We start from the raw sequence: 57671 nt of genomic DNA, 5'->3' as shown, positions 1-57671 counted from the left end.
ACTCCTGACAGAGAGGGAAGGAAAATTGGGGGCTCGATGTTCGAGATGGCTGTTGACGCCCTCGACGACATCCGGGCCGTGAAATGCATTCAGCATCAGCGATTCCGCACGCCTGGCGGAATCGGTGAAGGTCGAGTGCGCGTCGGCACTCATCTGAGACTTGATGACGGAGAGGGACGTCGGCGAGCAGTTGGCCGCGATGTCCTCGGCGTAAGCAATCGCCGCATCCAGAACGTCACCGCCGCTGACCAGGTGGTCGATCAAACCGATACGGTACGCCTCGTCGGCATCCACCATCCGGCTGGAAAGCAGAAGATCGACTGCTCGACTGTGACCGACCAAGCGGGGCAACATCCAGGAGATGCCGTACTCCGCAATCAGGCCTCGACGCGCGAACGCGGTAGTGAATCGCGTTGCGCTCGAACCGAAACGAACGTCACAGTACAGAGCCTCGACCATTCCGAGCCCTGCGGCGACGCCGTTGACGGCAGCGATCAGCGGCTTGCGAACGGTGGTCGGGAAATCACGGTCCCGTGGTCGGACAAGATCACTTTCGGAGACGTCGCCGACGTTCTTCAAATTGCCGAGGTCAGCCCCCGAGCAGAATCCTCGACCGGAGCCGGTGACAACAATTGCTCGGACACTGGGATCTTCGTCTGCTGCGGCCAAAAGGTCGTAGTACTGATCTTCGAGCTCGTTGGTCCACGCGTTGAGAACGCGGGGCCGATTGAATGTCAGGACCAGCACCGCTCCTCTCTGCTCGGAGAGGACGAGTTCCTCGGTCATCGCGTTCCCGCGAGCAGCGACGCCTGATACCGGCGCATCCCGCGCAGCCAACGGTCGTAGTCGGCGCCCTTCTGCCGGTACATGTCCAGAACGTTCTTGTGCGGAAGGATGAGGAATTCCTCGGCATCTACTGCGGCAAGAACGATTTCGGCGCATTCAGCAGGCTCGAGAACATTACCTGCCGCAAGCACGGCCCCGGTTGCGGCCTTGCCGACCGGATCGCCGGAGTTCTCGCCTTCGTAGAGAAGCTTGGTGTTGACACCCATCGGACACAGGCAACTGACGCGAACGCCCTGATCTCCGTAGGTGATCGAGAGCCACTCGGCAAACGCGACCGCGGCATGTTTGGTCACCGAGTACGCAGCGGACCCGACCTGACTGAGCAAGCCGGCAGCAGAGGCAGTGCTGATGAAGTAGCCTTCCCCGCGCTCGGTCCAACCAGGGACGAGGAGCCTGGCGGCACGAATGTGGGCGCGAACGTTGACGTCGATCGTCGTGTCCCAGACGTCCTCACTGATGTCGAGGCCCATGCCTCCGGTGACGCCGGCATTGGCGAAGTAGAGGTCGACCGGGCCGAATTCCTTTTCCGCCTGCGCGATGAGGCCCGCAATGACCGTCTCGTCGGAGACGTCGCCACCCGCAGACACTGCTGCGCCGGGATGCTCCATGTTGATCGCCTCTGCCACTGCCGAAGCTGCCGCCCCGTCGAGGTCGGCTACTACGACGCGAGCGCCCTCTGCGGCCAGTCGCTGCGCCAACGCGCCGCCGATCCCCCCGCCGCCACCGGTGACAATTGCTACCTTCTGGGCAACCTTCATGAGCGATTCCTCTCGCTTGCGTCATACCTACGCGCTGACAGTGATCCACGTCTCCCCTCATGTATAGTTGAATCCGGCGTCAGTTTCAACCGTCGAATCGCGACGGTCACCCGAACGGCCCGTTCCGTCCTCCTGAACTGCGAGTAAAGGGATCAACGATGACTGAAAACCAATTGCCCGTCCGCCCGTCCACCTTCGCCGAGCTCGAGAAGCTCATCGGCCAGGAACTTGGCCCGACGGAGTGGTACGACATCACCCAGGAGCGCATCAACGCGTTCGCCGAAGCCACAAACGATCATCAGTGGATTCACGTCGACCCGGAACGAGCCGCATCGAGCCCGCTCGGCAGCACCATCGCGCACGGACTCTTCAGCCTCTCGCTGGGCCCACAGTTCTCCTACCAACTCATCCACTTCGACGGCTTCGCGCACAGCCTCAATTACGGCTACGACAAGGTTCGCTTCCCCGCTCCGGTTCCCGTGGGATCCCGGGTCCGCATGCGTGCAACCGTCGTGTCCGCGGAGCAGTTGCCCGGCGGAATCCAGGTGAAGATGAGCCAGGTGGTTGAGCGCGAAGGTTCCGACAAGCCAGTCGTCGTGGCCGAATCCGTCGCTCGCGTCGTCGAGAAAAGCTGAACAGAGAAAAGCTGACTAGAGAAAAGCTGAAACAAGACTCGGCACGTCCCGGCCGCTCGAACGTCGATACGGCCGGGGCGACCTGCCGCTTCAGGATCGGTCAGGGAACTTCAGCGCGTTAGCCCACAGGTCTGTCACCGTGGCGACAATCTGATCGAACTCCGGCGAACGCCCGTCCACCTCACCCTCATGGAGGGTGAACAGACTGTAGGCGAGCCGACTCACCATGCCGGACAGAGCAATTGACGCTGTCATCGGATCCAGCGTCGTGTCCGCGATACCACGACTCTGCAGATCTGCAATCCCGCGGGCATTACGGCGTATGAACGCATTGGCACGCTCGCTGCGGAACTTCCGGAACTCCGGGTCGATGTGAGCAACCTGCTCCATCAGCCCCATCAATTTCGCATTGCGTTGATACGCCGCCAGATACGCTCGATTACTTGCCTCGAGCACGGCGTACGGATCGTCTGCGCCCGCAACGCGTCCCATGCCCGGGTGCATCATGTCGTCTCGCGCGACCTCGAGGACGGCGGCGAAGACCTCTTCCTTGTTCGCGAAGTAGGTGTAGAACGATCCCGTCGCGCAGCCGGCTTCTTTGGCGATGTCGATCAGACGGGCATCGAGATAGCCACTACGCTCGAATACCGTGCGGGCAGCGGCAATCAGCGCTGCGCGCGTGCGGGTTCCCCGCTCGGTGGTGGGCCGATCTCGGAGCAGCGCAGGCGGAGCCACTGGCAGGGCGGCAATTCGCGATTCGTCATCGAGCACGGTGCGCTCCCCATCCTTCCGAGCCAACATCATTTCGGGACAATCCCAGCAGACTCGATGTTGACGCCGGATTCAAGTGTACGCTCTGGTGAGACCCAGGACACACAATCGGTCGATTCCTCCCGAAAGGCAGAACCATGGTTAGCGTTCTCGACCCGGTGACCCGTCACGCGGAAGTCACACCGGACAACATCGCAATTCGAAACAGCATTGCGATCCGCGGCACGGATGAACACTGGACTTACCGGCAGCTCCACGACGCATCCCTGGCGTTCGCCGGCCGCATTCGCGATGCCGGGTTGAGCGTAGGCGATCGGGTTCTCCTAGCGGCACCGTCGGTAGCGGAATTCGTAGTGGCGTACATGGGAATTCAGGCCGCAGGTTGTGTCGTGGTACCGATCAACACGATGTCGGCGCAACCCGAAGTCGAGTACGTTCTGGACGACGCGGAGATTTCCCTGGCCATCGCGTGGCATCAACTCGGTCCCGCAGTCCAGGATGCAGGGAGCGCGCGCGGCGTCCCGGTGTGGACACTCACCGAAGAGTCGGCGAAGGCCGATCATGCACCCGCAACTGTGGTCGACCGTGAAGCAACAGACACCACGGCGATTCTCTATACCTCCGGCACCACCGGACGCCCGAAGGGCGCTCAGCTGACCGTCGGGAATTTGTTGTCCGCCGGTGAGATCGGCGCCGAGAGCAGCCGCGGAAACCCATCGGACCGCACCGGAACCGGACTGCCGCTCTTTCACATCTTCGGCCAGGGTTCGGTCATGATGGCAACCTTCACCGGCGGCGGATCACTGTCCCTGCTCGCCCGGTTCGACCCCGCTGCCATGCTCGACCTGGTCCGCCGGGACAAGCTCACCATCATGGCCGGTGTCCCCACCATGTGGAATGCCATGCTGCACGCCGCCGCCGATGTGGACAGCTCCGACTTCGAACAACTCAGGATCGCAATCTCCGGTGGCGCATCACTTCCCGGTGAAGTCGCTCGCGCCTTCGAAGCACGGTTCAACTGCACGATCCTCGAGGGTTACGGCCTCACCGAGACGAGCGCGTTCGGGACTTTCAACAGCATCGACCGCGTCGCAAAGATCGGATACACCGGCCGCGCCGTACCGCGCACCGAGGTCGAGGTGCGTGATCACGACGGAAATGTCTGCGAGGCAGGCACAGTGGGCGAGGTGTTCATCAAAGGACCGACGGTCATGAAGGGTTACTGGAAGCGCCCTGAAGACACCGCCGCCGTTCTTTCCAACGACGGATGGTTCCGCACCGGAGACCTCGGTGAGACCGATCCCGACGGGGACCTTCGCATCGTCGACCGAGTGAAGGACCTCATCATCCGTGGTGGATACAACGTCTATCCGGGCGAGGTCGAAGAGGTGCTCTACCAGCACCCCGACATCATCGAAGCCGCAGTGATCGGCATACCCGACGACTACTACGGGGAGGAAGTTGCCGCAGTGGTGGCCGTGCGTCCAGGCTCCGACCTCGAAGCAGACGCCGTCACTTCGTGGGCTCGGGAACGTCTCTCCGCCTACAAGATTCCCCGAGTCGTCCAGTTCATCGACGCACTCCCGAAGGGTTCGACGGGAAAGATCCTCAAGCGATCGATCGACCGAACCGAACTCCTCGCCCAGAAGCAGAACTGAAAACACAGGTGAGCCCCGGCGAGATTTCGCCGGGGCTCACCTGTTCACTCGCTCAGAGAGCGTCGAAGTACTCGATCTGCGGGGCGCCGGCGAGGAAGGGCGCCATCGCCTTTCCTGCAGCCTGGAAATGCTCGGACGTTCCGTGAGCCTTGATGGCAGCACCGTCCTGATACAGCTCCATGAACTTGTAGGAATTCGCATCCGTTTTCGATCGGATCAGTTGATACAGAACCGTTCCGGGCTCCTCCGTGCGCACCTTCTCCGCAAGTTCGGCGATTACGGCTTCGAACTGCTCGCCGCTTCCGTCCTTGACGGTGATATCCGCGATGACAGCAATCATTCGTTCCTCCAAAAGTGTTCCGGCAGTATTCGAGTGTTACCGAGAAACCTACAGTTTCACTGCGTGGGCAGTAGTCCGAACGTCGATGCCAATTGTCTGCGAGTGCTTTCTGCGTCGGTGTGGAGAATGCCGGCGATCCCCAATCGTGCCGCACCGTCGAGATTCTGTTGCAGATCGTCGATCATCACGGCATCTTCGGGCGCGACGCCCAGGCGCTCACACGCGATGGTGTAGATCTGACGAGAGGGCTTACGAATCCCGACTTCCGAGGAGATCACCACTTCGTCGGCCAGGTCCTCGAGGACAAATCCCGCATAACAATCACGCCCGAAAGCATTGGACACGAGCGCAACAGGGTGTCCCGCCGCCCGCACGTCTGCGAGCAGACGCACCATCTCCTCGTCTCGAATCAGCCCGGCTTGCATACGGTCGACCAATCCAACGCTGTCGACGATTGCGCCGTGCGCTCGTAGACGTTCTCCGAATCCGGCCTCGAAGGCCTCCTGGTCGATCTTTCCGGATTCGTGATCGGAGAGCAGCCTCTTCGAGACGTCGTCGCGGGAGAGCAGGGTCAACGGAAGTCGTGGGTCGCCGCCGAGCGAGGCCCCGAAATCTTCGAAGGCCTGAAGAACACTGGAGGTGAGAACTCCACCGAAATCGACGAGCACTGCCGTACGCGTAGGTGTCATTGCTCCATCAGACACCAAACATGAACCCGGCGTCAACATCAGTTTTGGCGCAGCGAGAATTGTAAAGTGTTGATCCACAACCGGTTGACCGTATCGAGCAGACCATCAAAAGTCACTCCGGCGGCGCCGTCCTCGCCGCCGCGGGATACGAAGTACCCGAACGCAAGTCGACTGATCATCCCGGAGAGTGCCCGAGACGTCAGTAGCGGATCCAGGTTCGCGTCCGCCAGACCGGCTTTCTGCAGCTTCTCGATACTGCGCGCGTTGCGTCGAACAAACGCGTCAGCACGCTCGAGGCGGAGAACCCGAAACTCCGGATCGATGCTTGCGACCTGCTCGAGCAGTCCCATCAGCTTCGCGTTACGTCGGTACGCCTCGAGGTACGCGCGGTTGCTCGCCGCGATGACCTCAGCTGGATCCGCGCCTTTCGGAGTGTGCGGCATTCCCGGATGCATCATGTCTTCGCGCGCAAGCTCCATCACTGCCGCGAAGATCTCCTCCTTGCTTGCGAAGTAGGTGTAGAAGGTACCGGCCGAGCACTGCGCCTCCACCGTGATGTCGATCAGACGCGAGTCCAGATAACCGGTCCGTTCGAAGACGGTGCGAGCCGCATCGATCAACGCTCGACGCGTACGCAAACCACGCTGAGTGGAGGGGAGTTCCCGTGACACTGTCGACGAAGCATCTTCGGAGCCTGTGCGTGCTGCAGCCATGCTCCAGTTATACGTCAGACGCCCGCTACCGGTGACCGATAGCGGGCGTCTGTTCGAGACCGAAGGTATTACCTGCCGTAGAGATGCGCGCCCGGAACTGCGTTCGGATCGTCCCGAACTTCCTTCGGGTTGGTCTCTTTCAGCACCCAAGCGCTGAAGAAGGTCACCAAGCCCATGAGTGCTACGAACACGGCAACCCATGTCGTGGTTCCGGTCTTCGCGATAAGTGCTGTCATGATGAACGGGGTGCCACCGCTGACCGTGATCGCAGCCAACTGGTAGGCCAACGATGCTGCCGAGTAGCGCACGTTGGGTGCGAACAGTTCACCCATGTATGCCGCGATCGGCCCGTAGGTCATCGACTGGAACACGCTGCCGACCGTGACTGCGATGAAGAACAGCGGCAGGGACTTGGTGTTGATCAACCAGAAGTACGGGAATGCCCAGACCACGATCGCTGCGGCGCCGATCAGGATCATCGGACGACGACCGATCTTGTCGGACATCTTCCCGGACCACAGCACTACGCCGACTGTCAGCAACGCGCTCAGGAGCGAGATGATGAGCAGTGAGTTCCGCTTCAACCCCAGTTCGGTTGTGCCGTAGCTGAGTACGCCGGCGATGCTGATGTAGAACAGTGCATTGGTGGCGGCCAGAAGTCCGCAGCCAAGCAGGATCTTGCGCCAGTGATCCTTGAGCGCCTGCGCCAGTGGAGCCTGAACGACGACGTCCTTTTGGTTCTTCTTGGCGTCTTCCTGCAACTCGAGGAATTCCGGCGTGTCCTCGACCTTCGTCTGGATGTACAGAACCACGGGGAAGAGCAGCGCGCTGGCGAAGAACGGAACCCGCCAACCCCAGCTCAGGAATGCTTCGTTGGAAATGGTCGCGGTCGCCACGAGGAAGACCAGGTTGCCCAGCACTACACCGAACGAGACACCCATCTGACCGAAAGTGCCTGAGAATCCACGCTTCTTGGGACTCGCGGATTCGGTGAGGAGAAGGACGATTCCGCCCCACTGGCCACCGCAGGCGAGGCCTTGGATGAATCGCAGTGTCACCAGAAGAATCGGAGCGACGACGCCGATTGCCGACGCACTCGGGATCGCGCCGATCAGGAACGTCGCGACGGCCATCAGCAAGAGGCAGGTGACGACAGCGGGCTTGCGTCCGTACTTGTCGCCGAAGTGTCCGGCGACCAAACCGCCGATGGGGCGGGCAACGAAGCCGGCCCAGAACGTACTGAACGAGAGCAATGTGCCCATCAGTGCGGATGAATCGGGGAAGAACACATGCGGAAAGACCAGTGCCGCAGCTGTTCCGTACAAGAAGAAGTCGTACCACTCGATGGAACTGCCGAGCAGTCCCGCGCCGAGAAGTTTGCGGTGAGCTTTCTTCTTCTTCCGTTCCTGATCGGACAGGCCCCCTGCCTGCGTGCTCGAATCCACTGCCGATCTCGTCATGGGTTACTCCTCGATGGGTCGGACGCTCGTCGCGCCGGGAGTTGAGAAGTGAAACCGGGCCAGAAGTAGAAACTGACACCAACTTCAACTCTGTGGCGTTGCGATCAGTCTGCGATACAAAAAGAGTGATGTCAATCACTGAAATGCATTGCCGCATAAGGGACTAAATCCCCTATCGATGCTTGCCGATCACCACGACGAATGGCCGGCTCACCTTGTCGGCGGCCGGCAATTCGTTTGTCAGGCAGATCTAGTTCGGTACCCGCAGTTCACGACGAAGAATCTTGCCGCTCACTGTTTTCGGCAGGTCATTCATGACCTCGACGATGCGTGGATACTTGTATGCTGCAAGCCTTTCCTTGCAGAACTCGACCAGATCCTCGGTGGTCGCCTCGGCACCGTCCTTGAAGGACACGAAGGCCTTCACGGTTTCGCCGCGATACGGATCCATGACACCGACGACGGCAGCCTCTCGTACGGCAGGGTGTTCGTAGAGAACATCTTCCACTTCGCGTGGCCACACTTTGAAGCCCGAGGCATTTATCTGATCCTTCATCCGGTCGACGATGTAAAACCACCCGTCGCCGTCCATGAATCCGATGTCGCCGGTGTGAAAACGCCCGTCCGGCATCGCATGTGCGGTCTCGTCCGGCTTGTTCCAGTATCCGAGTGCAACCTGGGGACCGGAGACCACTATCTCGCCGTACTCCCCGATCTGTACCGGCCTGTCGTTCTCGTCCACCACCTCGGCGTACGTATTCGATACCGGAACGCCGACAGCAACGGCCCCCGACGCCGGATCTACCGGCGCTTCACGCGAATTCGGCACCACGATCGCCGGGCTGTTCGTCTCGGTCAGCCCGTAGCCGTTGTGAATGTAGTGACCGAACTTCGCCCGGAACGCTTCCAACGCCGCGTGCGGGATCGGCGCGCCACCTGAATAAACCGACTCGAGAGAGCTCAACGATTCCTTCGAGACTGCGGCGCTGTCCGTCCACGCGATGAATACGGTGATCGCTCCGATGATCGCGGTAGCCCGATGCTCCGAAATCGACTCCGCTGCAACGATGGGATGGAAGCGGCAGGTCAGAATCGTGGGCGCGCCGGCCAGGAGTGGAGCCGCGACGTGCCCGATCAACCCGGTGATATGGAACAGTGGCGCCACCGCGAACATCGCGCCGCCGGGGCGCAGCCCCAACCAGTCCCGATAGATCTGCGCTGCGAACACGACATTTGCGTGCGTGTTCATCGACCCCTTCGGCGGGCCGGTCGTCCCCGACGTATAAGGAAGGTAGGCAAGGTCTTCCGGGGACAGATCGACCTTCTCGGGCTTCTGTCCTCGATGAGCCTCGATCAGTTCCAATAGGTCCGGAAATCCATCATGACGAATCCTGGACGCCGAACCGAAGATCCGTTCATCGTCGCGCGACTGAAAATCCTGTTCCGACGTGGTGATGACCAGTCGCACTTCGGTGCCCTCGGACGCAGTCGCCACGGTCTCGGCCGAGGACTCGAGACAGATGACTGCTACCGCGCCGCTGTCCGCGAGTACGGTGGACAGCTCACGGTCCCGGTACATCGGATTGACCGGAACGACGACAGCGCCGAGTTTCCAGACTGCGACCGTCGCGATGACGAACTGCGGAACATTCTGCAGGACAAAGGAAACTCTGTCGCCGAACCCGATTCCGTCCACGGCGAGGGCTACGGCAAGCGCGTCCGACATCTCGTCGAGCTCGGCAAAGCTGACAGTCCTGTCGAAGTACCTGATGATCGGGGCGGTGCGATCGCGCTCCAGCGACGCACGGAACATCGCGAGGGCGTTGGCATGCTCGATGTCCACGTTCGGCGGAGTGTCGGCGTCGTAGTTGGCGAGCCACGGCTTGCTCTCGTACACGTTGGTCATAACTCAGCTCTCGAAGTACCGACGCGGATTATCCACCAGCATGGTGTTGATCTGATCCTCGGTGACGCCGCGCTCGAGCAGCGTGGGAATGACCTGATCGCTGATGTGGGTGAAATTCCAGTTCGGCACTGCGGCTGCCTTGGCCTCACTCGAGAACCAGTCGATGAAGCACGAGGCATCATGTGCCAGAACCATTTTCTCGGCATAGCCACGGCGGGCCAGTTCCACGACAGTGTTCACCCGCTCCTCGAACGGCAGCAGAACATCGAGACCGAAACGGTCCATCCCGAGTAGCGAACCCGCATCGGCAAGTGCACACAGGTAGTCCAGGTCGGTCGAATCACCCGAGTGCCCGATGACGACCTTGCTCAGATCTGCACCTTCCTCGGCCAGAACCTTCTGCGCAACGAGGCCCGATTCCGTGTGCGGGTTCGTGTGAACCGTGATCGGTACCCCGGTTTCGACCTGCGCCTGACCGACCGCTCGCATCACACGCTCGACACCGGGAGTCAGACCAGGTTCTTCGATGGCGCACTTGAGGAATGACGCGCGGATGTCTGTGCCGGCAATGCCGCCCTTGATGTCCTTCACAAATAGATCAACCATCGGCTCGCGCACGTCGAACAGCAAACCTGGACCGGTGTAATGGAATTGGAACGGAATGTCGTTGTACGTGTAGACGCCGGTGGCGACGATGATGTTGAGATCGACCTGCTCGTTGATCCGCGCAATACGCGGGATGTAGCGACCGAGTCCGATGACCGTGGGATCGACGATCGTGCTGATCCCTCGCGACTTCAGTTCGGACAGCTTGGTCACCGCATCGGCTACTCGAGCCTCCTCGTCCCAAGGCTCCGGGTAGTCGGGATAGTTCTGACGCATCTCCTCCCCCAGAACGAAGACATGCTCGTGCATCAACACCTTTCCCAGATCGGCTGTGTCCACCGGCCCACGAACGGTTTGTACTGAACTCATCGATCGAACCCCTGACTGTGATCGCCATCACTAATATGAGACAATGAGCTAGTGTGTCTCACGTCGCTTGGTTCGTCAATAGGTTCGACCCACCCGAAGCCCACCTCTGTTCGACCGCCGAAATTGTGCAGTACCGGACAACCGGAGAGAATGTCCCGATGCCTACCGACCTCGAACGCCGACGCGCGATCGACACCGCCGCGAGCATGTACCTCGCGGAGGAACCACTCGACATGTCACTGCTCGCCGAACGTCTCGGAGTAGGCCGCGCGACGCTCTACCGCTGGGTCGGCAATCGCGACGAACTGCTCGGAACAGTGCTGGCCGAGGCCACCGAACGGACATACAGGAAGGCGATGTCACAGGCGTCGGGGCAAGGTCCGGAGTACATCCTCGACGTCTTCGGACGCGTCATGCGGTCGGTGGAATCGTCGACCGAACTGCGAGCGCTGACCAAACGCGAACCGATGGTGTTCATCAAACTCGCGATGATGCCCGGCTCCATCGAATCGATCTCCGCCTCCATCACCGCCGAAATCTTGCAGTCCCAGGTCGACGCCGGCCAACTGACGATCACGCTCTCGCCGCAAGTGCTGGGCGAAGCTCTCGTTCGCATCTGCGACGTACACCTCTACGCCCCTCTACTCGGGCGGGAAAAGGCGGAGATCGAGACGGCCCTCGACCTGATCGCACTGCTCCTCGGCGTCACCCGTAACTGACGGTATCGACTGCGTGAGCACTGCTCCGACACACGGCCCACCCGAGTCCTCAGACGTCTGATGAGTTGTTACGCTGTCGGTACCCCCACGAGAGGCAAGCCGTGTCCGACGACCACACAGGATTCACACTTCGCAGTGGTCCGCTGGTGCCGCAACTCGAACAGTTGCTTCGCGGGCGAATCAGGCAAGGAACGTGGGCGCCGTCCGAGCGCATACCGAGCGAGGCGGCCCTTGCCGTCGAACTCGGCGTCGGGCGTTCCTCGATTCGCGAGGCAATCCGCCTCCTCGCTCGCGACGGGCTACTCGAAGTCCGACACGGCGTCGGCACCTTCGTGGCTGCCGCGTCCGAACTCGAGCACGTCGACGAATTCACCAAACTGCTTCGACGCTCACGCATCCTGGAGGTCTTCGAAGTCCGTCGCGCACTCGAGATCGAGGCCGCCAGACTGGCCGCGGAGCGGGTACAACCCGAGGACCTCGACGGCCTGCGGCGGCGACTGACCATGCGACACAGTCATTTCGAGGGTGACGTTGAAAAGTTCGTCGACGTCGACCTCGACTTCCACACCGAAGTCGTTCGGTTGTCCGGAAACGCGGTTCTACTCTCGCTGTTCACGTCGGTGCGTCCACTCCTTCGTGAATCCCTCGTCGAGATGATGGCCCACGAGGCCGGCGTCCCCGACACCTCACATGCCCATGATCAGTTGGTCGAGGCCCTTCAAGACGCCGACCCAGAAGCCGCGGTAGCGGCAACCCGAGCAAATATCGACACCGTCTTACGGCGGTTGCGTGTGCTCGACGCCTAAGAGAGGTTAGTTCTCGTGCAACACCCCAATGGCACAGTACTGTCGACCGAACACGTGGATCTCGTCCGCGACGGCCGATACTTGTTGAAAGACATCAACATTTCGATCGAACCCGGGCAACACTGGGTACTCCTCGGCGCGAACGGTGCAGGCAAGAGCACCCTACTGAGCCTTCTCGGAGCAACCGCCCACCCGACTCGCGGTTCCGTCTACGTCCTCGGGCACAAGCTGGGCCGAGTCGACATGAGGGAACTGCGGATGGACATCGGGCACGTGAACCCGCGTCACACGATCGGAATTCCGATCACCGTCCGCAACGTCGTGATCACCGGCCTCACCAACACCACCGAGGTAATGCCGCGGTGGTCACCGACGCCGGAGCAAGAGGCTCATGCCGACGCACTGATCGATCTACTCGGGATGAGTCCGCGTTCGGACGCACTGTGGCCCAACTTGTCCCAGGGCGAACGGGGGCGAGCCCTGATCGCCCGTGCACTCATGGTGGAACCACGCCTGCTCCTGCTCGACGAACCGGCGACCGGGCTCGATCTTGCTGCGCGCGAACAGCTCTTGACGGCTCTGGACGATCTCCGCAATCAGAACCCGTCACTTGCCAGCATCCTCGTGACGCATCACATCGAAGAGATTCCGAGCACCACCACACATGCTCTCCTGATCAAGGACGGCGTCGTGACCGCCAGCGGCCTCGCCGAGAATGTGATCACCACCCAGAACATCAGCGAGTGCTTCTCGCATCCCATCGAGATCGAGCGTCGCGGTGGTCGGTGGAATGCACAATCCAGACCGCGCGAAAGGGTCTGACCGACAGGATTTTCAGAGACGTCTGGCGCCGGGCCCCTCCCGGCCCAGTTCGTCTCCCGGGTTGAGCAGGTTGCAGGTCTTGAGTGACAGACACCCGCAGCCGATGCACCCCGTCAGTTCGTCCTGCATCCGGGCGATGGCCTGCTTACGATCCTCGAGTCGCCGATTCCACTCCGTCGAAATCTTGCGCCAGTCCTTCTTCGTCGGGGTCCGCCCCTGCGGCAACGACCCGAATACTTCGGCAACTTCGGCCAGAGGTATCCCGAACCGGACTGCCAACTGGATCAAGGACACCCGCCGGATCGAGTGCCGCGGGAACTTCCTCATATTTCCCGCCGTCCGCTCCGCAGGAACCAAACCGAGTGTTTCGTAGTAGCGCACCGCCGACACGGCGACGCCGGTTCGCGCCGATACCTCACCGATCGAGAGAAGTTCGTCACTCTTACGGATCATTCTGCCTCCCAATGGCTGCGCGACATTGACCTGAAGCGCACTTGAGATTCTACCTTCGACAACATGCACTCCCCCACCGATGCTCCCGCCGGAACCTGGCGGCAGCTCCTGAGCGGTCGATACCTCGGCACCGCTACCGTCCTCGCAGGCGGCGTCGCGCTGTACGCGACCAACGTCTACCTGACGACCAGCCTGCTTCCGACTGCCATCGACGACATCGGCGGTCAGCAGTACTACGCCTGGACCGCGACGGTCTTCCTCATCGCTTCCGTCATCTCCTCGATGTTGGTCACCAACGTCCTCGCCGCCAGGGGACCGCGCGGGGCCTACCTGATCGGCCTCGCGATCTTCGCGCTCGGCACCGTCGTCTGTGCGGTCAGCCCGACCATGGAATTGCTGTTGGTCGGCCGCACGATCCAGGGTTCGGGAGGTGGCCTCCTGGCTGGTCTCGGTTACGCCGTCATCAATGCCGCGCTCCCCAGACATCTGTGGACCCGCGGGGCCGCGCTGGTTTCGGCAATGTGGGGAGTCGGCACCTTCGCCGGCCCCGCAATCGGCGGCGTCTTTGCTCAATTCGGAGCCTGGCGATGGGCTTTCGGCGTTCTGGTTGTCGCGACGATCGCAGTCGCAGCCCTCGTCCCCAGCGCGCTACCGGCACATGAACCGGGCAGCACGACCAGTAGCCCGGTGCCGGTCCTCTCACTGGCATTGCTGACTGCGGCAGCTTTGCTGGTCAGCGTTGCCGGAATTCTGTCCAACCTCGCAGTGACCGCAGCAATGGTTCTCGTCGCTGTGCTGCTACTGATCGCCTTTGTCGCCGCTGACCGTCGCTCGCGCCACGGCGTGCTACCGCCGTCGACGTTCAACGCGTCGTCGCTCAAATGGGTGTACCTGACCATCGTCGTCCTCGCTGTTGCGTCGACCGTCGAGACGTTCATTCCACTCTTCGGCCAACGACTTGCCGGACTGGCACCGCTCGCGGCCGGATTCCTCGGGGCCGCACTCGCTCTCGGCTGGACTCTCGGCGAAATCCCGAGCGCCTCGGCGACTACCCCTCGTATCGTGCGACGAATCGTTGTCAGCGGTCCGATCCTCGTCGCGATCGGGTTGGGCATCATGGCAGCATTTCTCACCGAACACGCCGGCGCCGGTGCGATGGTCGCGTGGGTGATCGGACTGCTGGTCGCCGGCGTCGGAATCGGCATCGCCTGGCCCCATCTTGCAGTCGGTGCGATGACCTCGGTCACCGATCCCGGAGAAGGTGCGCGTGCCTCCGCTGCCATCAACACCGTTCAGCTGATCGCCAATGCCTTCGGCGCGGCCCTGGCCGGAGTGCTGGTGAACATCGGCGAACCGTCGACGCTTCGTTCTGCGCAATTGCTTCTCTTCACCTTCGCCGCTATCGCGATCATCGGCATTGTCGTGGCAGCTCGCGCGCTTTCTCGAACGCCCGACAAAATCGACAGCCCCGAAATCGTTCACGACGCTCGCTAAACTGTGGAAAACCCACACGGAGGAGTTGGCCAGTGACAGAACCGGATCCGGGCACAGTGGAAACCGACTTCCCGAAAACGGGAGCTCCCGCACAGCGCGCGCTGATCGGAGCGGGCTACACCCATCTCGCGCAATTGACGTCCGTGTCCGAGAAGGAACTCGGCGGTCTGCACGGGATGGGACCGAAGGCTCTGAGGATTCTGCGTGAAGCACTCGCCGAACGCGGCCTGAGCTTCGCCGACTGAGCTCTCACATCAGACCAGGCTCGCCCGAACCTGGTTGCCACCTTCGCGCTTCGCTTCGTACATCACCGAGTCCGCGACGCGGAAGAGTTCGGCAAAGACTTCGTCGACGGACTCACCCGGATGCCGGGGCGCGGTGCGGACCGCCATTCCGATGCTCGCGCTCGTCGGTGGATCATCGGTCGCCCCGTCCATTGCCGAGCGGATCTGTTCTTCCAGCCTCGCTATCACGCTGACCGGCACCCGCTCGACCACGACGAACTCGTCACCGCCCACACGGGCGGTCAGTGCAGCTTTGGTTGTCCACAGGCGAATACGCAGCGCCGTTCGCAGGATCGTGCTGTCCCCAACGTCGTGGCCGTAAACGTCGTTGATCGTCTTGAATCGGTCGAGATCGATCACCACCACGAGAACCGCGTCGGCCTCGGTCACCGGAGGCCCCATCAGATCCTTCACACGACGCGAAAGTCCGCGACGGTTGAGCAGACCGGTCAACGGGTCGATGTCGGAAGTAGTGGCGTCGGATCCCAGAACTGCCAGAACCATTTGGGACACCACGGGAATCACAATGATGGTGGCCATCACGACCGCGATTTTCGCCAACCCCAAGCCGACGTCCGCTGCTGGTCCGAACAACAAAGTCCACCCCGAAAGCACCGTGACAATCGAGGCGAAGACCAAGTGACCGACTTGGAGTTTCGGATTGTGGAAGAACGCAATATAGCCGCCGATCGACGCAAACACGACGCACGCGATGAGCCGTCCCATCGGTTCCGAGTCGGTTGCGGCGGCCGCCGCAATCGCAACGTCGGAACCCACGACAAAGGTGTACGACCACAGCGGCGTCGGCGGAAACAACCACCAGATCAGGGCCGCGCCGACGCACAGGACGATGACCATGAGATTGACCGCTCGCCAGAACGTACCTTGCGGACCGACGTCACTGAATCGCGCCGACAGCAACACCAACCCCATCCAGAGTGCCGTTCCGCCGACCAGCGCCCGGCAGGAAGTCAAGAACCCGCGGTCTTCGAGGTACCTGCTGAAACTATGGAACTGGTCCGGCAACTGCCACCAGCGCATGACAACTTCGACGAAACCCTTCATCGCCGGTCAGCCGATGCAGGTCTGCAACTTTCGGGCACACTTCGACGTAGCGGACAAGCTGATTTCCCCCCGGAGCACACTGGCATATCCGGCAGCATAGTCAGCTGCAGCAGACAAACCAACCGTTCCGCCGGATTAGCGATCGGGCCTATACCCAGCCCCCTCGGCTACTACTCAGCAAGGATTTGAGTAGCGCTTCGCCCTCCCTGTCATATCGATCAAACGCAGTCACATCGATCAGCTCAGTGCGTCGTAGGCAGCCGATACGTACTGCGCCGATCTCTCGGAACCGAGCAGGCCCGGCCCCATCTTGTTCATCACGTACGAGAAGGTCATGCGCTTCTCGGTGTCGATGATGATCTGCGAGCCACCCCAACCTCCCCAGAAGCAGATTCGCCCCTCCGGAATGAACGGGACGGACTCCGGCGTCGGCAATCCGAATCCGACGCCGAAGCGGACCGGCACACCGAGGACGAGGTCGACCCCGTACGACTGCTCCTCGAAGATCTTGTCGATCGTTTCCTCCGACAGCAGGCGAACGTCACCGACCTTGCCACCGCACGCAATCACCGATTGGATCCTTGCGAGCGCCCTCGCATTCGAATGACCGTTGGCCGCACCGATCTCGGCGGCTCGCCACCCGTCGGTCCACGAACCTGTCGCGTCGGCCGGCGGCGCGGTGAAGGTCTTCACCATGATGTTGTCCATCCCGAGTGCCGCGATGTCGATCGGCAACGGCGGTGGCGCAATCACATTCGAGACTCGCCCGTATTCGGACTTCGGCAAGCCCAGGCGGAAATCAGCATCGAGCGGACCGGCTATTTCCTCGTCGATGAAGCGGCCGAGGGTTCGACCGTCGATGCGCCTGACGACCTCGCCGATCAGGTGGCCGTAGTTGAGGGCGTGATATCCGGATGCGGTACCCGGCTCCCACCACGGAGCCTGCGTCGCCAACCGGGCTGTGGCGTACGCGTCGTCGCAAATGTTCTCCAAGGTGAACGGTTGATCCCATCCCGAAACGCCTGATGTGTGCGACAACAGTTGCCGGACCTGAATACGGTCCTTGCCCGCTGCTGCGAACTCGGGCCAGTACTGCGCGACCGGGGCATCGAGATCCAGCAACCCACGGTCGACGAGCATGAGCGCGGCCAGTGCGGTCACGGTCTTACTGCAGGACCAGACGTTGGTGACGGTGTCGCGGGCCCAAGGAGCAGTGTGCTCGACGTCGACCCAACCGCCCCACATATCGACGACGGATTCGCCGTCGATCGTCAGTGCGATCGCTGCCCCGACGTCCTCGCCGGAATCGAGATTGCGTGCCAGCGCCTCCTTCAAGCCAGAGAATCGCTGGTCACATACGCCTTCGATGTTCGCCACTGACAGCCTCCACAGGAAAGTTAAAACTTGACGTCAACTTCAACTATGTTGAGTATGTGTCCGATTCACCTGTGGTGTCAATCACTTCAAGTGTCAGAGTCGGCTCAGACCAACGGGATTCCCTTGGCGATGCGCCGACGCAGATCCCAGAGATAGAAGTTGTAGGGGAACATCCGCAGAATCTTCGGGCTGAACCGATTGACCAGCGCGGCGACGCGCATGGATCGGTCGAAGTTACGCTGCTGACGCGCTGACCACGGGAGCCGCATTTCGTCACGAAAGGCCTGGGGCAGGAACCCGGTGGTGACAAATCGGTTGAGCGGACCGACCACGGGATGCAACAGCTTCGGCGTGAAGGTCGCCGACGCGATCCCGTAGAGATGCTCACGAATCGTCTCGTCGATCGCCACCTTGCCGAGGTTCTCGTTCCAGTAGACCTCGAACGCATCCCGGTCCGCCGGCCACATGTCGCGTCGCATCTGAAGGGTTGTACCGAACGTGGCGCTTCGCTGATAGAACGCATCCTGGGTGACCGGATCGAGATCCCCGTACAAGATTTTGTAGACGTCCTCGAAGCCTCGGTACAGGCAGGCGGCTACCCACAACTGCAGCTCGGGATCGAACGCGTTGTATTCGACCGCGCTGTTCTCATCGGAGCGTACGTGCTTGTGAGAGCCGTTGACTGCGCGTCGGTACAGCTTCTTTTCTTCGTCCGTCGCCAGGCTCGCGACGGCGAGATACGTCAGCGTCGTCCGGGTTCGCTTCACCGGATGCCGATCCAACCGACCCGTCTCGACCTTGCTCTCGTACACGCCGTACCCCACCGCCGGGCGCGCCAACTGCATGATGACGTTGGCGCCTGCGGCCAACAGTCCGAGCCCGGACATCGCCTTTTCGACCTCGGCGTCGATGTCGACCGCCTGGACGCCGACCGCTCCGATGCCGCCTGCCACCGCTTCCTCGCGCCCGTCCATCGAATCCCTACTCACCGTCATGGCAGAACCCCTTCGAGTCGATATCTGCGAACGCATGTTCTCAGATGAGTGAAACGCCGAAATGCCGAGATGTCAAGCAATCTCGGGATGCAAAGATGGTCTTCATGAATGACCAACCGCGTTCGTACGGTGGCGTCGACGGCGCGCTCCGCGTAGCCCAACGGCGAGAGACGCTGATCGAGGCCGGTCTGGAACTCATGGGCTCCGCCGAGCCCGAACTGACGGTCCGCGGAGTGTGCAAGAAGGCCGGTGTCGCGGCGCGGTACTTCTACGAGAGCTTCACCGATCGTGATGCTCTGATGTCGGCCGTCTACGACACCGTCATCACGGACATCGCCGTTTCAACCCAGGCCGCGGTGGACGCCGCCGAGACCGAACGAGGCAAGGCGCTCGCCGGAATCGCGAACATCGTCCGCACGATCGCGCAGGATCCCCGTCGCGGACGTCTACTGTTCTCCAGCGCCCTGACGAGCCCTGTCCTGGCCGAGAAACGACGAGCGTCGACGACGATATTCATCGGTCTCCTGGCCGCCAACGCCAAGACCTTCTACCGATTGAACGACAGCGGCCACTTGACGCTGACGGCAACCTTCCTGGTCGGCGGCCTGGCGCAGACCCTCAGTGCATGGCTGGACGGATACATCGACGTGACGGAAGAAGAACTGGTCGCCGAATGTGCAGCGATCCTGCTCGCTCCCGCCCTACCTCCGTCTTGAGCTCCTGATTCAGTCCCAGATCCCGATGTTGTCGAGGTGAGCGAGAAGTCGAGCAGCGCCGTCGGAGAACTGCAGACTCATCTGCGCGTCCACCTGTTCTCGATCGTGCTTCTCGAACGCCTCGATCAAAGCGTCGTGGCTCGATACCGCAAGCTCACCCCAGCCTGGATCCGTCGCGTATAGACGAGCCGGGGTGTACCGAATCGCGCCGAACAGGAACCATGCCAGCTTCGCACCACCCGCAGCGCGATTGATCAAGCGGTGGAATTCGAATTCGCACTGCTCGATCGCAGCTGCATCCGAAGCGTCGACCGCCCCTCGCAAATCGGCGTTGAGTTCCGTGAGTTCCACCAGTTGATCAGCTGTGATGGTGTCCATCGCCCGCAAAGCCAGCTTGACTGCGATCTGCCCCTGCAACCAGAAGATGTCTTCGATGTCTTGGCGACTGAGGGGCGAGACGAGATAGCCGCGATGCGGAACCAACTCGACCATTCCCTCGCCGCGCAATGCGACGAGGGCTTCTCGCACCGGCGTGACGCTGACACCGAGGTCGGCTGCGGTTTCGTCCAATCTGACGAACTCGCCCGGACGCACAGCGCCGGACATGATCAGGTTACGAACGTGGTTGGCCACGTCCTCCGACAACTGTGGCCGTCTCCTCAGCTCAGATGTCGCCCTCCGAGTGCGTGCAGACGTTGCCACAACCGATCCTCACAGTCCGTACGTTTTGCCGATGATGTCTCGCTGAATCTCGTTGGTACCACCATAAATGGAGGACACAAGAGTCTTTCGCACATGGTGCTCCATGTCGAACTCAGTCGCGTAACCGTACCCACCCATCATCTGCATCCCCTCGAGCGCGACCTTCTTGGCGGTCTCGGTCAGCTTCAGCTTGGCCATCGACGCTTCCCGCGGGAACATCTTGGTCGGGTTGGCGTCGACCATTCGGGCAACGCTGTAGACCAGCAGACGGCCGCATTCGATCTCCGTGGCGAGATCCGCGATCCGGTGACGAAGCGCCTGAAACGATCCGACCGGACGGCCGAACTGCTTACGCGTGGTGACGAATTCGAGGGTGTCGTCGAAAGCGCGCTGCGCGGTCCCGAGCATCATCGCCGCGAGGATGAGGCGTTCGATGTTGAGTCCGGCCATGAGTTGACGCCAGCCGTTGCCGACTTCCCCAACCACCGCGTCCTCGGGCAGGAATGTGTCGGTGAAGTAGAGATCGTTGACCTCCTTGCCGCCCATGGTGTCGATTCCACTGATCTTCAATCCGGAGATGTCGGCCGGGACATGGAACATCGTCAGGCCCTCATGCTTGCCTTCACCTCGGGATGTGCGAGCCACCAGAAGGATGTTCTCGGCGAAGTGCGCGTTGGAACACCACGTCTTCTGGCCGTTGATCAGCCACCCACCGTCGACCTTCTCGGCGCGGCAACTCAAATTTCCCACGTCGGAGCCTGCTTCGGGTTCGGACATCGAGATCGACTGAGACGCGCCACGGACGATCCCGCCGAGCACTGCCTCCTTCTGGGCTGGACTGCCGAACTTCTCGTATGCAGCCCCGGTGATGACGGTCGGGCCCAGTCCACCGATCGGCGCCATGCCCTTGGCGGCTTCCTCCAGGAAGATGCACAGGTCAACCGTGCTTCCGGCAGATCCGCCGTACTCCTCCGGGACAGTCAGCCCGAGCCAACCCAATTCCGCCATCTTCTCGTAGAACGCCTGGTTGTGGTTATGGGCGCCATGATCGGTCAGCAGGTCTCGCTGCTCACGGGTACCACTTTCCTTCTTGCAGAACGACGCTACCGACTTGGCGAAATCAGACTGCTCCTGCGTGAAATCCATGTACATCGAAAACTCCCGAGTGAGATGAGGCTGGAGGCTTGTCGGAGCTCGGTCCGACGCATACTGTGACTACCAGCACAGTAAATCACATCACATATATGTGATGCACCGACATATGGAGGATCTGAAGAACATGACAGAACAGCTCGGCCGCCAGAGCACGTCCACGTCGACAGATCCGAAATCGGACGATCACACCTTCGCGAGCCTCGACCCTCGCAACGATTCCGTGGTCGCGCAGCACCCCATTGCAGATCAGCAAGAGATCGAGAAAGCGGTCGCCGCAGCACGCACGGCGTCGAAGTGGTGGGATCAACTCGGATTCCAAGGCCGCCGGAAGGTGCTCGGCAATTTCCGCGCCGCGATCGCCACTCACGCCGAATCGATGGCGGCGATCATTTCCGCCGAGACCGGAAAACCCAGCGACGACGCCCTTCTCGAAGTCATGCTGGCCGTCGAACATCTCGACTGGGCGGCACGCAACGCACAGAAAGTATTGCGCCGCAGACGCGTCGGTGCAGGACTGATCAGCGCCAATCAGTCTGCATCCGTCGGCTACCGGCCGATGGGCGTCGTCGGTGTGATCGGCCCCTGGAACTATCCGCTGTACACACCGATGGGTTCGATCGGCTACGCACTGGCCGCCGGCAACGCTGTCGTCTTCAAACCGAGCGAACTCTCACCAGGCGTCGGCGTCGAATTGGCCCGGCTGTGGAACATCGCCGCGCCCGGACACCCTGTCCTGCAGACCATTACCGGTGACGGAAAAACCGGTGCACTTCTGTGTTCGTCCGGTGTCGACAAGATCGCATTCACCGGCTCGACGGCTACCGCAAAGCGCGTGATGGCCGCCTGCGCGGACACCCTCACTCCCCTGGTCGCCGAATGCGGCGGCAAGGACGCCATGCTGGTGGACTCCGACGCCAACCTCGATGCGGCCGTGAGCTTCGCTGCATTCGGGGCAGTGGGCAACGGCGGACAAACCTGTGCCGGCGTCGAACGAATCTACGTCGCAGCGCCCCTGTACGACGCCTTCTTGTCCAAGCTCACCGCCGCGCTTCAGGACGCCCACGCCGGCGCCACCGACAGCTCGACCTACGGGCCGATGACGCTGGGAAAGCAGACTGCGATAGTCCGAGGCCAGATCGAAGACGCTCTCGGTCGCGGCGCGAAAGCTGTACTCGGCGGACTTGATTCGTTCAACGGTCCGTTCATCGATCCGATCATCCTGACGGATGTTCCGGAGGATTCCACGGCGATCACCGAGGAAACGTTCGGCCCGAGCGTCGTGGTGAACAAGGTCGCCGACATGAACGAGGGGATCGAGCGTGCCAATGCGTCGAAGTACGGCTTGGGCGCCTCGGTGTTCACCAAGAGTTCGTCGAAGGGTCGAGCGATTGCCGAGAAGCTCGAATGCGGTGTCGTCACGGTCAATTCGGTTCTCGGATTCGCCGGAATCGCCGCCCTGCCGTTCGGCGGGGTCGGCGATTCCGGGTTCGGGCGTATCCACGGAGCCGATGGGCTGCGTGAGTTCAGCAGTGTGAAATCACTGGCCGTTCAGAAATTCAGCGCTCCGTTGGACCTGCTGACCATCGAACGAAAAGCTCGGGACATGAAGATCTCTCGTTGGATGCTGGCGAAGCGCCACGCAAAGTCCTGAGAGGCCAGGCGATCAGCCGGCGGTGACGAGCACCTGCTCGTCACTGTCGGCTGCTTCGAGTTCACGAACCAGCGGGAGCACCTTGGCCCCGAAGTACTCGATCTCTTCCTGGAAGTGCAGGAATCCGCCGAGAATCAGATCAACACCGCGACGGCGATATTCGACGATCCGATGGGCGATCTGTTCCGGCGTGCCGATCAGTTGTGAGCGGAAGCCGTCGTTGTACTGAACCAAGTCCTCGAACGTCGAATCTGCCCACATCCCGTCCTTGGACGAGGTCGACGCGCCGGCTTGTTGGACTGCATTCTTGAAACCCTCGACTGCGGGACGGTTCGCCTTGGCGATGATCTCGCGCAGCGTGTCTTTTGCTTCGGCCTCGGTGTCGCGGGCGATGATGAACCCGTTGAGTCCGAACTTGACCTCCCGATCGTTCTCGCGAGCAACACGGCGGACGTCGACCAACTGTTCGGTGACGCCGTCGTAGTCCTTGCCGTTACTGAAGTACCAATCCGAATAGCGACCGGCGTTCTCACGGGCTGCCGCCGAGTTACCACCTTGGAACAGTTCGGGATTGGGTCGCTCCGGAGTGTTCAGAGGCTTAGGCTTTAACGTGAAGTCGTGAATGCGGTAGAAGTCGCCACGGAAATCGACGTCGTCCTCGGTCCAGATCTTCCGAAGAACCTGAAGGAACTCGGCGCTACGCCGATAGCGCTCGTCGTGCTCGAGCCACGGCTCGCCCAGATGAGTGAACTCGTCCTTGAACCAACCACTGACGACGTTGACGGCAAATCGACCGTTCGACAGGTGGTCAGCGGTAGCGCCCAATTTTGCCAACACTGCCGGCTGCCAGAGTCCGGGATGCACGGCGGCGATGACCTTGAGCTTCTCGGTGGCCAAGAGAAGCGCAAGGCTGAAGCTCGTGGATTCGTGTTGGAACTCGGCACCGTAGCTCGCCTCGTAACGAACCTGACTCAGGGCGTACTCGAAGCCGTTGTTCTCGGCGGTCTGCGCCAACTTCTTGTTGTACTCGTAGTCCCAGCTGGTCCGCTGCTCGATGTCGGAGGTGACCAGACCACCACTGACATTGGGCACCCAGTAGGCGAACTTGATCTCGTCGGCGATACGTTCAGTAGACATGAATCCAGCAAACATGCAGTTCCCGGGGGTTTCCAGGGTAGCGATCACACAGGTTGTAAGTGTTGGGTGGGTGCTGCGACTGTGAAACGGTGGCAGCATGACTGCTGTGGACATTCAGGAGATCGCGCACCGCATCACCAGTGAAGACGAGGCGCTCTCGGTAGCGTCACAGCTGTCCGACGAGTTCGCGGCAGGTGCCGGCGTCCGCGATGCGCAGCGCCTCCTTCCCCACGACGAGGTTCGCACCCTGGCGCAGTCCGGTCTGCTGGGGCTCTCGGTGCCGAAGGGGTTCGGTGGCATCGACGCGAGCACCGAGACGTTGGCCGAGGTCTTCCGCCTACTCGCCGAGGGCGATCCCAGCATCGCGCAGATTCCGCACAGCCACTTCACTTTCCTGGAAGCGCTCCGGTACCAGGGGTCTAACGAGCAGAAGCAGTTCTTCTACGCCGAGGCGTTGTCGGGTAAGCAGTTCGCCAACGCCCAGAGCGAGCGCGGCAACAAGACCATCGACATCGACGGCACGACTCTCACACCCGACGGGGAAGACTTTGTGCTCGAAGGTCGAAAATTCTATTGCACAGGAGCGCTTTTCGCAGATTGGATCGTGGTGCGTGCCGCCAATGCGGATCAGTTCACCGAGACCGGCGCACAGGTGAAATCCGCGGTCTACCTACCCCGGAATACTCCCGGACTGTCCATCGTCGACGACTGGGACGGCATGGGGCAGAAGACAACTGCGAGCGGAACCGTGACACTCGAATCCGTGTCGGTGCCGCGGTTCAACGTCGTACCCTTCACATCGTTGTTCACTCACCCGACCACCTACGGAGCACAGGCCCAGATTCTGCACGCGGCGATCGACACCGGCATCGCGTCGGCCGCATTGCGCGAATCCGTGAAACTCGCGGCAAAGGCGCGGCCCTTCTTCGAGGCGAAAGTCGATACAGCGGTGGAGGATCCACTGCTCGTTCAACTCGCCGGCGAAGCGGCAATCGAGGTTCGCGCTGCCAGATCCCTCTTGGCGGAAGCGGCGCGATCGATCGACGTGGCGCGTCGTAATCCCACCGAGGACTCCACGGCCCGAGCATCCATCGACGCTGCAACTGCCAAAGTGGTCGGTGCCAGAGCGTCATTGGCGGCCACGAGCACGCTGTTCGAGATCGGTGGCACCAGAAGCGCGGGCGAATCAGCGAACCTCTCGCGATTCTGGCGTGACGCACGCACACACACCCTGCACGATCCGACGAGGTGGAAGGTCCAACACATCGGCCGCTGGACGCTGTCGGGGACAATCCCACCGAGGCACGGGCTGCTGTAAACACTCTCAGTCGGAATTTGTGTATCCGCTGATCAAGACCTCGAGACCTTCCAGGTAACTCTCAGTCGTCGTCCCTCCCGGCCAGTCCTCGAGCACCTCACTGAGTACCGGCAGTTTCTCGGGACCGATTTCTCGGATCTTGACCGCGAGAGGTGACACACTGCCTTCCGGTCGTGTGGTGGTGTCGTAGATGTTGAGCAGTGCACCGAGTGTGTAGTTCCACAGCGCTCGATAGACCAACAGTGCGCGGCGCGGCGACATCCCGAGTTCGACACAAGCGGCCATTGCCCGATCGACCAAGACCACAGCGCCGCCCCCGCCGCGCCCACCTCGCTGAAGCAACTCGATGATCCAGCGCTCCGATGCCAGCGTTTCGAAGATCGCGGTGAAGATCGTGCGAAGCCGTTCGACCTGATCCTGCGGCAGGATCAGCGCGCCGAGATCTTGCGAGTACACATCGAGAACCGCGCTGATCAGCTGTTCCTTGTCGCCCACGTGCCGGTACAGCGCCATCGGCGTGGTGCCGAGCGATTTCGCCAACGCGCGCATGCTCAACGCGTCGGCGCCGCCGGACTGGAGTTGCCGTTTCGCCTCGTCGACTATCTGCTCCGACGTGATCGTCGGGGGACGTCCGAGCCGCGGTGATCTCGGTTCCATCTTTTCGGCCATCCGTCGATTGTGCGCGCCCCTGCTACGACGCTCTCGCCCGGGGAACCCCTTGCATCTCAGTCGTCAGCAAGGTAAACCTAACTACTTATGAGAACGCGTATACAAATTAGGTACCTGCAATGACAACAACAACTCGAGCGGTAGCTGCACCGGCTCTGGTCCTCACAGCCGCCGCGGCAGCGCAGTTCCTGGTGGCCTTCGACATGTCGGTCATCAACGTCGCGCTGCCAGACATCCAGGAATCGCTGAACTTTTCCGACGCCGGGTTGTCCTGGGTCGTCAACGCGTACGCCCTCGCCTTCGGTGGACTGCTGCTTCTCGGCGGTCGTCTGTGCGACGTGATGGGCACTCGTCGAGTTCTGGTTTCCGGGCTTCTGCTGTTCGCCCTCGTCAGCATCGTCGGCACCTTCTCCGTGTCCGCCGAAATGCTTGTCGGAGCTCGGGCGCTTCAAGGCGTCGGCGCTGCACTGATCGCGCCAGCCGGGCTCGCCGCCCTCAGTCAGGCCTTTCCCACCGGACGCGCCAGAGCCAAGGCATTCGGCATCGGCGCAATGTCGTCAGCACTGGGCGGCGCACTCGGTGTCGTCCTGAGCGGCATTTTGACCGAAGGGCTCAGTTGGCGATGGGTGATGTTCGCCGGCGCACCGGTGGCCCTGATCGCCGCGGTCGCAGGTGCCCGTGGCCTGCCGGCCGGCCAAGCCGCTAGAGGTGGCTCCCTCGATCTCCCCGGAGCCATCTTGGCGACGGCCGGAATCACCGCCCTTGTCGGCACAGTGATCGCCACTGAATCACATTCCTGGACTTCGGGTTACGTGCTGGGTGGATTCGCACTCACGGTCGCCCTGCTGACTGCCTTTGTCGTAGTCGAAAGCCGCTGCGCCACACCACTGGTACGACTGTCCACCCTGCTTCGACCCCGAATCGGACTGGCCAACGCCATCATGTGCCTGGTGTGTGCGGCCCAATTCAGCGCGTTCTTCTTCGTCTCACTCTTCCTGCAACGCGGGTTGGGCTATTCACCGACCACCACCGGTCTGGCTTTCCTGCCTTTCTGCTTCGGCCTGGTGATCGGCATCCTCGCATCCACCAAACTCCTTCCGCGCTACGGAGTTCGACCGCTGCTCGTAGTCGGAACAGCAGTCGCCGCAATCGGGACTTTCATGTTTTCGACCATGAACCTCGACAGTCCCTTCTGGGCCGTCATCCTGGTGCCTTCGCTTCTGGCAAGCATCGGCATCGGTCTGTCGTTCATGCCGCTCAGTAACGTCGCCACCGCCGACGCTCCCCCCGAAGAAGTCGGCATGGCATCAGGGCTACTGAGCACATCGCGTCAGATCGGCGGTTCACTCGGACTAGCCGTTCTCGTGAGCGTCGCCGCTTCCTCGACGGCGCGTTCGGACTGCGCACCGACCGAAGCACTGGTTTCCGGATACTCCCAAGCCCTCTTCGTCTGCTCCGGCCTACTGCTGGCCGGCACCCTCCTGTCCTTCTTCTTCCCACGAATGGATCGTTGACCTCAGATGTTCACCACCCGAACCGCATTCGGCATCGTCTCGGCGCTTCTCCTCACCGTTGCCGGTGCAAGCGCGTGCAGCAGCTCCGCCGAGTCCGAAACCGCTTCTGCAACTCGCTCCGTCACACACGAACTCGGCACCGTCGAAGTTCCGGCCTCACCGCAGCGCATTCTCGCGCTCGACGAGTACGCGGGGCTGAGTGCACTCGCACTCGGCGTGAAGCCCACCGTCGTCTACAGCACCCTGCGATCGGACGTCGCCAAGTCGATTCTGCGCGAGCAGGGCGTCGAAGTTCTCGACAAGCCGACTTTCTTCGCCAACCCCGCCGTCGAAGAGATCGCGTCCGTCGAACCCGATGAGATCCTGATGAGCAATGCCGGTCCACTACCGAGCCTGTTCGCGCAGATCAATTCCGTGGCGCCAACCTTGGTCCTCCCGTACTCGGCGCCGTGGCGTGATGTGCTCGAACAAGCTGGGGCACAGCTCGATCGAGGCAGCGAAGCAACCGCCATGATCGGAAAGCTGGAATCCGGCCTCGAAGACGTCAAGTCCGCGGCTGCCGGCCAGAGCCTTGCGATCCTTCTCGGCTACAGCGGAAACCTGTTCACCGTGCCACCGACCACTCCCATCTCCACACTGGTCACCGAGGCCGGATTCACCAGGCCGGTATCGGAAGTCAACGCGACCAACAATCAAGACACCGGCACGATTTCGCCCGTCTCACCTGAACTCCTACCCGAGCATGCGGCGCAGACCGTCGCCGTACTTTCCGGGCAGCAGTACGACGCATCCATCGTGCGAAACACTCCACTGTTCGACAACCTGACACCCGACCCGGCGCACGCATTGGACGTCAGCGGCGATCTCTGGTTCGGCAGCCATCCTTTTGCCATCTACTGGATCATCCAGGATCTGGACGGCATCGCACATGGCAAGGGGCAGAACAGCATCGGAACCCTCGACAGCGCCGACGCGCGATGGGCGGCGTTCAGCGCGCTCTGACGTCCTGACGGAAGGTCAGCGGAGAAACACCCACCCGGGTGGCGAAGAATTTTGTGAAGTTCGCAGAATCGTCGAACCCCAGCTTCGACGCCACCTGGGTGACCGTGTCCGTGCCGAAAGACAGCAGACGTTTCGCTTCGAGCACCACACGCTGATCGATGTACTGCTTTGCCGTCATTCCGGCAGCAGCTCGGGTAGCTCGCAATACAGTCTTCTCGGAGTACCCGATCTTGTTGGCGTACTCCGAAACCGAACGGACCGTGGCGAAGTCACGTTCGACAACGGCATGAAACCTTTCGAACACGTCATTGTGCGCCAGCACGGAACTCTGTTCCTGTCCACCGAGGTGGGTCAGTTTCAACAGAATTGCTGTCAACGTGTGCCGCAGAATGGCCGCGCGAACGACCGGCGCAGAAGTATCCGGACAACCGTAGTTCAAGTTCAGGTGTTTCATACCCGTGCTGATGGTCTCGAGGTTCTCGCCGGACAACTGCCACGCTGCCCGCCGACTGTGAGCGTTCCCGTCCAACAACTGCTGGCTGACGGCATCGAGCGACGAGGGTGTGAACAGAACAACCATCGCCTCGAAATCCTGGATTCGCCCCCACTGTTGCACCTGCCCCGGTCTGACCCAGAACACGGTTCCCGGGCTCACCGCGTAGTTGACGAAGTCGATGGTGTGTAGCGCCGAACCCTCGGTCACCAGCGCGAGTAAGTGAAACTGCGGGCGTTGGGGGCCGACGAACTCTGCACTACCCCCGTTGATGCGAATGGTGTCCAGGCTGAGTACTTCGATCTCGGTCGCGTCAGCCACCGAAGACGCGTACCCGACGTCCCGGACGGGTACTTGTCTGTTTTTCACTAGTTCGGGACTCATCTTCACCGTGACCGAATACCCGAATGCGACATACCGTCAGAGTATCAATCAGTTCGCGCTCGGATAGGAATCAACAGTGCAATCGACAGGCTCGAAAACAGCAGGCACGACGCAACTCACCTACGTCTTCGACGCCTATTGCGGGTGGTGTTTCGGCTTCGGCCCTGCTTTGACGGAGTTCGTCCGTCAAAATGCCGATTCCATCAACTTGTCCGTGGTCAGCGGCGGACTGTTCACCGGTGAACGCGTCGCACCCATGTCTTCGGCTCCGTACCTGAAATCGGCCAACGCCACCATCGCAGCCCAGACCGGCGCCGCTTTCGGTGACGGATATTCACAACTGGTGTCTGACGGGCGGTTCGTCATGGATTCGACGGATGCTGCGATCGGACTCGCCGCGCTTCGCACACAAGATCCGACTCGCGCACTCGACATCGCGGGGGCCATGCAGACCGCGTTCTACCGAGACGGTCGCAGCCTCTCCGATCCCGAGACCTACCGAGCCATAGCGAAATCGCTCGGGCTCGACCCATCTGCCGCAGTGTCTTCCCTGTTCACCACAGATTCGAAGGACGCCGCCCGCGCCGATTTCGTCCGGGCACGCAGGCTCGGCGCCACTTCGTTTCCGACGCTGTTGTTCCACGGGAGCGACGGGTCCGTCGTGAAATTCGGTTCTCCGACCAGTACAGCAGCCGATCTCACCCGCGACCTGAAGACGTGCGTGCGGGCGTATGCGGTGGCTTGACCCACCCACTTTCCGAGCGAAAGGTACGTTCAGCGCCTTCAGTACGCCGAACGTACCTTTCGCTCAGCGTGACTTCACCCAAATCACTCCGGCCCCCCTTCTGGTTTGATGAACACCGAACGAATCGCACCAAAGGGGAACGACAGTGGTTTCAGATCCGATCACGGGCCTGGAGATGGAACTTGCCGACATGTGGCAACGAGGACGCGCCCAGGCGCGCACCTATGCGCGTGCAATTCATCCCAAACTCGATCCGGCGCTCTACCCGGTTCTTGTCATCCTGAACCGTTCCGATGCCGTGCGGATGTCCGACCTGATCTCCACGCTCGATATCGAGAAGTCCACCCTGACCAGGCAAATTGATGCCGCAGCTCGGCTCGGCCTGGTGGAACGGATCCCCGACCCCGACGACGCTCGCGCGAAGCTGGTGACCCTGACCCCTGAGGCTCGGACGAAGCTCACGACGATCCGCAATCATCAGATCGATCGTTGGCGCGCCCGACTCGCAAAATGGGAAACTGACGACATCACCACGCTGACGGCCTTGCTGCACCGACTGGGCAGTTCCGAGGACTGACAACAAAGTAGTTGTGCAGTGCAACCAACTTGATCTATAGTTGCAAATATCAACTATTCGAGGGGGTGGCCGTGATCACTCACGACAGTGCCGAGGCAATCCTCGACAACCTTCGCGCCCTAGTCCGGCGCCACCGCGAGGTTTCGTCGACCGGCTCACGCCAACTGTCCCCCGGCATGTTGCCGGACCCACTCGGCGCCCTCCTCTCGCAGTTGTCGGCCGCAGATTCCACGAGATCGACGGATCTGGCGGAAAAGTTGAGAGTGACAGTCTCGACGCTGAGCAGACAGATCACACACGCCGAATCTTGTGGATACATTCAGCGGCGACCGAACCCGGACGACGGACGGGCATCGCTCCTGTCCTTGACTCCACTCGGCGTCCAGACCCTGGTCTTCCATCGTCGCGCCCAGGCGCAGCGACTCATCGACCATCTCGACGGATGGACCGAAGAGGACGCCGTCGACGTCGCATGTGCACTCGATCGACTACGCCGCTCGACCTGCCCAGAGTCCCACGCGGCGCACTGACCGACGCTGCACGATCAGATCGAATCATTCTCCGATGCAAGGATATTCATGAGTTCTTTCACGTCTACCGACGTTCCACCACCTCAGTCATCGACCGATGCGCCGATGACCCACAAGCAGAAGATCGAGGCACTTGTCGGGCTCCTACTCGGCATGTTCGTCGCATTCCTGTCATCGACGATCGTCTCGAATGCACTCCCCACCATCATCACCGAACTACACGGCACCCAGGATCAGTACACCTGGGTCGTGACGGCAACGCTGTTGGCTTCCACCGCAACAACTCCCATTTGGGGCAAGTTCTCGGATCTGGTGAGTAAGAAGCTGTTGGTCCAGCTGTCCATCACGCTGTTCACGATCGGCTCGATCCTTGCGGGCATGTCGCAATCGGTCGGCATGCTGATCGGTTTCCGCGCTGTTCAGGGACTGGGCCTCGGCGGCTTGCAAGCCCTCGTGATCATCGTGATCGCGGCGATGTTCAGCCCGCGTGAGCGTGGTCGATACCAGGGACCGATCGCAGCCGTCATGTCCGTCGCGACAGTCGCCGGCCCGCTGATCGGCGGCCTGATCGTGGACACCAGTTGGCTCGGCTGGCGCTGGACGTTCTTCGTCGGCGTGCCGCTGGCAGTCATCGCATTGATCGTCGTGCAGCGTACGTTGAACCTCCCGATCGTCAAGAAGGACGTCAGCATCGACTACGTCGGTGCAACCCTCATTGCCGCCGGTGTCAGCACTCTTTTGATCTGGGTCACTTTGGCAGGTAAGAACTTCGAGTGGGCTTCTGCGATGTCGTTCTTCCTCGTCGGACTCGGCGTCGTGCTGCTCGCCGCAGCGCTGTGGGTGGAAAGCAAGGTCAAGGAACCCATCATTCCGCTCCGCCTCTTCCGAGATCGGACTACCACGCTGGCGACGCTGGCAAGCATCGCCGTCGGCGTCGCAATGTTCGGCGGAGCAGTGTTCTTGGGTCAGTACTTCCAGATTGCCCGCGGCTACTCTCCCACTGCCGCAGGTCTTCTGACACTGCCCATGGTGATCGGTTCCATGCTCTCCGCCGGCCTGTCCGGGGCAATGATCACGAAGTTCGGGCGCTGGAAGGGCTTCCTGATCGCCGGTGCCGTCGCAATGTCGGCAGGCTTCTTCCTCCTCTCGACCATCGATCACGCGACGCCGATGTTCTGGGTCGGACTGTTCCTCTTCGTGCTCGGCGCCGGGATGGGCATGGTGATGCAGAATCTTGTTCTCGCAGTTCAGAACACCGTCGCGCCTAGCGATCTCGGCACCGCAAGTTCGACGGTCTCGTTCTTCCGCTCACTCGGCGGCGCGGCAGGCGTGTCCGTCCTCGGCGCAGTGCTCTCCACTCACGTTGCAGATCTTACGACCAAGGGACTCAGCGCAATCGGGGTCGATCTGAGTGCCTCCGGAGGGTCCGGCGCAGGGCTGTCGAACCTCAACGAACTACCCGAAGCGATCCAGGATGTGGTCCGCGCTGCGTACGGCGATGCCACCGCACGGGTCTTCCTCATCGCCGGAATCCTGGCTCTGTTGAGTCTGATCGCGATCGCCTTCATCAGGGAGAAGGCGCTTCGGACGGAAAGTGGTGACGAGCAACTCCTGGCGAAGATCGCCGTTCCCGGTGAGATCGATTCCGACACCGTCGATGCCGAACTTGCGCTTCTGACCGAAGGTGACGACGAGTTGCAACGACGAAAGTAGCAACCCAGAAACAGTTCCGCGTACCGTCCGGGTGATTCCGGCGGTACGCGGAACTGTATGGGCAGCTGGGTGCGTCAGGTCGCAGCGATCACGCCTGCGACCGGGATCCGGCCGAGAACTGCAACCCGGAAGTCCACCATCGCGCGTTCCACGTGATTGGCGCTCGAGACCACAACCACGCCCGTTGCTCCTCGATCGGCGAGAATCCGCGCAGAGTTGAGCGCGTTCTCCACCGTGGACCACGACGTTCCTTCTTCGGTGATCCGGCCCGGGTCGACGCCGTTGGCGACGAGCCACTCGCGCATCGCCCTGGCTTCCGTCACTCCGGCCTTCGGGGCCCCACCGCTCGTGATGATCGGAGACTGCGGGTACTGACGAGCCAGCTGCAGCGCCGCCTGAAGTCGGTCGACCAGCATCGGACGCATCGTGCCGTCGTCGAAGAGGCCGGCGCCCAAGACGACGATGTTGGTACCCACCGGGTTGAGGTCGAGCAGCACGGGCGACTGGCGCGTCAGCGTCTCAGCACCCGTGCACGCAAGGATGAGAGACCGCACCGGCGTCTGGCAGCCGCCGACAGTCGACAAGATACCGTTGACGACCGTGGTCGGTGTGATGTCGGCGCTCGCTGTCGCCGGCGAAAGGCCCACGCCAGCTGCGGCGATCACCGAAGCAGCGATCAATCCCTTCGTCACAGACCTGCGAACATTTGCCATGTAGCCGAACCCCCAGATTGTCGGTTGTCCAGCACACGGTAGCGAACATTTCGCCACGGTTGCATCATTTGACTCAAATTTACTGTTCACTGACCGTCACACAGACTAAACATAAATATTGGGCAACAATTCGGGTTCGAAACCGTCATCTACCAGCATCTCGTATCGACGCGCCCGCCGCATTACCTATCTGAGCAGCAGAGTCACCGAGAAGGTTGACAACGCGGAACGGCAACAATTCGTTGTCACAGATCACGATGTTGCATCCAGGTGTTCCTGCCCCGTCCCGGCCGAGGTGTCGAAGATCAATTCAGGGTTCGCGAAACCGACAAGCTCTGCCGGGTCTCGACGGGCGGACCACCCGAACCGTGTGTGGGTGGCCCGACATACGGCGCCTGGCCATGTCTCCCCACCGGATCGCCAGCCCTCCGGCTCGTTCACCGAGAACCACAGACGCATCACGTTTGGGAAGAGTCCGCCTCCATACCGATTGCGCGACGCGCTCCCAGCGCCATGGTGACTTGCACAAGATCCTTCGGAGACGACAGGTCAAGTCCCGTCAGGGAACTCGCCTTTCGCAGGCGGTACACCACTGTGTTCGGATGTACGTGTAGCTGCCGGGCGGTGGCGGCTCGATCGAATCCGGAGTCGATGAAAGATTCGAGCGTCTCGAGTACCGCGCTATCGGACTCCAACGGCAACAACACATCTGCGAGTATCGGCAGCGCAGCACTGAAGCGGGTCAGTTGATACTCCACTGCAAGATCCTCGAGACGGACGACCCCACTGGTGCGTCCGTACTTTCGGGCAACGTTCAGCACCTCGCGCGCCTGCGTGACCGCCGCTGGAATTGCCGTGGGCGCCGCGACGTGTACAGCGGCAACCGTCGATGCACCGATGACCTTCTCGAGATCACCCAAACGTCGACACAATGACAAATACTGCGGACTCGACGCCCAGTTTCCCTCTGCAGGTTCCGATTCCACAATGGGAATCAGTACGGCTCCGCCGCTGCTCCCGAGCACCCCGAGGGCTTTGTCACGTCCCACCTGATCGAGCTCTCGTTGCAGGTGGCGCACCTTCCTCCGCTCGGCGACGGCAGTGTCCACCTCGGTCGAGGACTCGTCGTCATTCCGCTCGACGTGCAGAGCCACCACCCAGTACAGGCGCGCCAACCTGATTCCCACCTCGTCGGAGACGCGATCCACGTCGACACCCGTCGAAAGTGCTACGAACAGGGACCTTCGCGCCGAATCCTCGTCCGTCTGGGTGGCGTGGTCGGAACCGTAGCCGGCAAGAACCGCGGACGTGGAGGCCGCGGTGTATGCATTCAGGAGTCGTCCGGTGCGGGCAAGTGCAACACCGTCTTCCGGGACCGCCCATTCGCTGATCGTCTCCCACCACAACCCTGCTGCCAGGTGATATGCGCGCAGTACCTCACTGAGCGGAACCAATTCCTGCGCCCGTTGACGAGCCGATTCGCTGATGTCGGCGAGCAACTCGGGCGCCAGATCTGCGCCCGTCCGGAGCATCGAAATGAACAGTTCCAAATTTCGCCTCACGATGGTCGTCACGTCGTTACGCAACGCCTCGTCCGGAAGCAACCGGTAGAAGGTGACGTCGCGGTGGACCAGATCGACCGTCGCATTGACCAGCGGATGGGTGCGTTGCGCCAATCGGTCGGCTAGAGATCTGCCGCCAACCACTATCGGTTCGAACGGCAGACCTTTGTTTCCTGACACAAAACCCTCCACAGAATTGAATTGCCACCACAAGGCCGACCTGCCTTTTTCCTATCACTATGTAACCCACGCCACTCTCGAATTCACAATCAGCGGCGTACCTGGAAGTCCCACCTTCGACCAAATAGGAGCCTCGAGTGACGTGGAAAACGCACAGCGCAGCCATTCTGGCAGGCGTCGTGGCTGCCGGTTCGATCGCGGCACTCGGGACCGGTGTGTCACATGCCGAAACGCATGCCAGCCCCATCCAATACGTCGCTCTCGGCGATTCCGCGGCGGCCGGCCCGCTGGTCGCCGAACAAGATTCATCGGCGCCGGGCTGCCTACGATCACTCGACAACTACCCTTCCGTGGTGGCGCAAAGACTCGGCGCCCACCTCACGGATGTGACCTGCTCGTCGGCGCGATCCGCCAACGTCACGGACACCGCACAAACGACGTTCTCCGGTCAAGTACCGCCGCAGGAAACAGCATTGGGGCCCGATACCGACCTCGTCACCATCACAATCGGCGCCAACGACATCTCGTTGTTCCCGACAGTTCTGAGCTGCGTAAATCCTCTCCCCGAACCCACCGGAACGTCCTGCCGTGACAAGTTCACCGCAGGCGGCGTCGACCAACAGCGACAGTTGGTCGAAAATGCCTCCGCAGGTTGGAGTTCCATGCTCGAATCGGTTCGCGACCGAGCGCCCTCGGCGCGCATCGTCGTGATCGGATACGGAACATACATCGCCGCTGACGGATGCCCCGGCACCCAGCCGTTCTGGCCGCGCGACGCCGACTATCTCCAGAGTGTGATCGACTACGGCAACACGGTCATGGCAGCAACGGCGGCCCGTCACGGCGTCGAGTACATCGACATCACCGAAGCCACTGCCGGGCATGACATCTGCACTGACCCTGCCACTGCTTACTACACCGGAATCGTCCCTACCCAGCCGGCGGTTCCACTGCATCCCACTGCGGCCGGGATGCAGGCGATCGGCAAAACCGTCGCCGACGCTCTGTCCTGAGCCTCTCCCCCAACACAATTCATTCAGCACTCGCGAAAAGGGTGGAACAATCATGTCAATTCAACGAGACGCTCCGCCGCTGCCGTCCATCGACGGCGCCCCTGTCGGAACACGCGACAAACTTCTCGGCGGCACACTCGTCGCTCTGTTTCTCGCAAACATGCTCAACTTCTTCGACCGGGCGATCCCCTCGGTCGTTGCCGAGCCGATCAAGAACGAGTTTTCGCTCAGCGACTTGCAATTGGGATTGATCACCTCTGCATTCACCCTCGTCTACGCAGTCGCAGGGCTGCCTCTGGGCCGGTTGGCCGACACGAAGAACCGTCCCAAGATCATCGGGATCGGACTCCTGGTGTGGAGCGGACTGACGGCAGCAACCGGTGCCGCCGGCAGCTATGTGCTGTTCATCCTCGCGCGTCTAGGCGTCGGCGTGGGCGAAGCGACCTTCACACCTGCAGCCAACTCGATGATCGGTGATATCTACCCGGCGGAACGACGCTCACGCGCACTTGGTGTCTTCATGCTCGGTTTGCCGATTGGCCTCATGCTCGCCTACTTCACCGTCGGCAAGATCGCCGAGGCATTCGACAGCTGGCGTGCACCGTTCTTCCTCGCGGCGATTCCCGGTGTCCTGCTGGCAGTCGTGCTCTACCGCATGGCAGATCCGGTTCGTGGTGGTTCCGAAAGTCCGGAGGCCCGCGCAGCCGCTGTTTCACAGGCACCGATCACCCGTCCGATCCGTCGTCTGCTCGCAATTCCCACGCTTCGTTGGCTCATCCTTGCCGGACTGACGTTCAACTTCGCCGCCTACGCAGTGAATTCGTTTGTCGTCCCGCTTCTGATGCGCCAGTACCACCTGAAACTGACTGCTGCGGCATCGGTCACCGGCATCATCGTCGGAATCACGGGCTTGATCGGCTTGCTTCTCGGCGCTCGCTACGCTGACAAGGCCAGCGCACGCTCACCGCGCGCACGGTTGATGATCGGTGTCGGAACCTCGGCATTGGCAGCACCTTTGACGGCACTGGCACTGTTGCAGCACGGCGGGAACGTCGTGATGTTCACGCTCTTATTCTCGGCCGGGTGGTTGTTGGCCTACGGCTTCTACATCAGCGTCTACCCTGCCATTCACGACGTCGTGGTTCCCAGGCTCCGAGGCACTGCGACGGCGTTGTTCTTCGCTGCCATGTATCTTCTCGGCGGATTCTCGGGACCAGTTGCCGTGGGCGCGATTTCGGACTGGTTCGCCAAGCGTGCGCTTGCCGATGCCGGTACCGGGAAGTTGGCTCAGTACGCCGGCGACGGGTTGAACTCGGCCATGTATCTCGTGCCGATCATGTTGGCGCTCACTGCGGTATTCATCTATCTGGCCACTCGCACTGTCGGCAAGGACGCCGCGCGTATGCAAGCGGAGCTGAGCCAGGCCTGACCCAGGAGTTCACGGCGGTGGCGGGGCCCCGAGGCCCCGCCACCGCCGAGTTCAGTTGACCGTGATCGCCAGAGTTGCCAGCATGGACCGCAACATGTCCGGCAAGCGAGCGATCATTCTCTGCTCGGTTATCCGAACGGAGACGGGCGCTGCCAGCGTCGCTCGCCACAGTTCCGGTTGATTGTTCATCAGGTTGTTGTAGACCGAGAGCAGCTGACCGTTGATGTAGGTCCAACGACCGTCCCGGTCCGCCCAGTTGAAGTCCGGAAGCGGTGTTTGCACAACGGTATTGCCCACCGCGAACGAGAGCGGGTTCGACTCACGCGGCGGTACGACGCCAGGCATGGACGGTGATGCGGCGAAGGTGGTCAGGTAGGTCAACGAGCGACCGACGCTGCCGCGGTAGGCCTTCGCCTCGTCCCACTGATCACCCACCGACTGGTACTGCTCACGGCGCAGTAGACGCACATTGCCGTCGAAGACCGACTCCGGTGTCCCCGAAGCAATGTTGTCCCACGCGATACGGGCGTTCTCGTCGAGCAGCCCTGCCCGATCGAGCTCGGCGATGCCGTCGACACCGTCGTGAACCCACGCCATGTGCATGGGAATCAGATCCGAGAAGATGTGTTTGCTCATCGCAATCACTTTCCCCTGGAACCACATCACGTCCTCGGGGCGGATGTCGTGGCCGACCTGGAGAAGCGCCGCAACGTCCTCGGGTGCTCCCATCGACGTTGCGACCGGCGACCCGATGCGGTCGATCTCTCGCCACACCAGTGCCATCGCTTCGCTGATCGCTTGGACTTCCAGCACAACCCGCCCGTAGTCCAAGTCGAGGAGTCCACCGGCAAAAGCGGGCCCGACCATTCCGCCCATGCCTGCCCACTGCAGTTCTTGATGCTCGAGCTGCAGTCGCTCGTAGAACTGGAAGGTGTTGGTGAGGTTTCCGAGATTCGCGTGCACACCGTCGAAGGGAGTCCACGAAGCGAGATCGATACCTGCCGACTCCGTCCCGACTGCGAGCCAGTACTGCTTGAGCAGTGTCTGATAGCGGTGCGGAGCCACTCCCGATGCTCGGGCGGTATCGACCAAACTCCGCAGCGTCGCGGAATCCGACGGCAGTGAAGGATGCAGACCCCCCGCGGCTTCGGCGTTTGCGTTCACCGCTTCCAGGTCGAGGTACCTGTCGAGTTCACCGGTACCCGCAGACGCCCGGCCGCCCAGTACGACCGCACCGCCGATGCCTGCCGAAGCGACGAGAACTGTGCGCGCGAAATCCCTGCGTGTCAAAGACTTCCGCATACTCATTTCCCTTCGGCTTCGTCGAACGTCTTCGCCAGCCAGGCGATGTCCTGCATACCCAGCTGATCGGTCACCGTCTTGTACAGGTTGGTCACGTAATCGAGCGGCCCGCACTGCGACGGGAGCAGGTCCACGTCGCCGCCGTCTGCTCGATATGTCTGCGCCAATTGCTCTGCCTCACTGAAGGGAACGAGGAAGTCGTCCTCACAGGAAGAAATCAGAAGCTTCGAGGCCGGCGCCTGCTTTCCCAACGTGTTGTCCGCGTACGCCGCGGCCAGTGCCGGGATCGTTCGGGGCGCCGGGTTGGTGAGCAGGACGTCGAAGGGAACGAACGGGAGTCCGAGGTAGAGCGCCTGGCAGGACGCGCGGAATGCTGCGGCGACGTTGTGACCGATCGGAGTGAGATGATCGTCGAGCCGAACGTCGGGGTAGCCCGCGTCGAATCCGAGAATGCTCGAGAAGACGAAGCCGGAACCGATCCCACCGGCCGCCGTCTCCTCGAAGGTTGCCGGGTCGATCATCATCGCCTGGATGGCGCTGGCCTGCACGTTCAGTTCCGGCGCGTAGTCATGCGCCTGTTCCGCGGCGAAGCCCGCTGCGACACCGCCGCCGGCGACACCGTAGATGCCCACAGGGGTGTCTGATTCGAGACCGGCCTCCGGAAGCGCGAGTGCTGCCCGAACGCCGTCGAGCGTTGCCTTGCCCGAGAACTGTCCGATCGAGAACGGATGGGGAGCAGTGTCGCCGTCGTTGCCGACGTCGCTCATCATCACTGCCCAGCCGTGACCGAACATCTGGGCCACCGGGCCGAGCGCCGAGAACATCGCCGGGTCGCTCTGATTGCCGCCGGTCCACTGGTGACTTGGTGCGCAGTTCGCCCCCAGGCTGTCGTTCGCTTCGGCGTATCCGATGATCTTGCGATCGCCTGGCGCAGTTCCGTCCTCGGGGATCATCAGAATTCCGGTACTGATCACCTGGCGACCGAAGTGATCAGTGGTTGTGTACATGAGTTGGTGAGCCGAGACCACGTCCGGGCGGACCTGGTAGACCTGAACACTGACCGGACGCGCTTTGAGAAGGGTTCCGGGGGCGGTGCCGGGCTCGATTTCGGGCTCGTCGAACCACGGATCGTCGGACGAGAGCCCGAGTGGCGTCAATTCGGTAGAGATATCAGCGCCTTGAAGTGCCTTCACGACCAACGGGTTGAACACGTCGGCCAGGTCGACGGTCTCCTGCGCACCAGCCGGCGACCCCACCGCAAACAAGGCCACTGCCAGGGCCGATGCCGTTCCGGCGCGCCATGACCACCGTCGCCACGTCGAGTCAAACATCGTTCACAGGTTCCTTACTTTCGGGTAATGAGCACCCCTACACTCCCATTCACCTGCATTAACAGACAAGTCGGGCACCGATCCGTTGGCCGAAAACCTCGATCGGGCTTAGGCTGACGGCACCTGTCCGGCAAGTCTGGCGTGGGAGGTTTGTCTGTGAGTGCTCCGACCCGTGTATCGCGAGCTACCGGCGATTCACCTCGCGCTCGACCGCGGCCGTCCAATATCACGTGCAAAATTCTGATGGCCGTGACGGGACTGATCTTCGCCGCTTTCGTGCTCGTCCACATGATCGGAAACCTGAAGGTCTACACCGGGGCCGATCACTTCGACGACTACGCACACTGGCTACGCACAGTGTTCGAACCCTTCCTGCCATACGAGGGACTTCTGTGGATTCTTCGCATCGTCTTGCTCGCGTCATTGGTCGCACACGTCTGGTGCGCCTGGTTGCTCACCGTCCGTGGCCGCCGAGCTCGAGGGAAGTTTCGACGTAAAGGCTTGGGAATCAAGTCCTTTACCGCGCGCACAATGCCCGTCACCGGAGCAGTGCTGCTGCTGTTCGTCATCTTCCACATACTCGACCTCACGACCGGAACCCGACCCATCGGCAGCGCCGAGTACGAAGCAGCCACGCGCACGCAGAGTTACGCATACGACAACCTGATCGCCAGCTTCGAGCGTCCACTGGTGGCGTCGTTCTACATCGTCGCGATGGCTCTGCTGGCAATGCATCTCGCGCACGGACTCTGGAGTGCGGTCAACGATCTCGGCGTGACCGGCCAACGGCTGCGCCAGATTGCCGTTGCACTCTCCGGAATCTTTGCGCTCGTCGTGATGGTCGGAAACATGTCGATCCCCATCGCGGTGATGACCGGCGTCATCTCGAAGACAGGAGCGTCATAAGTGAACAGCTTCGAACTCGACGATCTGCGCAGCATCGGGACGCCGGTGGACGGTAAGGTCCCAGCCGGCGATCCGGAGACAGCCTGGCCCACTCGCAAACTCGACTACAAGCTCGTCAGCCCGCTCAACCGGCGCAAGTTCACGGTCATCGTCGTCGGTACCGGACTCGCCGGCGCGGCCTGCGCCGCCTCACTTGGTGAACTGGGCTACCACGTCGAATCCTTCACCTTCCACGATGCACCGCGCCGTGCACACAGCGTCGCCGCGCAGGGCGGCATCAACGCCGCTCGTGCCCGAAAGGTGGACAACGACAGTATCGCCCGCTTCGTGAAGGACACCGTCAAGGGCGGCGATTTCCGCGGCCGCGAGGCCGACTGCTTCCGACTCGCAGAAGAATCCGTACGCGTCATCGATCACATGAATGCCATCGGAGCACCGTTCGCCCGTGAGTACGGCGGCACTCTCGCTACCCGATCCTTCGGCGGCGTACAGGTGTCGCGCACGTACTACACGCGCGGGCAGACAGGCCAGCAGTTGCAGATAGCGTCGTCGCAGGCACTGCAACGTCAGATCGCAGCCGGAACGGTCAACCTCCACACCCGAACCGAGATGCTCGATCTCATCGTTTCGGACGGCCGAGCACAAGGGATAGTCACACGCGATCTCGTGACCGGTGAGATCGGCGCCACCACAGGCCATGCCGTCGTGCTGGCCTCCGGTGGGTACGGCACCGTGTTCCACAAGTCCACACTTGCGAAGAACTCCAACGCCACCGCCGCATGGCGAGCGCACCGACGCGGCGCGCTGATTGCCTCACCCTCGTTCATCCAATTCCATCCGACGGCACTTCCCGTCAACTCCGAGTGGCAGTCGAAAACCATTCTGATGAGCGAATCACTACGCAACGACGGCCGGATCTGGGTACCGGCCAAGCCCGGAGACGATCGCGAACCCGGCGACATTCCCGAAAATGAGCGCGACTACTACCTCGAGCGCAAATATCCGGCGTTCGGGAACCTCTCTCCCCGCGACGTCTCTTCACGGGCCGCCCGCGAGCAAATCGACTCCGGTCACGGCGTCGGCCCTCTGAAAAACAGTGTGTACCTGGATTTCCGCGACGCATTGGCACGGCTCGGCCGCAAGACCATCGAGGAAAGATACGGAAATCTGTTCTCGATGTATCGCGACGCCACCAGCGAAGACCCCTATACGGTGCCGATGCGCATCGCCCCCGGAGCCCACTTCACCATGGGAGGACTGTGGAACGACTACGACCAGATGACCTCCATCCCCGGCTTGTTCGTCGGTGGCGAGGCAGGGTGGGGATACCACGGGGCCAACCGCCTCGGCGCCAATTCGTTGCTCTCGGCATGCGTCGACGGCTGGTTCACCCTCCCGTACGCGATTCCGAATTATCTTGCGCCGCTGCTCGGATCAGCACCTCTCGAACTTTCCGATCCCGCTGTGACGGCAACGCTCAGTGACGTGAGCGGTCGGGTGGACCTGCTGCTCTCGGTCGGCGGAACACACGGCCCCGACAGGTTTCATCGACAACTGGGCGAGATCCTCTATGCGGGTTGCGGTGTCACCCGAACGGCCGAAGGCTTGACCAAGGCCATCTCCGAAATCCGAGCATTACGAGGCGATTTCTGGTCGAACCTACGAGTCGCCGGCAGCGGAAACCAGTTCAACCAGGAGCTGGAAAGGGCCGGCAGGGTAGCCGATTTCCTCGAACTCGCCGAACTGATGTGTGTCGATGCTCTCGATCGTGACGAGTCCTGTGGAGCGCACTTTCGGGCCGAACATCAAACTCCCGACGGCGAAGCACAGCGAAACGATCAAGACTGGTGCTTCGTCTCCGCGTGGGAAACCGCCAAGGACGGCAGACACATTCGACACGACGAGCCGTTGTCCTTCACCGCTGTTCCACTGCAGACGAGGAACTACGTATGAAAATCACCGTGGACGTGTGGCGCCAATCCGGACCGGAGTCGTCCGGTGCATTCGACACCTACCAAGTAAACGACGCGACAGTGGAGATGTCACTGCTGGAACTTCTCGACCGACTCAACGACCAACTCGTGGAGAGCGGCAACGAACCCATCGCCTTCGATTCCGACTGCCGAGAAGGGATCTGTGGGTCCTGCGGCATCACGGTCGACGACGTTCCCCATGGGCCGGTTGCGAACACTCCCACGTGCCGTCAGCACCTGCGCAGCTTCTCCGACGGTGACCGAATCAAACTGGAACCGTTCCGCTCCGCCGCTTTTCCGGTGGTCCGCGACCTCGTGGTCGATCGTTCGGCTCTCGACCGGGTCCTCGAAGCCGGTGGCTATGTATCGGTCAATGCGGGAACTGCACCGGACGCAGACAGCCAGCCGCTCTCGCATCAAAGTGCCGAAGCTGCACTGGACTTCGCCGCGTGCATCGGCTGCGGCGCTTGCGTAGCAGCCTGCCCCAACGGTGCCGCGCACCTCTTCACCGGTTCCAAACTGACCCACCTGTCCCTCGTCACGCAGGGCCGCAACGAACGTGGCAAGCGGGCCCGAGCGATGTCGCACCAGATGGAGGCCGATTTCGGGCCGTGCTCGACCTACGGTGAATGCGCGGAGGTGTGTCCCGCGGAGATACCGCTGACCGCGATTGCCGCTGTCAACAAGGAATCGATGCGATTCGGATTGCGGCGCAAGGACAACTGAGCCTCACCAGGCGCCGATCAGCTTCATCCACGCGCCGCCGATGATCGTCCAGATCAGGATGATCACGACGCTCATCACGAAACCGATTCGGAACCATTCCGAGGTCTTGATGTATCCGGAACCGTAAATCACTCCGGCCGGACCGGACGCGTAGTGCGAGATACCGCCGAACAGGCTGCCGATGAAGCCGAATACCAGGGCTGAGAACAGCGGCGGTGCACCGGTTGCCACCGCCGCGCCGAGAAACACCGCGTACATCGCGACGATCTGCGCGGTGTTCGACGCAAACAGATAGTGCGCGTAGAAGTACACCAAGGTCAGGATCGCAAAAGCCCAGATCCACGGCAAACCGTCGACACTCGAGGAGACCTGGGTTCCGATCCACGAGATCACGCCGAGTTCTTCGAGATGGCTTGCCATACCGACCAGAACGGCAAAGAACACGAGCGTCTGCCACGCCCCGGTGTCGTGGACCAGGTTGTTCCACGTCAGCACCTTGGTCACCAACAGGATGCCGATTCCGACAAATGCTGTTGTAGTGGCATTGACGTTGAGCTGCGAGCCCAGGCACCAGAGCACCAGCAGCAGAACGAAGGTGGCGGCCATGATCTTCTCGTTGCGGCTGATCGGACCTGCCTTGCGCAGTTCCTCCCTGGCTTGCTCGGGTGCTTTCGGAGTCTTCAACATCGTGGGCGGGAAGATCTTCGACATCACCCACGGGATCGCGATGAGACTCGCAATTCCCGGAACCGATGCTGCCAGCGCCCATTTGCCCCACGAGATGTCGATGCCGATCTTGGCAGCCGCATCGACGGCGACGGGGTTACCCGCCATGGCGGTGATGAACATCGCGGAGGTCACGACGTTGACTTGCAGCGACGTGAGCAGCAGATATGCTCCGAGCTTCTTGCGAGAATCCTCGGGCTCGGGATTGGAGTCCTCCAACTTGCTCAGTGAGACGATGATCGGATAGACGACGCCACCGGCGCGGGCGGTGTTCGACGGTGTCGCCGGAGCAAGTATCAAGTCCGTCAACGCCATTCCGTACGACAATCCGAGGCTCGACTTGCCGAGTTTGGTCACGAACATGAGCGCAACCCGTTTGCCGAGTCCAGTGACCAGAAAGCCCTCGGCAATGAAGAACGATGCGACGATCAGCCAGATCGTGGTGTTACTGAAGCCGGACAACGCTTCTGTCGGCGTCTCCGTCTGGGTGATCATGGCGATGGACAGGCCCACCAGCGCCACCGAACCCGTCGGCAGTGGTTGCAAAATCAACGCCACGATGGTGCCGACGAAGATTCCGAGCATGTGCATGCCCTTGGGGTCCACACCGTCCGGAACCGGCATGAAATAGATGATCAAGCCGAGGATGACGGGCACCGCAGCCGGGTAGTACCGCCTGAGCACCGATTGTTTCGACGGCTCCGTCGGCGGTGTGTTGGCCGGCGGTGTCTTTGCCGGCGGTGTCGTTCCAGCGAGAGACTCGGTGCTTTCGGATTTGGCCTCGGACATGTACATCTCCTCGACTTCTCGCCCCAGGTGATCGCCCCAGATCATTGTCCCCCAAACGTCCGGTTTTCGTGCGGTCAATCGAAGGTCGAGAGAATGCCCTCCTGCGGTATCCGATTCTCTGGATTCCGCAGGAGGGCTCATCCCGGGGCGCAGACAGCGGCCCGGGGCGCGACACATCTCCCTCATAAGGGTGCGCCAATCGATCAACAGGAGGCGCCGGCGTGCCGCAAGCTTGAATCTCGGAGAGACCCTGTTTCGGTGTTGTTCCAGCATGCCAATCGGCGCTCGTCTGCACATGGGTCGAATGGCCTGTTCAACTACCTGTTTCCGCTCAGCACCGAGTACACCGACGTTTTGTATCGGTCCGCAAAACAGGTATGTAACCGGGTAATTGAGCCTTTGTCGGCAAGCGTGTGAGACCGCGAATCTAGTCACGCCTCCGAACTGCAATCTGGAGACGAGGCCTTCACAGTCTGTCCACCTCAATCACATTTCAGCACTGACGATTTCGTCTACCGCGATATGCAGCAGAACACTCGATCCGCACGCCGAGCCGAGATCCCTGTCCCGTCAGACCGATCAAGGAAAATATCATGGGAAACCACCGGAAAAACAAACGTTCACACACCAAACGATTCGTCACGATAGCCGCAGGAGCAGGCGTTCTGACAATTGGCGGTGCAATCGTCAACACCGGCGTAGCCAGTGCGCACGACTGGTCGCAGGTGGCCATGTGCGAGAGTTCCGGCGACTGGAACATCAACACCGGCAACGGCTTCTACGGCGGACTTCAATTCACGCAGTCGACGTGGGATGCATACAAACCGGCAGGTGCACCGGCTCGCGCCGACTTGGCGTCGACAGCCGATCAAGTCGCGGCCGCGGAAGCAACCCTGTCAGCTCAGGGCATCGGCGCGTGGCCGGTATGTGGCGCTTACCTAGGTTGGGGCGGCACCACCCCTGATTCGACAACCTCGGCTCGATCGTCGGTAGGTTCAGCGGGCGACACGGTGACAGTCTCCGAGGGCGATACGTTGTTCAACCTTGCTGCTGCGAAAGGTATTCGTTGGCAGGATGTTTGGGTCATGAATGCGTGGATTGCCGATCCCGACCAGATCCGTGTGGGTGATGTGATCCGATTCTGAAGCAAATCGGCCGACAAAGTAGACCCTCGAATCGAGAACGTCGGTATCGGGCCGCCGACTGGTTGCGCCATCTATTGTCGGGAATGTGACGGAATCCGACGCCCACGAAGACTCGACTGAATCGACGACGGCTGATCACCCGAGAAGACGTCCACTGTGGCGTGAGATTCTGATCCTCGTTGTCGTCGCACTTGTCCTGAGTGTTGTCATCCAGAACTTCGTCGGACGCATATTTCTGATCCCGTCCGAGTCCATGGAACCGACGCTTCACGGATGCACCGGCTGCACGGGAGACAAGATTTTCGTCGACAGAATCAGCTATAGATTCGGGGATCCACAGCCTGGGGATGTGGTCGTGTTCAAGGGACCCGAATCCTGGAACGACGAGTATCAATCCATTCGATCGGACAACTCGGTGGTCCGGGCACTTCAAGGACTCGGATCCATCGTCGGTTTGGTCCCGCCGGACGAGAACGATCTCGTGAAGCGGGTAATCGCGGTCGGTGGGCAAACCGTGCAGTGCCTGTCCGAGGAAGAGGGGCTTCGAGTGAACGACAAGCCGCTGACCGAGCCGTACATCGACAATCGCATCTCAGGTAACGATATCCCCTGTCAGGGAATATATTTCGGGCCGGTCACGGTTCCCGACGGGAACCTGTGGGTGATGGGTGACAATCGCGGCGACTCCAAAGACTCACGATTCCATCTCGATGACGAACTGAGCGGAACGGTTCCGATCGACAATGTCATCGGCAAGGTTCAATTGATCGTCCTTCCCTTCTCGCGGTGGGGCACCGTGGGCTCGTTCGATCCGCAGTGACAGATCGAATCAGCCAGTTAGCCCGCATCTTCGGACGGCACAGTCGACATGACTCCGCTTTCGGACGATCATCGAGCACATCTGTTGCCGAGGGTAGGAGAACCACATGCGTGCACGACGCATCACCGCCAATCTCAAAGTCGCCGATGTCGGAGCCGCCAAGAGTTTCTACTCCGACTATCTCGGCCTGAGCACCGAAGAGTTCAACATGGGGTGGGTCGCTCGCTACACCTCTCCCGACACCGGCGCGAACGTACAACTCGTCACGCACGACGCCACTGCAGCCGAGGACTCGGTCATCTCCGTCCACACGGACGACGTCGACGGCGCCTACGAAGAGGCCCGAAGGCTCGGCTACGAAATCGTGCACCCCATTACGACCGAAGAGTGGGGTGTTCGCCGATTCCTCGTCCGGGCACCCGACGGCAACGTCGTCAACATCGTGCGACACCGGGACTGAGCACTGGAAAGACTCCATTCGACGTTTTAGGTCATTTGACCTAGAGTTGAGCGCATGACCGACTCATTGCAGTATTCAGCCGACGGCCCGATCCTCGTGGCAGGCGGATACGGAACCGTAGGCAGCGCCCTGACCGCCTTGCTCGCCCCCGACTTCCCACTACTCCTCACCGGACGCACCCCCGAGCGCGGCAACGAACTGGCCAGCCGTCACGGCGCTTCCGTTCGCCGCTGGGACCTCCTCGACCCGACGCCCTTCGACGCGTCCGTACGCGCGGTCGTGTCGACGGTCAACGATCCCCACGATCGTGTCCTGTCCGCCGCCGTCGAGGCCGGAATTCCCTACGTGGACATCACCCGCTGGACATCCCGCGTCGCTCGCGCCGCCACTCTGGCGGGTCAGAAGTCGCCGAGCGCACCGGTGTACCTGTCGTCTGGATGGATGGGCGGAGTAACCAATATCGTCGCCGCAGCGCTGGCCGAGGAACTGGGTGGCGCGAGCACGATCGACGTCTCGATTCGCTACGACGTCAACGACATTGCCGGGCTCGACTCCGTCGACTTCATTGATCGCCTCGGCCAGGATTTCGAGGTGATGCAGCAAGGAAACCCGATCACCGTCAGCCCGTTGACGGATACACGCTGGGTCGACTTCCCCGGATCGCGCACCAAGGTCGGAAGAATCGACACTCCGGAACAATTCACGTTCCCCATGACCCTGGGCGCCGAAACTGCCAGCACTCGAATAGGTTTCAGTTCGCATGCATCCACAACTGCGCTGCTCGCCGCCAAGAAGGTGGGTCTGTTCCGTTGGGGTCGCGGCGACCGCTTCACACCGCTACGACGCGGACTCCTGTACTCGCCTGGCAAGGGCGGGAGCGCGCAAGTACGCATCGACGTCACCGGCCCGAGCGGCACGACAAGCGCAACAATCGTCGACCCGCAGGGCCAAGCTCACCTCACCGCGGTGGGCGGCGCACTTGCCGTCAGACAAGCCTTGGCGGACGATGCCCAGCCTGGAGTCACTTTCCCCGAGTCGCTTCCGAACCCGCGCCGCACCGTCTCCGAGTTGGAGAGCTTCGGGGTGGCAGTATTGCGGGCATGACCCCCTCCAAGGGCGCCGCCCGCGCGGAAGCACTTCTCGACGCAGCAGAACAGGTCCTCGCCACGCAGGGCAATGCCAACTCGGCGATGCGCGATTTCGCAGCCGCAGCCGGAGTGCGGGTGGGGCACCTGCAGCACTACTACCCCACCCGTGCAGATCTCATCCGCGCAGTCATGTCACGGGCATTGACCCGCTCACTGGATCGCCTTGCCGTCGTCACGGATACGGATCAGAGTCTTTCCCGTGAGGAATCCGAACACTTCATCGGAGTCCTGCTCGGAGAACAGGACGACCAGGCCACGGTGCGTCTGTACGTCGAAGTATGGGCCATTGCGGCGGCGGACCAAGAAGTGGCGGTCGTGGTTCGAGACTTCTACGCGCAGTACATCGCACACGTAGAGCGCGCTGTTGCGTGTGCGCAACCGGATCTGGATGCGGCGGACCTGGGCGCGGCAGCGCAGACCATCGTGAGCCTGCTCGAGGGTTCCGCAATTCTCCGATCGGGAATCACCGGCCGAAAGTCCAAGGCTTCGGACCGAAAGCTCGTGGACACACTGCAGTACCTGATTCACGGGTCCTGACTCGGACGTATCGTAAAGCCCATGAGCGTTGCAAACGAATGGAGCCGAATCGAAGCGTGGTGCCGTACACACGCACCGGTGACGGCTGCAGCGTTTCAGCCAGGGCTCGGTGACGCCGTTATCGAGGAATTCGAAGCGTCGACCGGCGTCACGTGGCCCCAGGAACTTCGCGAGCTGTATCGGGTGCACAACGGCAGCCTGACCCACGACGACCGGACCGGGCTCTTTCTCGGCAGCGTGCTTCCCGACAAGTTCTTCTACCCCATCGACGTCGCAACCGAAGTTCGACTCACTCTGCTCGAAACGTGGGACGAGACGATCTACGAGAATCCGGACCTCTACGCCGAGGACGAGATGGATCGACACGATCAACGCGACGCAGGCACTGCCGCAACCATGTTCATCCCCTCGTTCCTTCCCTTTGCCGGACTGGACGAGTACCACTACTTCGTGGACACACGAAACGGCGCACTCCATCATTGTGTGACCGAGTATGCGTCGGACGCCACTGACAACGGCGGTCCGATCTGGGCGTCCATCTCGGTCATGTTGGGCGCCCATGCCGCAGCGTTGGAAACAGGATCCACGATCGGAGTGTGGAAACCCGTTGTCAGCAAGGGTGTTCTGGAATGGGAAGTCGACGCATGACACCCAAGCCGGATCCGACCCGTCGTACCCTCGCCGACGGGCGTCAGATCTTCTACTTCGACGATGCCGGCCGTACCCGCGCCCACTCTGCGCGAGATTCCCGCGAATTGCCGGCTCTCGACCACTCGTCTCGGATGAGGTTCGACGTTCTCACCGGGGAGTGGATCACCATGGCTTCGCATCGCATGACACGGACACATCTCCCCTCCGCCGCCGAATGCCCGTTGTGCCCGACCAACGAAACACGCACGCCCACAGAGATACCCGACGGAGACTACGACGTCGCGGTGTTCGAGAATCGGTTTCCGAGCTTTGCCGCGGCACCCGAGGAAGCCATTGACGGTCCCGGAGACGGTGTGGGTGATCGCCCAGCTGTCGGCCACTGCGAAGTGATGTGTTTCTCGAGCGATCACACGGCGTCCGTCGGCGAGCTTCCACTCGAACGCATGCGTACGATTGTGGGTGCATGGATCTCTCGGACCGAGGAGTTGTCGGCGGATCCGGTTGTGGAACAGGTGTTCTGCTTCGAGAACCGCGGCGAAGAAATCGGGGTGACACTCACCCATCCGCACGGACAGATCTACGCATACCCGTATGTCACGTCACGCACCCGATCCATGTTGACGCAGGCGGACAAACACTTCGAGCGCACCGGTCGCTCACTGCTCGCCGATGTTCTGGCGTTCGAGCGCGAGGACGGGGCCCGGTTGATCTACGACGGCGATCACTGGAGCGCCTACGTCCCGACCGCCGCACGATGGCCCATCGAGATTCACCTGGCACCGCACCGAGACGTCCCGGACCTTCCCTCGTTGAACGACCAAGAGCGCGAGGAGCTTGCGGTCGTTTACCAAGATCTCCTGCGCCGTATCGATCGCTTCTATCCGGGCGTCGATCGGGTACCGTACATCGCGGCCTGGCACCAAGCTCCCGTCCGCATCGACCGACCTCTGGGTCGACTGCATCTTCAGCTGTTCTCGATCTTGCGCGCACCAGGCAAGCTCAAATACCTCGCCGGGTCCGAGTCCGCCATGGGCGCCTGGGTGAACGACACCATTCCCGAGGCAGTCGCGGCCCGCCTACGGGAGTTGAAATAGTGGATACCGTCTCGAAACCATCTGTGCTCCAACAGTTTCACGACGCCTATGGCTATCCGGCAACCGGAGCCTGGGCGGCACCCGGTCGAGTCAACCTGATCGGTGAACACACGGACTACAACGGTGGATTGTGCCTACCGGTCGCTCTCGAGCAGCGAACGCTGGTTGCCGTCGCACTGCGCACCGACGGGGTCGTCCGCGTGCACAGTCGGCAATCCGACGAGACATACACCGGGCCCATCGGCGACATAGCAGCAGGATGGGCCGCCTACCCCACAGCCGTTCTGTGGTCTCTTGCGCGCCGAGGCCTCCCGCTCGGAGGAATCGATCTGGCAGTCGACTCGTCGGTACCGGTCGGGGCCGGGCTGTCGAGTTCCGCTGCCCTCACCTGTTCGGTTGCGTTGGCCGTCAATGAACTTCACGATTCACCATTCACCCGCGATGAGCTGGTACAGGTGTGCATCCAGGCGGAGAACGACGGCGTCGGCGTACCGACCGGTGGGATGGATCAAACCATTGCCCTCTTTGCCCGACCCTCGACTGCGCTCCTGTTGGACTGCCTGGACGGATCCACCGAACCCATCCCTTTCGAACTCCACGGTGCGGGGTACGAACTGATCGTCATCGACACTCGGGTCAAACACTCGCTCGCAGACGGACAGTACGGGTTGCGACGCTCTCAATGCGTCGATGCAGCAGCAGCTATCGGCGTCGGCAGCTTGCGAGAGGCTACTGCAGACCAAGCCGAGACAGTGCGAGACCCGATCCTCCGGGCGCGGGCACGGCACGTCGTGACCGAGATCGAACGGACACGGAAGACCGCAGAGCTTCTGCGCAGCAACAGATTCAGCGACGTCGGCGAGCTGTTCGACAACTCCCACGCGTCGTTGCGCGACGACTTCGAGGTCTCGTGTGAAGAACTCGACGTCGCCGTTGCCGCAGCACGACGCGGCGGCGCGATCGGTGCGCGGATGACCGGCGGCGGATTCGGAGGTTCGGCCATCGCATTGGTTCCGGAAGGAAGTCATGCGGAGGTCATCGCGTCGGTGAGCCGCGACTTTGCGGCGCGGGGTTGGCGAGCACCCCACTTTCTCGACGTCGTTGCCGGGGGTTCGGCCGCCCGCCTCTGAGCGAACGGCACGTTCAGCGCACTGGAGGCGCCGAACGTACCGTTCGCCCTGGTTGGGACCCTCGAGATCCCCCTCACATAAATAGTCATCTCAGATGCGAATTATGTAGGTTCAGATCATGCAACTGACGCAGTTCACCGATCTGGGATTGCGCGTCGTCATGCGGTTGGCCGTACTCGACGCGGATGCCTCCCCCAGTACCCGGGATGTTGCGCAGCAGCTCAACGTGTCGTACTCCCATGCCACCAAGGTGGTTACACGGCTCGGTGAGCTTGGCATCGTCACAACCAGGCGTGGTCGCGGCGGTGGGCTTTCCATCACCGAACTCGGCCGCACCGCCACCATCGGCTGGCTGGCCAGACGCCTCGAAGGCCCGGGTGAAGTCGTCGACTGCGAAGGCGACAAACCGTGCCCACTGCGCGGCGGCTGCCTCCTTCGGAGCGCTTTGCGCGAAGCACAGGAAGCGTTTTTCGTTTCACTCGACGCGGTCACGATCGAAGACGTCATCCGGCAGCCGTCCAAAACTGTCCTGCTACGCCTCACCACCCGGAGCGACGAAGCAGGCTGATCAATCGAATTTCGACCGAACGGAGCAGCTCATGCTTTCCCCACAGTCAACCGAGGTCATTCGCGCCACCCTTCCCGTGGTCGGCGCCGCCATCGGCGATATCACAACCCTGTTCTACCGCAAGATGTTCGACGCACATCCTGAACTCGAACGTGATTTGTTCAATCGCGGCAATCAGAAACAGGGCGAACAGCAGAAGGCTCTCGCCGGCGCCATCGCGGCATTCGCGACGCTTCAGCTCGAGCCGGACAGCGCCAAGGTCGATCTCATACTCTCACGCATCGCCCACAAGCATGCGTCGCTGGGAATCACGCCCGACCAGTACGCAATCGTGCACGAACACCTCTTTGCCGCGATCGTCGAAATACTAGGCGATGCAGTCACTCCCGACGTCGCAGCAGCCTGGGACGAGGTCTACTGGCTGATGGCGGAAACCCTCATCACGATGGAGCGTGGCCTCTACCAACTCGCCGGCGTCGACGCCGGTGACGTCTGGCGCACGGTCAGGATCAGCGAACGAGTTCTTCAGTCCGCCGATACCGTCTCCCTGACGCTCACTTCGCTAGACGGCAGTGCACTCCCCACCTTCGCACCCGGACAGTATCTTTCGGTCGGGGTTACGCTGCCCGACGGCGCTCGCCAGATCCGCCAATACAGCCTGTGTTCGATACCGAGCAGCGCAGACTGGCGGATCAGCGTCAAGCGAATCTCCGGTACTCCTGATGGCGAAGTGTCGAACTTCCTCTACAACAACGTATTCGAAGGTCAGGAACTCTCCGTCACCACGCCTTTCGGTGATCTCACCATGCCGGATGACAACTCACCTCTCCTACTCGCGTCGGCCGGAATCGGTTGCACACCGATGATCGGGATGCTCAATCATCTCGTGGACACCGGCGCCGAGCGTTCGGTCTCTGTCATTCATGCTGATCGATCCATCGCGGACCATGCTCACCGCGCGGAACTCAGCACACTCGTCGACAAGATTCCCGCCGCAACTTTGCATCGTTGGTACGAGGATCTCGGCACGCACGTGGCGTTCGGATCTGTTCACGAAGGACGGGCGGATTTGCAAGACATTGCAGTGGAGCCCGATACCCAAGCCTTCCTCTGCGGGCCGATGCCGTTCATGTTGGCGATGCGCGCATCGTTGCTCGAAAGGGATGTTCCGGCAAAGAATATCCACTACGAGGTCTTCGGGCCCGACAGCTGGGCCAACACCTGAGCGGACCACTGCCTGCGAACTGGACCTTGGCGCGCCACGGTAATCCCTTGTGTACTCGACGAAACATACGTACCGAGTAGTGGGAGACCGACATGATCACGTCAGCGTCGATGACGGGAGTCGCGCTGATAGCCCTGGCGATGGTTCTGACACCGGGCCCCAACATGATCTACCTGGTGTCACGCAGCATCAGCCAGGGCCGCCGGGCAGGCTTGATCTCGCTCGGCGGAGTCGCAACCGGTTTCCTGGTCTACCTCGCCGCCACGTGCGCTGGACTGACAGCGGTTCTCTTCGCCGTACCCACGGTGTTCACCGCGGTGAAAATCGGCGGCGCCCTGTATCTGGCCTATCTCGCCTGGTCGACGCTCCGACCAGGTGGAAAGTCCGCCTTCGAGGTGGGCGAAGTCGACCGCCACGGTAGCGGCCGTCTGTTCGGGATGGGGTTGACCACCAATCTGCTCAATCCCAAGATTGCGCTGATGTACGCGGCCCTGATCCCCCAGTTCGTCGATCCCACTGCGGGCCCGGTCTGGCAACAGGCACTCGTACTCGGCGGCGTGCAGATCCTGGTCGCAGTCACCGTCAACGCGTTGATCGTGTGCTGTGCGGCGGCCGTGTCGACCTTCCTCGTGGCACGTCCGGTATGGATGCGGGCTCAGAAGTGGCTTGCTGGTGGCATTCTCGGAATCTTCGCCACCCGCATGGCCCTGGAGTAGTTTCAGTCCTTCGGACGTTGGTCGATCAGACGACGCGCTTTGCCGATCGAGCGTTCGAGTCCGCCGGGTTCGAGAACGTTTACCTCGACCGTGACACCGATCTTGTTCTTCACCAGCTTCTGCAATGCAGACGACGCTGCCGCATGGTCCGAAATTGCCGCGTCGGGGCGAGCCTCGACGCGCACTGTCAGGGTGTCCATACGACCCGGACGCTCCAGCACACACTGGAATTGAGGCGCGAGGGCGGGGACGGTCAGGATCAGTTCTTCAATCTGTGTGGGGAACAGATTGACTCCACGCAGGATGATCATGTCGTCGGTCCGGCCGGTGACCTTCTGCATCCGTCGCATCGAGCGCGCCGTCCCGGGCAACAGACGGGTCAGGTCCCTGGTTCGGTAGCGAATGATAGGCAGCGCTTCCTTGGTGAGCGAGGTGAAAACGAGCTCACCTTCCTCTCCGTCCGGCAGCACCTCACCCGTGACCGGGTCGATGATCTCCGGGTAGAAGTGGTCTTCCCAGATATGGAGCCCGTCTTTGGTTTCCACACATTCCATTGCCACGCCCGGGCCCATGATCTCGGAGAGTCCGTAGATGTCGACGGCGTGCATGTCGAGTTGTTGTTCGAGCTCGGTACGCATCTGTTCAGTCCACGGCTCCGCTCCGAAAACTCCAACCCGCAGCGAGGTTTTCGAAGGATCAATACCCTTCTTGATCATCGCATCCACGATGGTCAACATGTACGACGGCGTCACCATGATCGCGTCGGGTTCGAAGTCCTCGATCAGTTGGATCTGCCGCTCGGTCATGCCACCGGACATGGGAATGACCGTGCAGCCCAAACGCTCCGCACCGTAGTGTGCTCCCAACCCGCCGGTGAACAGACCGTACCCGTAAGCCACGTGCACCTTGTCCGAAGACCGCACGCCGCCGGCCGAGAGACTGCGCGCGATGAGATCGGCCCAGTTGTTCAGGTCGTTGCTCGTGTACCCCACCACCGTCGGGCGACCGGTGGTCCCCGAAGACGCGTGAATTCGCGAGACCTTGTCCTGGGGCACCGCAAACATCTTGAACGGATAGTTCTCACGCAGATCCGCTTTGGTGGTGAAGGGGAACTTCGCGAGATCGCTCAGATCCTTCAAGTCGCTCGGGTGGACGCCGGCGTCGTCGAAAGCTTTGCGGTAGTGCGGAACATTGGTGTACGCGTGCATCAGTGACCATTGCATCCGCTCGAGTTGGAGCGTCGAAATGCGGTCCCGGCTGGCAAATTCGATTTCTTGCGAAGTAGCAGTGGCGAGTTCGGTCATGATTGTCTCCGGTGGGCTCAGTGAGGGCGCTGTGCGGGCGGTCAGGCGTCGAAATCGACTGTTATCTGTTCACCGACAGGAAAGGTCTGGCAGGTCAGCACGAAACCCGCGTCGACTTCGTAGTCTTCGAGTGCGTAGTTCCTGCGCATCTCGACATCACCGCAGGTGACCTTGGCGCGGCAGGTTCCGCACACTCCGCCCTTGCAGGCGAAGGGCAGATCCGAGCGGTACTGTTCGGCCGCATCGAGAATCGACTGGTCGCGTGGCAACGTCGCGGTGGTCGATCGACCGTCGAGAGTAATAGTCACCTCGCTGCTCGGTCCGACAATTCCGCGCTCACGATGCACCGCGACCGGCGGAGCGACGTCGTCGACGTAGAACAGCTCGTGATGGATGCGATCCTTGGCAATTCCCAAGCCGGCCAGCACTTCCTGGGCGTCGTTGACCATCCCGAAGGGGCCACACAACCAGAATCCGTCGACTTGGTCGTACGGCACGAGAGAGGTGAAGATCTCACGCAACCGGTCGGCGTCGAGACGGCCCGAGAACAACTCGACCTCTCTCGGCTCGCGAGAGAGAATGTGAATGACGTCCAGGCGTGCACCGTACCGGTCCTTCAGGTCGGCGATTTCTTCGGCGAACATCACCGAACGAGTGCGCCTGTTCCCGTACAGCAGGGTGACATCGGCCTCGGGGTTCGCCAAAAGTGTTGCAGCGATGGAAAGCATGGGCGTGATGCCTGAGCCCGCCGCGATCAGAACGTGCCGTCCACCCAGTGCAGGATCGGCGACAAAATTGCCCGAGGGGCCCTGGACGTCGATTTGATCCCCGGCCTTGACGTCGCGCACCAACCAGGTGGAGAAGAGTCCGTCTGCTACTTCGCGAACCCCCACACGTGGAGACGCCCCGACCGGTGCACAGATCGAGTAGGAACGACGGTGTTCGACGCCGTCGATCATCCGCCGCAGTGTCAGTGACTGCCCGGCGCCGAAATCGAATTGATCGGCGATATCGGCAGGCACGTCGAAGGTGACGGCAACTGCGTCGTCGCACAGTGATTCGACACCGGCAACCGTCAACGGGTGAAAGGGTTTGTTCCGGTTCGTCGTTGCGGTACTCATCTGTTCAGATCTCCTTCACGTGATCGAACG

Annotated in this window: 58 protein-coding genes (2 of these 58 running past the window's edge); 32 read left to right on the top strand and 26 right to left on the bottom strand. The window is 61.5% G+C overall.

Annotation, left to right across the window (positions count from 1 at the left end; genetic code table 11):
• Together RE4_RS01315 and RE4_RS01310 are read right to left on the bottom strand one after the other, a co-directional pair.
• Positions 1-786, bottom strand: partial view of an enoyl-CoA hydratase-related protein gene (locus RE4_RS01315; RefSeq protein ID WP_019745702.1) — the 5' portion only. Its footprint begins 18 nt before the window's first position; the window shows 786 of its 804 coding nt (coding positions 1-786); it begins with the start codon at positions 784-786; its stop codon lies off the left edge, out of view.
• Positions 783-1604 carry an SDR family oxidoreductase gene (locus RE4_RS01310; protein WP_020909431.1) on the bottom strand — a complete coding sequence of 274 codons (822 nt, stop codon included), beginning with the start codon at positions 1602-1604 and terminating at the stop codon, positions 783-785. The genes RE4_RS01315 and RE4_RS01310 overlap by 4 nt, the downstream gene beginning before the upstream one ends.
• A gap of 158 nt (positions 1605-1762) precedes the next feature.
• On the opposite strand from RE4_RS01310, the gene RE4_RS01305 reads away from it, so the two are divergent.
• Positions 1763-2239: a MaoC family dehydratase gene (locus tag RE4_RS01305; protein WP_003942878.1), complete on the top strand. Its 477-nt coding sequence runs from the start codon at positions 1763-1765 to the stop codon at positions 2237-2239.
• Between the two features lie 90 nt (positions 2240-2329).
• On the opposite strand, the gene RE4_RS01300 is transcribed toward RE4_RS01305, so the two are convergent.
• Entirely contained in the window at positions 2330-3043 is a 714-nt protein-coding gene (locus RE4_RS01300; RefSeq protein WP_019745704.1) for a TetR/AcrR family transcriptional regulator, read from the bottom strand.
• A gap of 104 nt (positions 3044-3147) precedes the next feature.
• Here RE4_RS01300 and RE4_RS01295 point away from each other — a divergent pair, with 104 nt between their 5' ends.
• The gene (locus tag RE4_RS01295; protein WP_021331756.1) at positions 3148-4668 is read left to right on the top strand and encodes an AMP-binding protein; all 1521 of its coding nucleotides are present in this window, start codon (positions 3148-3150) and stop codon (positions 4666-4668) included.
• 52 nt (positions 4669-4720) lie between these two features.
• Here the strand turns inward: RE4_RS01295 and RE4_RS01290 are convergent, their stop codons facing one another.
• The 6 genes from RE4_RS01290 to RE4_RS01265 form a co-directional block, all read right to left on the bottom strand.
• Positions 4721-5008: a putative quinol monooxygenase gene (locus tag RE4_RS01290; RefSeq protein ID WP_019745706.1), complete on the bottom strand. Its 288-nt coding sequence runs from the start codon at positions 5006-5008 to the stop codon at positions 4721-4723.
• Between the two features lie 56 nt (positions 5009-5064).
• A complete protein-coding gene (locus RE4_RS01285; protein ID WP_031330735.1) occupies positions 5065-5697 on the bottom strand; it encodes an HAD family hydrolase in 633 nt (210 codons plus the stop codon).
• 38 nt (positions 5698-5735) lie between these two features.
• Positions 5736-6410, bottom strand: a complete 675-nt coding sequence (locus tag RE4_RS01280; protein WP_019745708.1) for a TetR/AcrR family transcriptional regulator — start codon at positions 6408-6410, stop codon at positions 5736-5738.
• A 68-nt stretch (positions 6411-6478) separates the two neighbouring features.
• Entirely contained in the window at positions 6479-7870 is a 1392-nt protein-coding gene (locus tag RE4_RS01275; RefSeq protein WP_060937848.1) for an MFS transporter, read from the bottom strand.
• 250 nt (positions 7871-8120) lie between these two features.
• The gene (locus RE4_RS01270; RefSeq protein WP_060937847.1) at positions 8121-9776 is read right to left on the bottom strand and encodes an AMP-binding protein; all 1656 of its coding nucleotides are present in this window, start codon (positions 9774-9776) and stop codon (positions 8121-8123) included.
• Between the two features lie 3 nt (positions 9777-9779).
• Complete coding sequence (locus RE4_RS01265) at positions 9780-10751, bottom strand: phosphotriesterase family protein (protein WP_060937846.1); 972 nt, start codon at positions 10749-10751, stop codon at positions 9780-9782.
• 158 nt (positions 10752-10909) lie between these two features.
• Between RE4_RS01265 and RE4_RS01260 the strand changes: the two genes are divergently transcribed.
• The 3 genes from RE4_RS01260 (at position 10910) to RE4_RS01250 (ending at position 13098) form a co-directional block, all read left to right on the top strand.
• Entirely contained in the window at positions 10910-11470 is a 561-nt protein-coding gene (locus RE4_RS01260) for a TetR/AcrR family transcriptional regulator (RefSeq protein ID WP_003943195.1), read from the top strand.
• A 101-nt stretch (positions 11471-11571) separates the two neighbouring features.
• Positions 11572-12276, top strand: a complete 705-nt coding sequence (locus tag RE4_RS01255) for a FadR/GntR family transcriptional regulator (protein WP_019745713.1) — start codon at positions 11572-11574, stop codon at positions 12274-12276.
• Positions 12277-12291: 15 nt separating this feature from the next.
• The gene (locus RE4_RS01250) at positions 12292-13098 is read left to right on the top strand and encodes an ABC transporter ATP-binding protein (RefSeq protein WP_020909438.1); all 807 of its coding nucleotides are present in this window, start codon (positions 12292-12294) and stop codon (positions 13096-13098) included.
• A 12-nt stretch (positions 13099-13110) separates the two neighbouring features.
• Here the strand turns inward: RE4_RS01250 and soxR are convergent, their stop codons facing one another.
• Positions 13111-13551, bottom strand: a complete 441-nt coding sequence (gene soxR, locus RE4_RS01245; RefSeq protein WP_060937845.1) for a redox-sensitive transcriptional activator SoxR — start codon at positions 13549-13551, stop codon at positions 13111-13113.
• A gap of 63 nt (positions 13552-13614) precedes the next feature.
• Here soxR and RE4_RS01240 point away from each other — a divergent pair, with 63 nt between their 5' ends.
• Entirely contained in the window at positions 13615-15045 is a 1431-nt protein-coding gene (locus tag RE4_RS01240) for an MFS transporter (RefSeq protein WP_060937844.1), read from the top strand.
• Positions 15046-15077: 32 nt separating this feature from the next.
• The gene (locus tag RE4_RS01235; protein ID WP_060937843.1) at positions 15078-15290 is read left to right on the top strand and encodes a helix-hairpin-helix domain-containing protein; all 213 of its coding nucleotides are present in this window, start codon (positions 15078-15080) and stop codon (positions 15288-15290) included.
• 9 nt (positions 15291-15299) lie between these two features.
• Here the strand turns inward: RE4_RS01235 and RE4_RS01230 are convergent, their stop codons facing one another.
• The 3 genes from RE4_RS01230 to RE4_RS01220 form a co-directional block, all read right to left on the bottom strand.
• Positions 15300-16394, bottom strand: a complete 1095-nt coding sequence (locus RE4_RS01230; RefSeq protein WP_060937842.1) for a GGDEF domain-containing protein — start codon at positions 16392-16394, stop codon at positions 15300-15302.
• A 237-nt stretch (positions 16395-16631) separates the two neighbouring features.
• A complete protein-coding gene (locus tag RE4_RS01225) occupies positions 16632-17771 on the bottom strand; it encodes a serine hydrolase domain-containing protein (protein ID WP_020971091.1) in 1140 nt (379 codons plus the stop codon).
• Between the two features lie 104 nt (positions 17772-17875).
• A complete protein-coding gene (locus RE4_RS01220) occupies positions 17876-18745 on the bottom strand; it encodes an oxygenase MpaB family protein (RefSeq protein WP_060938239.1) in 870 nt (289 codons plus the stop codon).
• Positions 18746-18861: 116 nt separating this feature from the next.
• On the opposite strand from RE4_RS01220, the gene RE4_RS01215 reads away from it, so the two are divergent.
• Positions 18862-19482, top strand: coding sequence for a TetR/AcrR family transcriptional regulator (locus RE4_RS01215; RefSeq protein WP_019745721.1), 621 nt, complete (start codon positions 18862-18864; stop codon positions 19480-19482).
• Between the two features lie 9 nt (positions 19483-19491).
• Here the strand turns inward: RE4_RS01215 and RE4_RS01210 are convergent, their stop codons facing one another.
• Positions 19492-20184, bottom strand: coding sequence for a GntR family transcriptional regulator (locus RE4_RS01210; RefSeq protein ID WP_060937841.1), 693 nt, complete (start codon positions 20182-20184; stop codon positions 19492-19494).
• Between the two features lie 9 nt (positions 20185-20193).
• On the bottom strand, positions 20194-21336 hold the full coding sequence (locus RE4_RS01205; protein ID WP_007730792.1) for an acyl-CoA dehydrogenase family protein: 1143 nt from the start codon (positions 21334-21336) through the stop codon (positions 20194-20196).
• Between the two features lie 109 nt (positions 21337-21445).
• Here RE4_RS01205 and RE4_RS01200 point away from each other — a divergent pair, with 109 nt between their 5' ends.
• The gene (locus RE4_RS01200) at positions 21446-22990 is read left to right on the top strand and encodes an aldehyde dehydrogenase family protein (RefSeq protein ID WP_127160065.1); all 1545 of its coding nucleotides are present in this window, start codon (positions 21446-21448) and stop codon (positions 22988-22990) included.
• Positions 22991-23002: 12 nt separating this feature from the next.
• On the opposite strand, the gene sfnG is transcribed toward RE4_RS01200, so the two are convergent.
• Positions 23003-24127 carry a dimethylsulfone monooxygenase SfnG gene (sfnG, locus tag RE4_RS01195; protein WP_024487492.1) on the bottom strand — a complete coding sequence of 375 codons (1125 nt, stop codon included), beginning with the start codon at positions 24125-24127 and terminating at the stop codon, positions 23003-23005.
• 97 nt (positions 24128-24224) lie between these two features.
• Between sfnG and RE4_RS01190 the strand changes: the two genes are divergently transcribed.
• A complete protein-coding gene (locus RE4_RS01190) occupies positions 24225-25445 on the top strand; it encodes an SfnB family sulfur acquisition oxidoreductase (RefSeq protein ID WP_060937840.1) in 1221 nt (406 codons plus the stop codon).
• 6 nt (positions 25446-25451) lie between these two features.
• On the opposite strand, the gene RE4_RS01185 is transcribed toward RE4_RS01190, so the two are convergent.
• Positions 25452-26114: a TetR/AcrR family transcriptional regulator gene (locus RE4_RS01185; RefSeq protein WP_060937839.1), complete on the bottom strand. Its 663-nt coding sequence runs from the start codon at positions 26112-26114 to the stop codon at positions 25452-25454.
• A gap of 119 nt (positions 26115-26233) precedes the next feature.
• On the opposite strand from RE4_RS01185, the gene RE4_RS01180 reads away from it, so the two are divergent.
• Both RE4_RS01180 and RE4_RS01175 read left to right on the top strand, forming a co-directional pair.
• The gene (locus RE4_RS01180; RefSeq protein ID WP_031333843.1) at positions 26234-27628 is read left to right on the top strand and encodes an MFS transporter; all 1395 of its coding nucleotides are present in this window, start codon (positions 26234-26236) and stop codon (positions 27626-27628) included.
• 6 nt (positions 27629-27634) lie between these two features.
• A complete protein-coding gene (locus RE4_RS01175; protein ID WP_019745728.1) occupies positions 27635-28630 on the top strand; it encodes an ABC transporter substrate-binding protein in 996 nt (331 codons plus the stop codon).
• On the opposite strand, the gene RE4_RS01170 is transcribed toward RE4_RS01175, so the two are convergent.
• Positions 28617-29444 (bottom strand): helix-turn-helix domain-containing protein, encoded by an 828-nt coding sequence (locus RE4_RS01170; protein ID WP_021345825.1) that lies wholly within the window; start codon positions 29442-29444, stop codon positions 28617-28619. The two genes, RE4_RS01175 and RE4_RS01170, sit on opposite strands and share 14 nt — an antisense overlap.
• 139 nt (positions 29445-29583) lie before the next feature.
• On the opposite strand from RE4_RS01170, the gene RE4_RS01165 reads away from it, so the two are divergent.
• The 4 genes from RE4_RS01165 (at position 29584) to RE4_RS01150 (ending at position 33072) form a co-directional block, all read left to right on the top strand.
• The gene (locus tag RE4_RS01165; RefSeq protein ID WP_021345826.1) at positions 29584-30252 is read left to right on the top strand and encodes a DsbA family protein; all 669 of its coding nucleotides are present in this window, start codon (positions 29584-29586) and stop codon (positions 30250-30252) included.
• Positions 30253-30397: 145 nt separating this feature from the next.
• Positions 30398-30829: a MarR family winged helix-turn-helix transcriptional regulator gene (locus RE4_RS01160; RefSeq protein WP_019745731.1), complete on the top strand. Its 432-nt coding sequence runs from the start codon at positions 30398-30400 to the stop codon at positions 30827-30829.
• A 71-nt stretch (positions 30830-30900) separates the two neighbouring features.
• Positions 30901-31359: a MarR family winged helix-turn-helix transcriptional regulator gene (locus RE4_RS01155; protein ID WP_127160023.1), complete on the top strand. Its 459-nt coding sequence runs from the start codon at positions 30901-30903 to the stop codon at positions 31357-31359.
• Between the two features lie 105 nt (positions 31360-31464).
• On the top strand, positions 31465-33072 hold the full coding sequence (locus tag RE4_RS01150; protein ID WP_020723618.1) for a DHA2 family efflux MFS transporter permease subunit: 1608 nt from the start codon (positions 31465-31467) through the stop codon (positions 33070-33072).
• A 74-nt stretch (positions 33073-33146) separates the two neighbouring features.
• Here the strand turns inward: RE4_RS01150 and RE4_RS01145 are convergent, their stop codons facing one another.
• Positions 33147-33875 (bottom strand): YdcF family protein, encoded by a 729-nt coding sequence (locus RE4_RS01145; RefSeq protein WP_019745734.1) that lies wholly within the window; start codon positions 33873-33875, stop codon positions 33147-33149.
• A 368-nt stretch (positions 33876-34243) separates the two neighbouring features.
• Positions 34244-35527, bottom strand: a complete 1284-nt coding sequence (locus RE4_RS01140; protein ID WP_060938237.1) for a PucR family transcriptional regulator — start codon at positions 35525-35527, stop codon at positions 34244-34246.
• Between the two features lie 137 nt (positions 35528-35664).
• Here RE4_RS01140 and RE4_RS01135 point away from each other — a divergent pair, with 137 nt between their 5' ends.
• Together RE4_RS01135 and RE4_RS01130 are read left to right on the top strand one after the other, a co-directional pair.
• Entirely contained in the window at positions 35665-36540 is an 876-nt protein-coding gene (locus RE4_RS01135) for an SGNH/GDSL hydrolase family protein (protein WP_019745736.1), read from the top strand.
• Between the two features lie 52 nt (positions 36541-36592).
• Positions 36593-37969, top strand: coding sequence for a spinster family MFS transporter (locus RE4_RS01130; RefSeq protein WP_020971108.1), 1377 nt, complete (start codon positions 36593-36595; stop codon positions 37967-37969).
• A 51-nt stretch (positions 37970-38020) separates the two neighbouring features.
• Here the strand turns inward: RE4_RS01130 and RE4_RS01125 are convergent, their stop codons facing one another.
• Positions 38021-39271 (bottom strand): Tat pathway signal protein, encoded by a 1251-nt coding sequence (locus RE4_RS01125; RefSeq protein ID WP_238076620.1) that lies wholly within the window; start codon positions 39269-39271, stop codon positions 38021-38023.
• Between the two features lie 2 nt (positions 39272-39273).
• Positions 39274-40602 carry a lipase family protein gene (locus RE4_RS01120; RefSeq protein ID WP_020971110.1) on the bottom strand — a complete coding sequence of 443 codons (1329 nt, stop codon included), beginning with the start codon at positions 40600-40602 and terminating at the stop codon, positions 39274-39276.
• A 156-nt stretch (positions 40603-40758) separates the two neighbouring features.
• On the opposite strand from RE4_RS01120, the gene RE4_RS01115 reads away from it, so the two are divergent.
• The 3 genes from RE4_RS01115 to RE4_RS01105 are packed head-to-tail and all read left to right on the top strand — an operon-like array spanning position 40759 to position 44207.
• Entirely contained in the window at positions 40759-41508 is a 750-nt protein-coding gene (locus tag RE4_RS01115) for a succinate dehydrogenase cytochrome b subunit (protein ID WP_041816310.1), read from the top strand.
• Entirely contained in the window at positions 41509-43461 is a 1953-nt protein-coding gene (locus RE4_RS01110; protein ID WP_060937836.1) for a fumarate reductase/succinate dehydrogenase flavoprotein subunit, read from the top strand.
• Positions 43458-44207 (top strand): succinate dehydrogenase/fumarate reductase iron-sulfur subunit, encoded by a 750-nt coding sequence (locus tag RE4_RS01105; RefSeq protein ID WP_047888993.1) that lies wholly within the window; start codon positions 43458-43460, stop codon positions 44205-44207. The genes RE4_RS01110 and RE4_RS01105 overlap by 4 nt, the downstream gene beginning before the upstream one ends.
• Before the next feature lie 3 nt (positions 44208-44210).
• Here the strand turns inward: RE4_RS01105 and RE4_RS01100 are convergent, their stop codons facing one another.
• Positions 44211-45722 carry an anion permease gene (locus tag RE4_RS01100; RefSeq protein ID WP_047889067.1) on the bottom strand — a complete coding sequence of 504 codons (1512 nt, stop codon included), beginning with the start codon at positions 45720-45722 and terminating at the stop codon, positions 44211-44213.
• Positions 45723-46315: 593 nt separating this feature from the next.
• Here RE4_RS01100 and RE4_RS31760 point away from each other — a divergent pair.
• From RE4_RS31760 to RE4_RS01045, 11 genes are all read left to right on the top strand, one after another.
• On the top strand, positions 46316-46867 hold the full coding sequence (locus RE4_RS31760; RefSeq protein WP_021345840.1) for a LysM peptidoglycan-binding domain-containing protein: 552 nt from the start codon (positions 46316-46318) through the stop codon (positions 46865-46867).
• Between the two features lie 85 nt (positions 46868-46952).
• Complete coding sequence (lepB, locus tag RE4_RS01090; RefSeq protein ID WP_060937835.1) at positions 46953-47687, top strand: signal peptidase I; 735 nt, start codon at positions 46953-46955, stop codon at positions 47685-47687.
• Positions 47688-47793: 106 nt separating this feature from the next.
• Positions 47794-48147, top strand: a complete 354-nt coding sequence (locus tag RE4_RS01085; protein WP_020971115.1) for a VOC family protein — start codon at positions 47794-47796, stop codon at positions 48145-48147.
• Positions 48148-48201: 54 nt separating this feature from the next.
• A complete protein-coding gene (locus tag RE4_RS01080) occupies positions 48202-49251 on the top strand; it encodes a saccharopine dehydrogenase family protein (protein WP_020909468.1) in 1050 nt (349 codons plus the stop codon).
• On the top strand, positions 49248-49832 hold the full coding sequence (locus RE4_RS01075; RefSeq protein ID WP_060937834.1) for a TetR family transcriptional regulator C-terminal domain-containing protein: 585 nt from the start codon (positions 49248-49250) through the stop codon (positions 49830-49832). The genes RE4_RS01080 and RE4_RS01075 overlap by 4 nt, the downstream gene beginning before the upstream one ends.
• A 21-nt stretch (positions 49833-49853) precedes the next feature.
• Entirely contained in the window at positions 49854-50480 is a 627-nt protein-coding gene (locus RE4_RS01070) for an SMI1/KNR4 family protein (RefSeq protein WP_042953173.1), read from the top strand.
• Positions 50477-51577: a galactose-1-phosphate uridylyltransferase gene (gene galT / locus RE4_RS01065; protein WP_060937833.1), complete on the top strand. Its 1101-nt coding sequence runs from the start codon at positions 50477-50479 to the stop codon at positions 51575-51577. The genes RE4_RS01070 and galT overlap by 4 nt, the downstream gene beginning before the upstream one ends.
• Positions 51577-52707: a galactokinase gene (galK, locus tag RE4_RS01060; protein ID WP_060937832.1), complete on the top strand. Its 1131-nt coding sequence runs from the start codon at positions 51577-51579 to the stop codon at positions 52705-52707. Before galT ends, galK begins: the two co-directional genes overlap by 1 nt.
• A gap of 118 nt (positions 52708-52825) precedes the next feature.
• Positions 52826-53275, top strand: coding sequence for an RrF2 family transcriptional regulator (locus RE4_RS01055; protein WP_003943059.1), 450 nt, complete (start codon positions 52826-52828; stop codon positions 53273-53275).
• Between the two features lie 31 nt (positions 53276-53306).
• On the top strand, positions 53307-54500 hold the full coding sequence (locus RE4_RS01050; RefSeq protein WP_060937831.1) for a globin domain-containing protein: 1194 nt from the start codon (positions 53307-53309) through the stop codon (positions 54498-54500).
• A gap of 92 nt (positions 54501-54592) precedes the next feature.
• Positions 54593-55216 (top strand): LysE family translocator, encoded by a 624-nt coding sequence (locus RE4_RS01045; protein WP_019745753.1) that lies wholly within the window; start codon positions 54593-54595, stop codon positions 55214-55216.
• Between the two features lie 2 nt (positions 55217-55218).
• Here the strand turns inward: RE4_RS01045 and paaK are convergent, their stop codons facing one another.
• The 3 genes in view from paaK to paaD are tightly spaced (at most 41 nt apart) and all read right to left on the bottom strand, a layout consistent with a single transcriptional unit that may run on beyond the window.
• On the bottom strand, positions 55219-56520 hold the full coding sequence (gene paaK / locus RE4_RS01040; protein ID WP_019745754.1) for a phenylacetate--CoA ligase PaaK: 1302 nt from the start codon (positions 56518-56520) through the stop codon (positions 55219-55221).
• 41 nt (positions 56521-56561) lie between these two features.
• Entirely contained in the window at positions 56562-57641 is a 1080-nt protein-coding gene (paaE, locus tag RE4_RS01035) for a 1,2-phenylacetyl-CoA epoxidase subunit PaaE (RefSeq protein ID WP_060937830.1), read from the bottom strand.
• Positions 57642-57645: 4 nt separating this feature from the next.
• A protein-coding gene (gene paaD, locus RE4_RS01030; RefSeq protein WP_044480149.1) for a 1,2-phenylacetyl-CoA epoxidase subunit PaaD crosses the window boundary here: on the bottom strand, positions 57646-57671 show its 3' end. Its footprint extends 433 nt past the window's final position; the window shows 26 of its 459 coding nt (coding positions 434-459); the start codon falls outside the window, past its right edge — the gene reads right to left on this strand; it ends in the stop codon at positions 57646-57648.

This window comes from Rhodococcus erythropolis NBRC 15567, assembly GCF_001552595.1.
Taxonomy (GTDB): Bacteria; Actinomycetota; Actinomycetes; order Mycobacteriales; family Mycobacteriaceae; genus Rhodococcus_F; species Rhodococcus_F erythropolis.
Note: the sequence above shows the minus strand (reverse complement) of the source record. Positions and strands in the feature narration are given on the sequence as shown.

Bases quoted from the DNA above. Each gene is read 5' to 3' on its own strand.
- RE4_RS01310 (WP_020909431.1), bottom strand. From the start codon at position 1,604: ATGAAGGTTGCCCAGAAGGTAGCAATTGTCACCGGTGGCGGCGGGGGG.
- RE4_RS01305 (WP_003942878.1), top strand. From the start codon at position 1,763: ATGACTGAAAACCAATTGCCCGTCCGCCCGTCCACCTTCGCCGAGCTC.
- RE4_RS01300 (WP_019745704.1), bottom strand. From the start codon at position 3,043: ATGATGTTGGCTCGGAAGGATGGGGAGCGCACCGTGCTCGATGACGAA.
- RE4_RS01295 (WP_021331756.1), top strand. From the start codon at position 3,148: ATGGTTAGCGTTCTCGACCCGGTGACCCGTCACGCGGAAGTCACACCG.
- RE4_RS01290 (WP_019745706.1), bottom strand. From the start codon at position 5,008: ATGATTGCTGTCATCGCGGATATCACCGTCAAGGACGGAAGCGGCGAG.
- RE4_RS01285 (WP_031330735.1), bottom strand. From the start codon at position 5,697: ATGACACCTACGCGTACGGCAGTGCTCGTCGATTTCGGTGGAGTTCTC.
- RE4_RS01280 (WP_019745708.1), bottom strand. From the start codon at position 6,410: ATGGCTGCAGCACGCACAGGCTCCGAAGATGCTTCGTCGACAGTGTCA.
- RE4_RS01275 (WP_060937848.1), bottom strand. From the start codon at position 7,870: ATGACGAGATCGGCAGTGGATTCGAGCACGCAGGCAGGGGGCCTGTCC.
- RE4_RS01270 (WP_060937847.1), bottom strand. From the start codon at position 9,776: ATGACCAACGTGTACGAGAGCAAGCCGTGGCTCGCCAACTACGACGCC.
- RE4_RS01265 (WP_060937846.1), bottom strand. From the start codon at position 10,751: ATGAGTTCAGTACAAACCGTTCGTGGGCCGGTGGACACAGCCGATCTG.
- RE4_RS01260 (WP_003943195.1), top strand. From the start codon at position 10,910: ATGCCTACCGACCTCGAACGCCGACGCGCGATCGACACCGCCGCGAGC.
- soxR (WP_060937845.1), bottom strand. From the start codon at position 13,551: ATGATCCGTAAGAGTGACGAACTTCTCTCGATCGGTGAGGTATCGGCG.
- RE4_RS01240 (WP_060937844.1), top strand. From the start codon at position 13,615: ATGCACTCCCCCACCGATGCTCCCGCCGGAACCTGGCGGCAGCTCCTG.
- RE4_RS01230 (WP_060937842.1), bottom strand. From the start codon at position 16,394: ATGAAGGGTTTCGTCGAAGTTGTCATGCGCTGGTGGCAGTTGCCGGAC.
- RE4_RS01220 (WP_060938239.1), bottom strand. From the start codon at position 18,745: ATGGACGGGCGCGAGGAAGCGGTGGCAGGCGGCATCGGAGCGGTCGGC.
- RE4_RS01215 (WP_019745721.1), top strand. From the start codon at position 18,862: ATGGTCTTCATGAATGACCAACCGCGTTCGTACGGTGGCGTCGACGGC.
- RE4_RS01205 (WP_007730792.1), bottom strand. From the start codon at position 21,336: ATGTACATGGATTTCACGCAGGAGCAGTCTGATTTCGCCAAGTCGGTA.
- RE4_RS01200 (WP_127160065.1), top strand. From the start codon at position 21,446: ATGGAGGATCTGAAGAACATGACAGAACAGCTCGGCCGCCAGAGCACG.
- sfnG (WP_024487492.1), bottom strand. From the start codon at position 24,127: ATGTCTACTGAACGTATCGCCGACGAGATCAAGTTCGCCTACTGGGTG.
- RE4_RS01190 (WP_060937840.1), top strand. From the start codon at position 24,225: ATGACTGCTGTGGACATTCAGGAGATCGCGCACCGCATCACCAGTGAA.
- RE4_RS01185 (WP_060937839.1), bottom strand. From the start codon at position 26,114: ATGGCCGAAAAGATGGAACCGAGATCACCGCGGCTCGGACGTCCCCCG.
- RE4_RS01180 (WP_031333843.1), top strand. From the start codon at position 26,234: ATGACAACAACAACTCGAGCGGTAGCTGCACCGGCTCTGGTCCTCACA.
- RE4_RS01175 (WP_019745728.1), top strand. From the start codon at position 27,635: ATGTTCACCACCCGAACCGCATTCGGCATCGTCTCGGCGCTTCTCCTC.
- RE4_RS01150 (WP_020723618.1), top strand. From the start codon at position 31,465: ATGACCCACAAGCAGAAGATCGAGGCACTTGTCGGGCTCCTACTCGGC.
- RE4_RS01130 (WP_020971108.1), top strand. From the start codon at position 36,593: ATGTCAATTCAACGAGACGCTCCGCCGCTGCCGTCCATCGACGGCGCC.
- RE4_RS01125 (WP_238076620.1), bottom strand. From the start codon at position 39,271: ATGCGGAAGTCTTTGACACGCAGGGATTTCGCGCGCACAGTTCTCGTC.
- RE4_RS01120 (WP_020971110.1), bottom strand. From the start codon at position 40,602: ATGTTTGACTCGACGTGGCGACGGTGGTCATGGCGCGCCGGAACGGCA.
- RE4_RS01105 (WP_047888993.1), top strand. From the start codon at position 43,458: ATGAAAATCACCGTGGACGTGTGGCGCCAATCCGGACCGGAGTCGTCC.
- RE4_RS01100 (WP_047889067.1), bottom strand. From the start codon at position 45,722: ATGTCCGAGGCCAAATCCGAAAGCACCGAGTCTCTCGCTGGAACGACA.
- RE4_RS31760 (WP_021345840.1), top strand. From the start codon at position 46,316: ATGGGAAACCACCGGAAAAACAAACGTTCACACACCAAACGATTCGTC.
- RE4_RS01085 (WP_020971115.1), top strand. From the start codon at position 47,794: ATGCGTGCACGACGCATCACCGCCAATCTCAAAGTCGCCGATGTCGGA.
- RE4_RS01080 (WP_020909468.1), top strand. From the start codon at position 48,202: ATGACCGACTCATTGCAGTATTCAGCCGACGGCCCGATCCTCGTGGCA.
- RE4_RS01075 (WP_060937834.1), top strand. From the start codon at position 49,248: ATGACCCCCTCCAAGGGCGCCGCCCGCGCGGAAGCACTTCTCGACGCA.
- RE4_RS01070 (WP_042953173.1), top strand. From the start codon at position 49,854: ATGAGCGTTGCAAACGAATGGAGCCGAATCGAAGCGTGGTGCCGTACA.
- galT (WP_060937833.1), top strand. From the start codon at position 50,477: ATGACACCCAAGCCGGATCCGACCCGTCGTACCCTCGCCGACGGGCGT.
- RE4_RS01055 (WP_003943059.1), top strand. From the start codon at position 52,826: ATGCAACTGACGCAGTTCACCGATCTGGGATTGCGCGTCGTCATGCGG.
- RE4_RS01050 (WP_060937831.1), top strand. From the start codon at position 53,307: ATGCTTTCCCCACAGTCAACCGAGGTCATTCGCGCCACCCTTCCCGTG.
- RE4_RS01045 (WP_019745753.1), top strand. From the start codon at position 54,593: ATGATCACGTCAGCGTCGATGACGGGAGTCGCGCTGATAGCCCTGGCG.
- paaK (WP_019745754.1), bottom strand. From the start codon at position 56,520: ATGACCGAACTCGCCACTGCTACTTCGCAAGAAATCGAATTTGCCAGC.
- paaE (WP_060937830.1), bottom strand. From the start codon at position 57,641: ATGAGTACCGCAACGACGAACCGGAACAAACCCTTTCACCCGTTGACG.